Genomic DNA, 57671 nt, shown 5'->3' with positions numbered 1-57671 from the left:
TCAACTACCCCTTTCGCCTACCAGGCGGTGTACCGCTACCTCGTCGAGTTGATCGCGGCCAGCCCGTCACACTCTGAACATAAGCTGCCATCGCTGCGCCAACTGGCCCAGCGCCTGGGCGTGTCGGTCTCGACCACCAAATACGCGTACGCCTTGCTCGAAGACGAAGGCCGCATCATCGCCCGGCCCAAGTTCGGCTACTTCATCAAGGCAGCGCCCGCCCCGCTCTCGCAAGACGATACCCCCAGCCTGCTCGACCAGGCATTCGCCCAGGCGCGCATGCCTGGGAGGATGGCCTTGAGCAGTGATGCGCCGGCGATGCTGCTGGCACTGGACAACCCGTTGCTGATGATCGAGCGCGAACTGGCGCGGCAATATACGCGGGCGCCCTCGCCGCCCTACCTGCCATTCGGCGAGCCCGAATTACGCGGCGCATTGGCCGAGCGCTACACCCAGTCGACCGAGCGTTATTGGCAGGCCGACCAGGTGTACATCGGCTCCGACCTGCACAGCGTGCTGAACCTGGCACTCAACGCCCTCGAGCTGGCCGGCACGGTGGCGCTGGTGGAGTCGCCCTGTTCGTGGGCCGTGCTGCGGCAGTTGGAGGCGGCGAATATCCGTGTGATCGAAATGCCGCTGGGCGCTGATGGGCGCTTCGATCTGGCCGCCTTCAATGAACGGCTTACACATGAGCCCATTCGCCTGGCCGTGCTGTCATCCACGGTAAACATGCCCCACGGCAGCCGGATGCCTGCCGAGGACAAGCAGCAGATCTGCCAGTGGCTGGCGGAACGCTCAATCTGGCTATTTGAAAACGACACCTACGGCGAGCTGTATTTCGACGCCCCCCCACCCCGTTATCGCGACTTCGCCGACCCGCAGAGGCTGTTGGTGTTCTCAACCTTTGAGAAGGTGATCGGCGCAGAAGCGCCCTTCGGTTACCTGTTATGCCGCGAACACGGCGCACGGTTGCGCGAGTTGTTCCTGGCGCGGGGGTTTCGCCTCTCGCCGATTCGCCAAAAGGCTATCGCCCGGCTGTTCACCACCCAGCGCATCGACGCGCATCTGAAAGCACTGCGGGCCCAGTTGATTGCACGCATGAATGAGATGAACACCTTGCTGCACGCACAGGGCAACGGCCTATGGGAGGTGATGGCACCACAGGGCGGCGCGACCTTCTGGCTCAAGGCAACACGCCCGGTGGACATGCGCCGGGTATTCGACCAACTGTTGGCCCGGCACATCGTCATCGCCCCCGGCGAACTCTTCAGCCGGCAAGGGCATTGGCCGTACCACCTGCGCCTGAGCTACACCCTCGACTGGAGCAAGGATGTCGCCCAGGCCATCAGGCAACTGGCCGACGCGATCCGTCACAGCCCGTAGCAATGCCGCGCTTCAGGAAAACGACCTTGGCGCACCTCGTCGGCAAACCGCTCACAGGCGTCACGAATCACCGCACCGACGTCGGCGTACTGTTTGACGAAACGCGGCACGTGATCGCCGCCCAGGCCCAGTACATCCTCAGTCACCAGCACCTGACCGTCGCAGGCCGGTGACGCACCGATGCCAATGGTGGGCATGGCCGAGTCCAGGGTGATCTGCCGGGCCAGGCCTTCCGCCACGCCTTCGAGCACCACGCTGAAGGCCCCCGCCGCCAGGTTGGCCCGCACGTCTTCGGCGATCACCGCGCCGGTGTGTGCCGTGAGGCCCTGAGCCTTGAAGCCGCCCATCACGTTGACGAACTGCGGCATCAGCCCCACATGGGCCATCACCGGAATACCCCGTGCCACCAAAAACTCGACGGTGCCTGCCAACGCCTGGTTGACCTCCAGCTTCACCGCATCACAACCGGTGCGTGCCAACACCTGGGCACAGTTGCGAAAGGCTTGCTCACAGGACTCCTGATAACTGCCAAACGGCATGTCGGCCACCACACACGCCAGGCGCGTGCTGTCGACCACCGCCCGAGTGTGGCCGATGATTTCTTCCAGTTGCATGCTCAAGGTCGACGCCCGACCGTAGCCGACCATGGCCGTGGAATCGCCCACCAGGATGAAATCCACCAGCGGGTCGATCAGCCTGGCAATCGGGCTGGAATAGGCGGTAAGGGAGACGATTTTCTGCTGGCCCTTCATGGCGACCAATTGAGGGACGGTCATGCGTTTGGTGCGGGTATGGGTGCTCATCGAAGTCTTCCGTTTACGCGGGTTGATCAAGGCTTACCCGGCCTGATTATTGGCCAAACGCAGCGTGATTCAATGCACAGATTGGCGCTAAAAAGCGACCCAGGCAGATAGGCCCCGGTGCGGGGCGCCAACTGATATCATCGCGCCCATTACCCGCCGGATAGATCACCATGAACCGCCAGAAAAAACTCCAGCAGCTCTTCAAGGCCAAGGCCAAGAAGGCCAGCGCCAAATTGGCGCCGAAAAGCAAGGACCGCTACATCAGCAAGGCCGACCGCGCGAAGCTGGCGGCCGAAGCCGATCAAGCACCCACCACGCCCTCCGACGCGGCCTGCTGAACAAAGCGCTCGATCAGCCACCGCGCGGCAGGGCCCGGTGGCAGGTCCGTGCGATAGATGACGTTGAAGGTGTACTTGCCACTCGTGTATTCCGGGATGTTGAGTTGCACCAGCCGACCACTGCTCAAGTCTTCCTCGACCATCGGCGCCGGCATGTTGCCCCAGCCGATCCCCTCGCGCAGCAGCATGTGTTTGGCGCCCAGGTCTGCCAGGCGCCAGGTGCGGTTGCTGAGTACGGCAAAGTCCCTGTCTTTGGTCAGCAACGAGCGATCCGAGAGCACCAATTGAGTCAGCTCGCGGCTGGCGCCTGGCGCATTCGCCGCGCTTAACGCCAACGGATGCTGGGGCGCGGCCACCGGAATCAGCTCGACACTGCCCACGCCAATCCTTTCCACCCCGTCGATGCCTTCGTTCATCGGCCCACTCACCCCGATAATCGCCCCCCCGCTGACCACCCGTTCGGTGACGGCGCCCAGCGCTTCCATGTGCAGATGCAGCGCAACCGTGGGGAATGCTTCGCGAAACGCCTTGAGTGCGTCCACCACCCGTGCGGCGGGCAGCATCACATCGAGCACCAGATGAACCTCGGCCTCCAGCCCCTGGAGCAAACCCTTGACCTTGGCGCGCAGCCCGTGGATGCCATTGGCAATGGTCCGGGCCTCAGCCAGTACGGTGCGGCCCGCCTCGGTCAGTTGGGGTTTGCGAGTGGTCTGGCGGTCGAACAACGACACGCCCAGCTGCACTTCCAGGTTGGCAATCGAATAGCTGACCACCGACGTAGCGCGGTGCAGCTTGCGCGCAGCACCGGCGAAACTGCCGACTTCGACCACCGTGAGAAACACGCGCAGTTGGTCCAGCGTGGGGGTGCCAGGGTCGGAGATCATCTCGGGGTCCTTATAGGGTGAGCGGAATTACTTGCCTATTTTATCGAACGTAATCGTCGAAATTAGTCGGCTATTCAGGTTAGCTGATCACGTTCAAGATTTCCTCACTCGGGCGGTTCATGTCGAACCGCACCTCATTGAAGGAAATACACCATGACCGCTTCGACCCTGACCACCGCTGAGCAAAGCCGCTCCGACGCAACCCAAGCCTCCGCCGCCCTGGTCGGTCGCGTGTTGCTGAGCACCCTTTTTATCCTCTCCGGCGTTTCCAAGCTGGCGGCGCCCGCCATGATGGTTGGCTACATCAGCTCGGTAGGCCTGCCCTTCCCCCAACTGGCCCTGGCGCTGGCGATCATCGTCGAAATCGGTGGCGGCCTGGCCCTGATCGCTGGCTACCGCGCCCGCGCCGTTGCCGCCGTATTGGCGCTGTTCAGTGTGGCCACTGCACTGGCGTTCCACAGCGCGCTGGCTGATCAAAACCAGTTCATCCACTTCTTCAAGAACATCGCCATGGCCGGTGGTTTCCTGCAAATCGTGGCCTTCGGCGCCGGACGTTTCAGCCTGGATGCACGCCGCCGCTAATTGCTCCCTCTCCCGGATTTGGAGGTTTCCATGAAAGCCTTACGTGCGTACGAATACGGCGGCCCTGAAGGGTTGCGCCTGGAGGACCTGGCCGACCCTGTGGCCGGCGCAGGTGAAGTATTGATTGATGTAACGGCAGCCGGAGTCAACCCGATTGACTGGAAAGTGTTGTCCGGTGCGATGAAAGCGTTCATTCCGCTGCCACTGCCCTTCACACCCGGCATTGAAGTGGCCGGCACCGTGGCGGCGCTGGGTGAAGGGGTGACGGCGTTTGCCGTGGGCGATGAAGTGTTCGGCTTCATCAACATCGTCGGCGGCTACGCGACCAGAGCGGTCGCCCAGGTTTCCAAGCTGGCCTTGAAACCGCGCACCCTCACTGCGCTGCAGGCCGGCGCAGTGCCCGCAACGGCGCTGACCGCATGGCAAGCCCTGACTGAGCACGCCGCCGTGCAGCCACGCCAAAAGGTATTGATCCACGGCGCTGCCGGTGGCGTGGGCAGCATGGCGGTGCAGATTGCCAAGTACCTGGGTGCCGAAGTCTATGCGACGGCTTCTGCACAGAACCACGCGTACCTCAAAGCCCTCGGCGCGGACCACATCATCGACTACACCCGCGAAGCGTTCGAAGCGCGCGTGGCCAACGTCGACGTGGTGCTGGACCTGGTGGGCGGCGAGACACAGAACCGCTCGTTTGCGGTGCTCAAGAAGCACGGCGTGCTGGTGTCGCCCGTGAGCCAGCCAAGCATTTCACTGGCTAACGATCACGGCGTCACGCCCGTCAACTTCGCCACCCGCTCGGACGGCAGGCAGCTGTCACGTATCGCCGAACTGTTCGACAAGGGACGCTTTTCGGTGACTGTGCAGGTATACCCGTTGAGCGAAGCCAAGCGTGCCATCGAGAGAAGCCTGGGTCGCCACCTTCAAGGCCGGTTGGTGCTGGACACCACGGCGTAACGGTTCGCCGCCCCCAACCCTTTTTCCAGTGAGTGAACAGCATGACGCTAACCCAGCAGTCCCTCCCCAACCATGCACCGGCGCGTGCAATCCGCTACCGCACCACGGGCAGCGGGCACGGCGCGATCGTGCGGCTGATGAGCCCTTCCGACCTGGGCCACCAGATCAAGCCTTTTGTGTTTCTGGACCGGTTTGAAGGTGAGAGTTCGTTTATCCACGGCATGCCCATGCACCCGCATTCGGGGATCGCCACGGTAACCCTGATCACCGAAGGCAACTTGCGCTTCGAGGATGCCGACTCGGGCACAGGGATGATCGATTATGGCGGCGTGGAGTGGATGCGCGCAGGCAGTGGCGTCTGGCACGGAAAAGAGATGTCGGTGGGCACCTCGTCACGTATCCAGGGCTTCCAGCTGTGGGTGGCGCTGCCGCCAGAGCTTGAAAACGCGAGCGTCGACAGCCAGTACCTGGAGTCGGGGGCAATGCCTGAAGTGGGACCGGCGCGGGTGATTCTCGGCACGTACCAAGGCGTGGCGAGCCCGGTGCGTGCTCCGGCAGGCATGAACTACTTGCTGGTTACCCTGCGCGCCGGTGAATCCTGGCGCTACGTACCACCGCCGGGGCATGAGTCACTGTGGTTGAGCGTCAGCCGCGGCGCACTGACGGCGCCGGGCCTGATCAACGCCGGCGAGATGGCAGTGTTCGAACCCGGTGACGGTGCCGTGACGCTGGAGGCCACGGGCCGCGACACCGTGTTCGTACTCGGGTCGGCAGCGCCGCATCCTTACGAGCTGGCGCTGGGCAACTACTCGGTGCACACCAACCCCCAGGCCTTGCAGGCCGGCGAAGCGAACATTGCACGCATTGGCGCACGGTTGCGTGAGTACCTGCGAACGCCCGGCGCGTCAGCGTCCGGCCCCATACCCGTATTCAAATAATCAGCGTTTCAGCTCGCCCTGGGAAGTTTCGCGCAACGTGGTCAACGCCACCAGTGCACACACCGCCGCCCCTGCCATGAAGAACCCCGGCACCAACAGGTTGCCGGTCGAGCCGATCAGTGACGTCACGATGTAAGGCGTGATCCCGCCGCCCAGGATGGCGCCCAGGTTGATGCTGATGGCCATGCCGGTGTAGCGCACCCGGGTGGGGAATTGCTCGGCATAGGTGGGGTAGCCCACTGACTGGATCACCGGCATGGGCAGCGTCGCCACAAAAAACGCCAGGACCGCGATCAGCAGGCTGCTGTTGTTCATCAGCACCATCATCGGGATGACCAGCACGGCATAGCCCAGAAAGCCAATGGCCAGGGCTTTCTTGCGGCCAATTCGGTCAGACAGCCCACCCCAGAACGGCATCATCGCAGCCATGCACAGGCTGATACCGGCAATCACCCAATAGATCTTGGCCTTTTCAAAGTGCAGGTAAGTGGTGAGGTAGATGTTCATGAACACCAACCCGATGTAGTACCCGGCGTTCTGGGCGAAGGCGAACACCACCACACGCAGTACTGCAGGCAGGTTGCCGGTGAGCACTTCGCGCACCGGCGCAGTGGGTGGTTTTTCCACGGCCAGGAAGGCTTTGAACTCCGGGGTTTCCTCGACGTTATGGCGCATCACGCACGAGAAGATCACCAGGGGGATCGCCAGGAAAAACGGAATGCGCCACGCCCAGGCCTGCAGTTGCTGGGCATCCACCAGGCCGGTGGTAATGCCGCAGATGATCGCCGCCATCGACCCACCCACCGCCACGCCCACCGGGGTGAAGGCGCCGTAGAAACCTCGACGCCCCTTGGGAGAGGATTCGGCCAGGAACGCCGCCGCGCCAATCACTTCGCCCCCGGCGAAAAAGCCTTGGGCCAGGCGGATCAGCACCAGCAGGATCGGCGCAACAATCCCCACCTGGGCGGTAGTCGGCAACAGACCGATGGCTGCCGTTGCGGTGCCCATGCCGATCACCGTGCTTAGCAAGACTTTGCGCCGCCCGATACGGTCAGCCAGGCGACCGAGCAAAATGCCACCCAGTGGCCGGATCAGAAACGCACTGCCGAATACAGCCAGCGTGGCCAGCAACGCGGCGGCGGCGTTATCGCTGGGGAAAAACAGCGGCGCGATGATCGTCGCCATAAAGCCGTACACGCCGAACTCGTAATACTCCACCGCCGTGCCCGTGGCGGCGGCAATCGCCGCACGCTTGGCGATCTGGGTGGAGCTGCGGGTCGTGATTTTTTCGATCTCACCGAAGCTGACCGAGGGGGACGCCGTAGCGATTACGCGAGACATAGACACCTTCCACTCTGGCCGTTGGCCATTTGAGTTGTTGAGGTGGAAAGATCCACCCAGAAGTAAACCCACCGGGGCGCCTGGCCCGCAGAGGTTTGAATGCTCGACAGTAAGAATTGCCTGGAAATGGGCGGGATCATGTAGCGCTCCTGTTTTTATTGTTTGGCGGCTACGCAGGTTTTTATGGGTGGGCGGCCTCCAGTTTTTTCAGGGTGCGCATGCGCGTCACCAGCAAGTGCTGAGCCGTGGGTAAATCAATCAGCGAGAACCGCACCGCATCGCCCGGCATCAGTTGGGCGAGCTTGGGCAGGTCGACGCTGGCGACCTGGGCGATTCGTGGGTAGCCGCCGGTGGTTTGGCGGTCGGCCATCAACACAATCGGTTGGCCACCGGCCGGCACCTGCACGGTGCCGAAGGTGACGCTTTCCGAGAGCAATTGCCGGGGCTGGATCAACGCCAGGGGTGCACCCTCCAGCCGGTAACCCATGCGGTCCGACGCGGCGGTCATGGCGTAGGGTTCCTGCAGGAAGTCATGCCGCGCGGCGTCCGAGAAGTCGGCCCACTCGCGACCGCGCAGCACCCGAATGCACACCGGCTGGGTCGGTGGGGAAAACAACAACCCCTGCGGGATATTCAACCGCACAGGGTTGGCAAATGAGGAACGGATGGGAATCAGGTCGCCGGCTTTCAGCGCACGCCCGCACAGCCCGCCAAACCCGCCTCGGCTATAGGTGCTGGTGCTGTCCATCACAGGTTCGAGCAAATAACCCCCGTTGACCGCCAGGTAGGCACGCGCACCGTATTCACGCTTTTCGAAGCTGAGCACGGTGCCCGGTTTTACAGCGATGGCGTGCCCGGGTTTCAGCGCGACACCGTCCAGGCGCGCCCCCAGATCGGCGCCTGCCAGGGCAATCAATGCCTTGGCCTGAAAGCACAGCACCGGGCCTTGAATCGTCATTTCCAACGTGGCGCCAGCGATCGGGTTACCCACCAGCACATTGGCCAACGCATGGGCGTCCTGGTCCATGGCCCCGTTGACCGGCACGCCCCAATGCTGAAAGCCGATGCGTCCGCTGTCCTGGAACGAGGAAAACAGCCCGGGTTTGATCACTTTGAGGGTCATCGCTGCGCGCCCGCCAACTGTTCAAACTCATGGGCGGTGATGGGCACAAAGCGCACCTGGTCGCCGCCCGTCAGCAGGCACGGTGGCGTGTTGGCGGGCGAGAACAGGTTCAACGGTGTGCGACCGACGATGTTCCAGCCGCCCGGCAAATCCGAGGGGTAGATCACGCTCTGGCAGTTGGCCAAGCCCACGCTGCCTTGTACTACCCGCGTGCGGGGCACCGCCCTGCGGCCCAGATTCAGCGAAGGTGCGTGCATGCCGATATAGGGGTGGCCGGGGGCGAACCCGACCATCAGCACATCGATCCAGCTGGCGGAGTGCGCGGCAATGACTTCACTCGGGGTCATGCCGCAGGCGGTGGCAATGTCCGGCAGGTCGGGGGCACAGTCGCCCTCGTAACACACCGGAATTTCCAGGCGCTTCGGCACGGCCTGGGCGATGTTCTGCACACGCGCCAAGGCATTTTCCAGCCGTTCGATCACGGCGTCATAAGGCAGGGTTTCAGGGTGTAGCGTCGCAAAAACGTAGGGGCAGTAGTGGATGCCCACGGACACCATCGCCGGCACGATGTCAGTCACGCCATCGAGCAAACCACGTACCAGCAGATCATGCAGGGCGGCGCTCAAGGTCACGGCACGGTGGTTGGCTGCGGAGCTGAACACCGTGGCAAACACCACTACCACGCAGCTATCGCCGCAGGCTTCGAAGCGCCAGTCCTGCACAGCACGCAGCGGTGCGGGCGCATCACGGGTATCACAGTGAACGTTAGACATAACGTCGTTTCCCTCATGCGGCAGGCATGAAGATCCGCCCGGCAAGGCTTCACGGTATTGTTAACGCCGTCGCTCTGATGGCGACGGTCGCGTGTGTCGGCAAATTACTTCGCGAACAGCTGGCTCATGTCCTTGAACGCCTTGAACTCCAGGGCGTTGCCACACGGGTCGAACAGGAACATGGTGGCCTGCTCGCCGACCTGGCCCTTGAAACGCACGTAAGGTTCGATGACGAATTGAGTCTCACGTGCCCGCAACCGATCGGCCAAGGCTTCCCATTGTTCCCAGTGCAGGATGATGCCGAAATGCGGGACCGGCACATCGTGGCCATCCACCGGGTTGGAATGCACCGACTCCTGGGAGTGGGTCTTGGGGTGTTCGTGGATCACCAACTGGTGGCCGTAGAAATCGAAGTCGACCCATTGCGCGCTGGAGCGACCCTCGGAAAGGCCAAAGACATCACCATAGAAGTGACGCGCGGCGGCCAGGTCATACACGGGAATCGCTAGGTGGAAAGGAGAAAGGCTCACGGTGGCTACCTGCTGGTTCTGTTATTCAGAACTCGATTCTTCACCAGAAAGACCGGGGGATAAAGCGCATATCCTTGGTCCTGAGCCTCAAAAATTTTGATGCTCGCCCCTTATTGGGGCGCGGCCAGCACACTGATGACGCACGAGCGGAATAATTCGAAGAGTGGCAGTTGGCGCTGGGTGTACTTGGTCAGCAGCACGATTTCGCGGAAAAACGTTAGTTTGTCCAATCGCAAAACCCGCACGTCGCTGTCATGTTCCAGCCACAACCCGGCCAAGGGCACCAGGGACACGCCGAGGCCGCTGCGCACCATCTTGACGATGGCGTCCAGCTCATCCAGTTCCAGCGCCAGTTGGGTCTGGATCTTTTGCTCCTTGAGGAACTGCGTCACCTGGCGTCCGCCAAACGAGCCCCGGTCGTAGCGCACAAAGGGCTGTTCGCGCAGGATCTGCAACGGGTCATCGCCCGGCACGTCGTTGGCGGTAATCAGCACAAACGGCTCGCGGGCGATGACTTCAATGTTGAGGTCTTTGGGCAGGTTAAACGGCGGGTTGATCATGATCGCCAGGTCCAGGTCACCGGCATCGACCTGGCTGAGCAGGTTCAACGAAACGCCGGGCACCAGGCTGACTTCGATAAACGGCGCACGCTGCTTCAGGGCTACCAGCGCCTCTGGCAAGAGGCCGGTCTGCACGCTGCCGATGGCGCCGATGCGCAACGAACCCTGGAAGTTGTTGGCACTGTCGGGGGTGCCCATGCGCGAGAAGATATCGAGGATCTCTTCCGCCAGCGGCACCGCCCGCTGCCCCGCCGAATTGAGGGTGGCGGAGCGTCCGGTGCGGTCGAACAGCTTGACCCCCAGGGCGTCTTCAAGGTGCTTGATCTGCGCGCTGACCGCCGATTGCGTCAGCCCCACTTGCTGGCCAGCGGCCGCAAAGGTGCCTTTGCGCGCCGCGCATACGAAGGTCCGCAGTTCTCGAATCATCCAGGCACCCTGTGGTTGAAGGTTCAGCAGCCGCTTAAGGCGACCTGCGGCCGCTCGCCGGCAAAAAAGAACGGGCGCAGGCGCACGCCCACGCTGTTGCCGATGAACGCGGCCACCAGCCACACCCAGCCATGCAGGCTGCCCGAGGCGATGCCGCTGAAGTACGCGCCGATGTTGCAACCATACGCCAGGCGCGAGCCATAGCCGAGCAGCAGGCCACCGATCACCGCCGCCACCAGCGAGCGTGCGGGGATTTTCAGGCTCGGCGCAAAACGCCCGGTCAGGCCCGCCGCCAGCAGCGCGCCGAGCACGATGCCGATGTCCATGACGCTGGTGATGTCTTCCCACACCGGCGCGGCCAAGGCTTTGGCATTGCCCGGCATTTGCCAGAACGCCCAACTGGCCACGTCCACGCCCAGGCCACTCGCCACCTTGGCGCCCCACAGCGCGAACGCCGAGGTGATGCCCCACGGGCGACCGGCCAGGGCCAGGGTCGCGTAGTTGAGCAACGCCAGGCCAATCGCGCCCCACACCAACGGCCACGGGCCGCGCAGGAAGCGGCGCAGACCGGTGTGTTCACTGGTGACGCCTGCTTCCAGTTGGCCGTGACGGGCTTTTTCCAGACGTACGGTGATCACCGCGATGAGGGCAAACACGGTGAGGCTCAGGCCCATGGCCGGCGCCACGCCGAAGCTCTTGACGATGGAAATCGCCGGGAACGCCGGCAGCGAGAACCACCAGTCCACGTGGTGGGTGGCGATCAACGAACCGCAAATAAAGAACAACAGCGTCACCAGCATGCGCGCATTGCCGCCGCCCACCGTGAACAGGGTGCCCGACGCACAGCCGCCGCCCAACTGCATGCCGATGCCGAAGATAAACGCACCAAACACCACCGACACCCCGGCCGGCGCTACCAGCCCGACCACCGGCTGGCCGAACAAAGTGCCGGCGCCCAGTGCCGGGAAGAACAGCAGCACCGCCACCGCGAGCATCACCATTTGGGCGCGCAAGCCGGCGCCGCGCCGATCATTGATGAACACCCGCCACGCCGAGGTAAAGCCAAAGGCGGCGTGGTAGAGGGTCAAACCCAGCGCCGCACCGACCACCAGCAACAGCACCTGGTGCGCACCAACGCTGGTTTGCAGGAACACGGCGCCAAGCACCAGGAAGATAAAGGCCACCAACGGCGCGACGGGCTTGCGCACGGGGGCGATGGGAAGAGAGGTGCTCATGGGGTTCTCGGTTCGTGTGAATGGGTGGGTTGCGAGGGGGGCAAGTATAAACCGCGAGGTGGCGCCAGCCTTGGTTTATTGGCCCCGTATGACGCGCCAGGGTTTATGAAGAAAATTTAATACAGCCAAACTGTACAGTTTTCCTGCGCGGGTGCTACGGTTCAGGCATGACCGACTCTTCTGTAACGTCCGCCCACGACTCTGCCGCCCTGGCCGCAGCACTGCGTATTTCCCTGGGCAAACTCAGCCGCCGCCTGCGCGAACAGACCCACGCCAACGATTTCACTTCGGCGCAAAAGTCCGTGTTGCTGCGCCTGGACCGCGACGGCCCGGCCACCGTGTCCGCCCTCGCCCGCGCCGAAAGCGTGCGCCCGCAATCGATGCGCATCACCGTGGCCGGGCTTGAGGCCATGCAGGCGGTCAGCGGCCAGCCAGACCCCTGCGATGGCCGACAAACCCTGATCACCCTGACGCCCGCCTTGCGCAAACACCTGACCGAAAGCCGCGCCGCCAAAGACGACTGGCTGCTGCGCGCCCTGCACGAACAACTGTCGCCCCAGGAACAAGATGAACTCGCCGCTGCGGTGGCACTGCTGGAGCGTCTCGCCGATTTTTGACCGACCTGCTTTACGAGGTGCCTGACCATGCAATGGCTTGACCTGCTGTCCTACTTTTTTGGTGGAATGTTCCTGGCGAATGCCGTGCCGCATTGTGTCAGCGGCGTGAGGGGCGAAGCGTTCCAGACGCCCTTTGCGCGGCCCCGTGGTGAAGGCTTGTCGTCGTCGACGGTGAATGTGCTGTGGGGCTTTTTCAACCTGCTGGTCGCCTACCTGTTGCTCGGCCGCGTCGGCGAGTTTGACCTCAAGCACACCAGCCACCTGCTCGCGCTCGGGCTCGGCGCGCTGTTGATGAGCCTGTTCATGGCGCGGCACTTTGGCCGCTTCCACGGTGGCAACACGCCGCAGCCGTCATGAGTTTCCTTGGCACCTTCCGCTCCCTGCGCAGCGTCAACTACCGCATCTGGGCCGCTGGCGCACTGGTGTCGAATATCGGCACCTGGATGCAGCGCACCGCCCAGGACTGGCTGGTCCTCACCCAGCTGACGCCGCACAACGCGTCGGCCGTGGGCATCGTCATGGCGTTGCAGTTCGGGCCGCAACTGCTGTTGCTGCCCTGGACCGGCTTTGCCGCCGACCACTACGACCAGCGCAAAATGCTGATCGTGACCCAGGCGGTCATGGGCCTGCTGGCACTGACGTTGGGCGTGCTGACTGTCACCGGCCTGGTGCAGTTGTGGCAGGTGTATGTGTTCGCGTTTTTGTCCGGCTGCGCGTCGGCCTTCGATGCGCCGGTGCGGCAGATCTTCGTCGCCGAACTGGTGGCCGAGAAGGATTTGTCCAACGCCATCGCGCTCAACTCCACCTCGTTCAACATGGCGCGCATGATCGGCCCGGCCGTGGCCGGTGTGACGATTGCGTCGGTGGGCACCGGCTGGGCATTCCTGCTCAATGGTTCGAGTTTCTTTGCGGTGCTGGTGTCGCTGTTTTTCCTGCGGGTCTCGGGCCAGGCCACTAAAGTGCGGGCGCTGCGCACCAAGGGCAGCCTCACCGAGGGCATCCGCTACGTGTGGGCACGGCCGGACCTGAAGGCGATCCTGTTGATGCTGTTCCTGATCGGCACCTTCGGCATGAACTTCCCGATCTTCATCTCGACCATGGCCGTCAGCGTGTTCCACGCCGATGCACGCGGCTATGGCTTGCTCACCTCGACCCTGGCCATCGGCACCATCGCTGGCGCCCTGCTCGCTGCCGGGCGCGAGCGGCCGCAGTTCAAATCGCTGCTCAGTGGCGCGGCCGTGTTCGGCGTCGGCTGCACCCTGGCGGCCCTGGCGCCAAACTACTGGACCTTCGCAATTGCGCTGGTGATCATCGGCGTCGGCGCGATGACCTTCAGCAACACCACCAACAGCTTGATGCAACTCACCACCGAACCGCACATGCGCGGCCGGGTGATCGCCTTGCGGGTCGCCGTCGCCCTCGGCGGCACCCCCATCGGCGCGCCCATCGTCGGCTGGGTCGCCGACCACCTGGGCCCGCGTTGGGCGCTGGTCGTCGGCGCGGTGTCAGGTATCCTTGCGGTGGCGGTGGCGATCTATACCTTAAGACGCCAGTTGGACCGGCCAGCTTCTGCGATCGAAGCAGTCACAAAATGAGAGGCGCAGTAACCCCTTGGCCAAAGACATCGAAAACCCGTGCATTTCCATCTGCCAGCTCAGCGGCGACCTCTGCGTCAGCTGCGGGCGCAGCAAGGACGACATCCGCAAATGGAAACGCATGAAACGCCCCGAGAAGATGGCCGCCGTACAACGGGCGACCCAGCGTCTGAAGGCGTTGAAAAAGTCCAAATGACGGTCAGGTGCGCCCGACCGATCCCGATACCGGAAGGTTGCCGAGCAACTTGAGCCCGGTGCTCTTCACGAAGGTCTCGTAGTCCATCGGCTTTTGAATGCGCGTCTCGGCGTTGGGCAGCACATAGGCCCAGGCACGTTTGCTTGAAGCGTCGTACACCAGCTTGAACAGGCGCGTCGGCACCCAGACCTGGTTGTCGCCGATGGTGCCGTAGCCGGCATCGAACAGCGGCCCGGTGAACACGTACACATCGCCGCCGGCACGCACGGCGAACTTGCGCACGTCGGCCTCGACCTTGCTCCAGATCTTGCGGTTGTTGGTCGGGTCCTGGGGCACCATGTTCGACAGGGCAAAGGACTGGGCCATGGCGTTGGCATTAGGTGCATCAGCGGCCGGGGACTGGTGGCCACGGTCCATGTGCTGGGCGCGGTAGTCGCTCAACTCGGCGCGGCCGCCCTTGGGGATACGCGGGTCGGCATAGAACTGGTTGGTGCGTTCTTCGCCCTTGGCGTCTTTCAGCTTCGCGGCGTTCAGGCGTTCGACCACCACCAGCGGTGTCTTGCTGGTTTGCGAATAGAGCACGGCGAAGTGATCGGAACACAACGCCAGCGGTTTCATGCTGGCCGGCACGGTGGCGGTGTTGATGGGGTTGGCAGCGGGAAACAGGTCGGCGCAGGCGTCGAACGTCAGGCGTTTTTCCTGCGGGGAATACAGGTCGGGCAGGCTGCGGGCGCTGACCCCGGTGGAGAGCAAAACAAGGGCGGACAGCCCAACGGCAATTTTGCGAAGGTGCATGCATTAATTCTTCGAATGGGAATGAAGCGGCAGGCTCCGCGGTGCGGAGCCAAGTGGATGATATTGCGGGAATTATTGACAGGGCATTGTACGATTAGTGCCCGGCGACTGTAGGTTTTCCTACTGCTCGCGCACCCGGCTTGAACCCATGGCTGCGCGCGCCCCAGGCAATCGCAAACGACACACCGATCAACAGCAGCATCGCCCACGGAAACGACGCGACACCCCAGGTATCCAGCAACACACCGCCCACCACACCGCTGCCAGCGATGGCGCTGTTCCACGCCACCACATTCAACGACAACGCCACATCGGCGCCCTCGCCCGCCGCGTCGGCCAGGGCGGTTTGCAGCAGGGTCGCGGCACCGCCGAAGCTCAGGCCCCACACGGTGATCCCGAGGTAAATCACCTGGGGCACATTGCCCAGCAAGCCGAACAACACACTCACCGCCGCAAAGGTCGCCAGGCTCACCAGCACGGTGTTACGCAGCAACGGTTCGACCAGCCTGGCGGTCAGCCAGATCCCGGCCAGCGCGGCGATACCGAACACCAGCAGCACCAGGTCGACCCGCTCCGCCAACCCTGCAGGCGCCACGAACGGCGCGATGTAGGTGTACAGAATGTTATGCGCCAGCATCCAGCTGATCACCACCGCCAGCACCGGCCGCACGCCGGGCGTGGTCAGCACTTTGCCGAGGGACAAGCGCTGGTGCGCAGCCTGCGGCGGATAGTCCGGCACCTTCACCAGCACCCACACGATCAGCCCCAGCGTCAGCGCCGACATCAGGCCAAACGTGGTGCGCCAGCCCACCAGACCACCCAGCCAGGTGCCCAACGGCACGCCCAGCGACAGCGCTATCGGCGTGCCGACCATCGCCAGGGCCAGCGCCTTGCCTTGTTGATGAGGCGCGACCATGCGCCGCGCGTACCCGGCCAGCAGGCTCCACGCCAGCCCCGCCGCTACACCGGCAAAGAACCGCGCCACCAGCGTCACGCCGTAATGGGACGACAGCGCCGTGATGGAGTTGAACAGCAGAAACCCGACGATGGTCAGCAGCAACACATTGCGCCGGCGCCAGCCACGGGTGGCGATGGTCATGGGGATCACCGCCAGCACCGAGCCCAGGGCGTAGGCGGTGACCATCTGCCCGGCCATGGACGGCGAAATCGCCAGGCCATCGCTGATCAACGGCAACAGGCCCGCAGGCAGGGTTTCGGTGACGATGCAGATGAAACCGGTCATCGCCAGGGCAAGCAAGGCGCCAATGGGCAAGCGATCGGACGAGGCCAACAAGGTGATTGAGGGGGTCACGGTAAGCTCCTAAGGCAGACTTAAATACTGATCGATACAAATGTTGCAGGCGCACACGGCGCGTTGTCAACGACTTATGTATCGACTAGTATTTATCTCGTTTTCCACCGGAGATCGGTAATGGCAACCATGGGCCGCCCCCGCAATTTCGACCGTGACCAGGCCGTCGACCAGGCCTTGCACCTGTTCTGGCAACACGGATACGACGCCACGTCCCTCACTCAACTCAAGGCCGGCCTGGGTGGCGGCATTTCCGCGCCAAGCTTTTACGCCGCGTTCGGCTCCAAGGAGGCGCTGTTCGATGAATGCGTGCAGCGCTACCTGGCGACCTACGCCCAAGTCACCGAATGCCTGTGGGACGAAACCCTGGCACCGCGCCAGGCCGTTGAAACCGCGCTGCGCCAGTCGGCCCGCATGCAGTGTGAAGATGGGCACCCAAAAGGCTGCATGGTGGCCTTGGGTGTGATGAGCGCCCCGAGCCCGGAGAATGCTCGGGTGGCCGATGCGTTGACCCAGTCACGGGCACGAACGCGTGCGGGCATCGTGGCGTGCATCGAACGGGCAGTGAACGCGGGGCAATTGCCGGACACGCTCAACGTAGCGGCGATGGCGACGGTGTTTGACAGCTTTTTGCAGGGCGTTTCGATTCTGGCGCGGGACAACGTGCCACACGCAACCATCAATGCGGCGATCAGTCAGCTCCTGCTGACATGGGACATTGCCGCCTCTACGGCGCCGCCCACTCGTCACGACACGCCATCAGAAAATCCACAAACGCCCGCACCCGATGGGGCACATAGCGCCCATGGGGATACAGCAAGGTAAACGGTCGCGAGCGGCCGCCAAAGGGTTTCAACACCTCCACCAGGCTGCCGTCCGCCAGTTCCTGCTCGACGATGAACTTGTAGGTCTGAAACAACCCGGCGCCATGCTTGGCCAGGGTTACGCCGCCCAGCACATCGTCGGAGCAACTGTAGCCCGCCTCCCCCGCGTACTCCCGATCCTTGCCGTCCACCTGGAACAGCCACGGAATGCGCCGGCCATTGCTCGGCAATTCGTATTGGATGCATTCGAACCCTGGCAGATCCTCCAGCGTCTGCGGGACGCCGGCGCGTTGCAGGTACGCCGGTGCAGCGACCACCACCAGCTCGGCGTCTTCCAGCAGGCGCGCAATCAACGATGAATCCGGCTGGGCCCGCACGCGCACCGCCAGGTCATAGCCCTCGGCGACAAAGTCGATGTTGCGGTTGCTGATGTGGATGTCCACGCTGACGTGCGGGTACAGCGCGCGGAATGTTGGCAGCAAAGGCAGCAAGCGGTGGTGCGCATAGGTGGTGGGAATGCTGATGCGCAACAGGCCGGACGGCACGGACTGCGCGCCCATCACTTCCTGTTGTGCCTCCACCAGTTGGCCCAGGGCCTGGCGGCATTGTTCGAAGAACGTACGGCCGCTGTCGGTGAGACGGATGCTGCGCGTGGTGCGCACAAACAGGCGCGAGCCCAGGCGCTCTTCCAATCGCGAGACGCTGCGGCTCACTGCTGCCGGCGTGACACCCGCCACCTGCGCGGCGGCGGTGAAACTGCTGGCTTCGGCGGCGAGGCAGAACAACTCGATGCTGCCCAGCTGCAAGTCTTCGAAATGGCGCTTCATGAGTGACACCGGCTACACGACGATTGAGGCGCTGATGATCCTGCCCAACGGCCCTTCACCACAAGGCCCGCGTGTACGTGATCAGCACCCGCACTTCATCTGCATCACGGCTGAACGAGGAACGGTAGGTGGCGTCACGTACCCGCAAGGCCAGGTTTTTAAAAGTGCCGCTCTGGATGACGTACTTCACTTCGGTGTCGCGCTCCCATTCCTGGCCCGACATCGCACCGACCCGGGCCTCACTGCCGGAAATATAGCGGCTCATGACGCTCAACCCCGGCACGCCCAGGCGCTCGAAATTCAGGTCATAACGCGCCTGCCAGGAACGCTCGTTGGCCTCGGCAAAATCGCCGATCTGCGAGAAGTTGACCAGGTACGCATCACTGCCTTCCACATAGGGAAACGCACTGCGCCCGGCCATGCGCTGGTAGCCGACGCTGAACGCCTGCGCGCCCATGGCGTAACCGAGCATTGCGCTGAGTGCCCGGTTATCAATCGGCCCGCCGCGCGCCGCGCCCTGGTCTGTGCTGGAAAAAAACCGCACGTCGGTATTCAACGTGCCCGCCCCAAAAGGCTGCGCTACCACCAGCCCGACAAAGTGCTGGCTGTAGACGTCGCTCAACTGCGCATAGTGATAGCTGAACTTCACCCGTTCATTCAGGGCGCGATCAAAGCCGGCCAGGCTCAGGTGGCCGCCCGGCGCATTGCGGGCAAACCGGTTGTTCTTGTTGTTGAGGGTGATGTCCTCATAACTCGTATCGCTGCGAGCCTTGGCTTGTTGCAACTGCCCCGCCGTCACCAGCGTGTTGGCCAACGCCTGGGAGGTGACCAGCGCGCCCTGGAACGACTGCGGCAAAATCATCCCGTCATTGGGCCGCAAGGTCGGCAGCGCCGGGATCAGCGAACCCACCTTCAGTTCGGTACTCGCGACGTTGACCTTGGCGGTCACGCCCAACTTGCCGTAGCTCGCCGCCGCCCGACCGTCAGAGCGTACCGGCAGCAGGCCGCTGCCGGCGCGGTCGGGGCTCGAATCCAGGCGCACGCCGACCATGCCCAACAGGTCCACACCAAAGCCGACAAGGCCCGGCGTGTACCCCGATTCGAACTTGAGCATCAACCCTTGCGCCCATTCATCGCGCTTGGATTGCTGCGGTCCATCCCGAAAATCCCGGTTGAAGTACACATTGCGCGTCTCGACCGTGGCGTGGGAATCGCTGAAAAAATCTGCGTGAGCCACGCCACTCAACCCCATGAGCAGCAACACGCCAAACCGCAGCCTGCGCATCGCCTTACACTCCGCGTTGCAACAGGCTGAGCAGGCGCTCGCCAAACAAGGTCAGGCCTACCCCCAGCACCACCACCGACGCGCCGATCATTTTGATCGATGCGGCAGGCCGCACCACGGCGCCGAGCCAACCGAAGTGGTCGATGGCCAGCGACGACAGCAATTGCCCGGCGATCACCAGCACTAACAGGTTGGCCAGGCCAATGCGCGGCGCCAGCCACACGGTGCAGAAAATCGCCGCTGCACCCAGCACGCCGCCCACCAGGCGCCAGCCCGGTTGGCTGGGGATCACGCTGAGGGCGTCAGTCAGGCCTCCGCGCAGCAATGCCATTACCCCCAACACCAGCATGCCGGTGAAGAATGAATAAAACGCCGCCGCCAGCGTGTTGCCCGTCATGGCCCCCGCCAATTGGCTGTTGACCGCTGCTTGTAGCGCAATCGCGATGCCGGCCAGGAAGGCCAGCGCAAAGGAAATCAGGACCATGACAAATACCTCTTACAGGGCAGGCAGAGGGGAAAAGTGTTCGGCAAACGGGTCTGGGCGATAGCCAGCCGCGCTGAACAAATGCTCGCGGGACTCTTCGGTGGCGCGCTCCAGCTGCTCGCGGTCCACACCCAGCACCACACCACCGCGTTTGCGCAGGCGGCCGGCGATGATCACGGTGTCGATGTCGCCGCGTTCAGCCGCATGCACCACGGTGCCCAGGGCGTTGTTCGACGGATAGATACCGAGGTTGTCAGTGCGAATCAGCAGAATGTCGGCTTGTTTGCCCGGAGTGAGGCTGCCGATTTTTGCGTCGAGACCGGCACAGGCGGCGCCGTCAAGGGTCGCGGCTTTGAGCAGTTGGCGAGCGTTGACCAATGCCGGGGCCGCAGGTTGGCCATGGAAGCGGGCGTTATGGGCAGCGGCGCGTTGCAGGTAGAACGCCACGCGCATTTCGCCAAACATATCGCCGCCGTAGGAGCTTTCGTTGTCGACGCTCAGCCCAGGGTTCATGCCGTGGTCCACGGCTTTTTGCCAGGCGAACACGCCATCCTCCAGACCGTAGTGGGCGTCGGAGCGTGGGCACACGTTGACCTTCACGCCAGCGTCGCGCAGCACCGACCAGCCACGGTCCGGCAGGCAGGTACAGTGGTTGAAGATGTTGTCCGGGCCCAACAGGCCTTCCTGGTGCAAGGCGTCCAATTCACTGGCCATGCCCGCGCCGAAAAACTCGGTGACGATGCTCAAGCCCAGCTCACGGGCGACGGCCCATTGGCTGCGGTCGATCTGCGCCATCATCGCCAGGCTCACCAGTGCGTCGGGGTCGGTGGCGTATTTGCCCTTCAAACGGCCGAGGTCTTGGGGCCACTGGTCGCAAGCCCAGGTGCCGGACAACGGCGCGCCCGGCGCATGCACGGCGCGGATACCCGCATCCTGCAAGGCCTCAATGGCCGCATCGGAGTGCGCACCGCTGCGCGCGTTGTGGGAGTTGTCGATGATGGTGGTGATACCGGCGTTGATGCAGCCCAACGCGGTGAGCAGGTTGCCGACGTACATGTCCTGCGGCCGGTAGTACTTGGCAAACGAGAAGTGCGTGGCGTTGCAGTAGTCTTCTAGGCTCGGCGAGTCCGGGTTGATACGGCGCAGCTGGCCTTCCCAGGCATGCCGGTGGGTGTCGACCATGCCCGGCATGACGATCATGCCCTTGGCGTCGATGACCTGGGCGCCCTCGGCGTCGAGGTGCTGGCCGACAGCTATGATTTGAGTACCACGCACCAGCACATCGCCTTCGGCAAAGTTACCGAGGGCATCGTCCATCGTCAGCACGGTGCCGCCACGGATCAGCAGCAGGCGTTGGTCATCGGGCAACGGCGCCAGGGCCGTGGTCAACAGGTCAAAACGGGCGGAAAACGACATGGGGTGAACTCCTCGGGCCTGGGCAACATTGCCGCATGCCTGAATTGTCCGACCCGTGGGGTTTATTTAGAATATCGAAACATCTTCAAACATTATGAAGGAGCGCATACACAATGCGCAGTCAGGATTTCCCCCACCTCAAGGCGTTTTTCACCGTTGCCCAGGCGCGCAATTTCTCGCGGGCGGCGCAGTCTCTGGGGGTTTCGCCGTCGGCGTTGAGCCAGACCATCAAGGGCCTGGAGGAGCGTTTGGGCGTCAGGTTGCTCAACCGCACCACGCGCAGCGTCTCCACCACCGAGGCGGGCACTCAGTTGGCCGAACGCCTGCGGGTGATTTTCGATGACCTGGATGCCGCCCTCGAAGCGCTCAACCACTACCGCGACACGCCCACCGGCACCCTGCGCATCTGCGCGCCGCAGGTGGCAATGCTGCACTTTATCCAGCCGATCCTGCCGGCGTTTCAGGCGGCGTACCCGGACATCCAGCTGGAGCTGACCAACGACGACAGCACGACTGACATCGTCGCCCAGGGCTACGACGCGGCGATTCGCCTGGGTGAGTTCATCGAGCAGGACATGATCGCCCTCAAGCTCAGCGAGCCGCTGACCCAGATCGCTATTGCCTCGCCCGCCTACCTGCATCAGCGCGGTATTCCGCAGGCCCCGGCCGACCTGCTGCAACACAGCTGCGTGAACTGGCGGCGCTCCGGTGAGAGCGGCTTGTACAAATGGCGGTTTTTCAACGACGGCACGCCGTTTGAGCTGAGCGTCAAAGGCTCGCTGGTGGTGAGCGATTGCGCGGTGGCGCTGCAATCGGCAGTGGACGGCCTGGGCATTACCGTGTGGATTCGCGAATGGCTCAAGGCCGAGCTGGACAGCGGCGCCCTGGTGCCGCTGCTGGAAGCGTGGTCGACACCCTTCCCCAGCTTTTACCTGTACTACCCCAGCAACCGGCAAATGTCGTCGGCGCTGCAGGTGTTTATCGCAGCACTACGCCAGGGCCATGCCGGCTGATCGGCGCGGCCCGTACAGCACCGCCTTGATCACGATCACCAGCAACGACAACCCGGCAAACAGCAACCCGCAGACGAGGGTGCCGGGCAAGCCGTAGGTGTCGATGAACACCCCGCCGATCCATGACCCCAGGGCGATCCCGGCATTCGCGGCCGACACATACAAGCTGGTGGCAAAGGACTGCGCCTGGGGTGCTGTCTCGGCCAGCCACATCTGGGAAATGACCATGCCGCTGGTATGAATCGCGCCCCACAGCACCACGATGACTGCCATCGAACCCACCGAGGCGCTACCCAGGCTGTGCAACACCCCGTAGGCCGCGCTCAACAGAATCGGAAACAGCACCACGGTTCTGACCAGGTGATTGCTCAACGCTCGCCCGGCCAACAAGTTGCCCAATACACCACCGACGCCAAAGATCACCAGCATCAGGCTGATGGTCTCAGCGTCCATGCCGGTTTCGCTGCGCAGGTATTCGGCCGCGTAGCTGTACACCGCAAACTTGCTGGTGAAGATCAGCACCGTGGCGACTATCGCCAACCACACGGCCGGGCTTTTCAGGATCGACAGCTGGCTGGCAAAACTCTGCGGCACCGTGACCTGGCGCGGCAATTTCAACAACAGGCCGATACCCGCCAACCAGGTCGCCGCCGCGCAAAACAGAATCGAGGCCTCATAGGAAAACCGCCCTGCCACCCACGCCGTGATAGGCACACCAAAGACCAGGCCCAGGGTGGTGCCTATGAACGCCACGGTGGTGGCATGGGTCGCGCGCTCCTTGGGGTACAGCGACACCGCCGCCGCGAACGCAGCCGAGAAAAACACCGGATGCAGCATCGCCGGCACCACGCGCAAGGCCATCAACGTCGAGTAATTCGGCGCATACGCCGACAGCACGCTGCACAGTGAGAAACACAGCAAAGCGCCCACCAGCACGTGCTTGCGATCAAAGCGCGAAAACACCAGCACCAGAAACGGCCCGCACAGCGCGACAATCAAGGCAAACAGACTCATCAGCAAGCCGGCTTGCGCCACACTCACCCCGAAACGCTCGACGATCATCGGCAAGATACCGACCACGCCCAACTCCAGGGTATAGAGCCCGAACAGGCCCAAAATGATGAAGGGCATCACGCTCATGGGTTTGATCGGCGTGCTCATAGGGCCAGGTCCACCACCACTTTGCCGAAGGCGCCACGGTTCAAGTGGGCGAAGGCCTCGGGCACTTGATCAAACCCGTAGGTGGCATCGATCACCGGCGTTATGCCGTGATGTTCAATCATGCGCACCAGGTCTTCCAACGCACGGCGCGGGCCCACGGCCACCGCGACGATGGACGCACGGCTACCCAGCAGCGGCATGATCGGCGTGCGCAGCTCATCGGACTCCAGCAGGCCGATAATCGACACGCGCCCACCGGGGACTACCGCTTGAAGGGAACGCCCGAGGTTATCGCCACCGGCCATTTCCAAGACGTGATCGGCGCCACGGCCGTCGGTCAGGGCCAACACGGCGGTGTGCCAATCCGGGTTCGTGGTGCGGTTGATGCCATGGGTCGCGCCGAGCGCGATGGCCTGGGCGATTTTCTCGTCGCTGCTGCTGGTGACGATCACCTTCGCCCCGCTGGCGGCGGCCAACTGCACGGCAAACAGCGACACCCCGCCCGTGCCTTGCACCACCACGGTTTGCCCGGCGTGCAAATGCCCCAGCTCGATCAATGCCATCCAGGCCGTCAACGCCGCAATCGGCAAGGTGCTGGCCTGCACCGGCGTGAGGTTGTTCGGCGCGCGCACGCACCAGTCGGCAGGTGTGGCAACGTACTGCGCGAGCATGCCCTGGATCGGCCCGCCCTGGGTTGGCATTTGCGCCCAGGTTTGCGGATTGCCGTCGATCCAGTTGGTAATGTAGGTGGAGATCACCTTGTCACCGACGGCAAAACGCGTGACGCCCGGGCCAATCGCAACCACGGTACCCGCCATGTCGGAGGCCGGGGTGAAGGGGAATGCCAGGGTGGCGGTCATGCCGTTTTCCACGACTTGGGTGTCGCGGTAGTTGAGTGATACGGCATCAACTTTAACCAGCACCTCACCGTATGCAGGGGTTGGCAGTGGCCGTGTGGCGAGCTGGAGGTTATCCAGGCCAAACGCGGAAATTTCCCAGCGGTGCATTGAATCGGACATGGCGGCGATCTCGGTGGTTGGACAGTAGCGCCGATGATAGGAGCCGGATACGCCGGGAATAAGTGGGTGACCACTCCTCGGTCTGCGGACGTTTTTGTCCGTAATGGCGTAAGGTAGCGGGTAATCCCCTGCCCGCCTGCGAGAGTGACCTTGGACAGCTTGAATGCGTTGACGATTTTCGTGTCGGTCGCCGAGACCCGCAGCTTCGTGGCCACCGGCCGATTGATGGGCGTGTCGGCTTCGGCCATCGGCAAAAGCATTGCGCGCCTGGAGCAACGCTTTGGCGTCCGGCTGTTCAACCGCAGTACCCGTAGCATCACGCTGACCGATGAAGGCGAACGCTTCCTGGAGCGCAGCCTGCGCATCCTCGGCGAAATCGAAGCCGCCGAAGTGGAGTTTTCCCAGACCAGCAGTACGCCCCAGGGCCGCTTGAAGATCAGCTTGCCGCTGGTCAGTGAGCCTTTCTTGCCGGTGCTGGCACAGTTCAAGAAGGCCTACCCCACGGTGGACCTGGACCTGACCTTTGATGACCGCCGCGTCGACGTGATTGAGGAAGGCTACGACGCGGTGATTCGCGCCGGTGACGTGCCGGACTCCAGCCTCACATCACGCTTGCTCGGGCGTTACCAGATGATCGTGGTGGGCGCGCCGGACTACTTCCGTCAATACGGCGTGCCGCAGCACCCCCGGGACCTGTTGCAACACGCGTGCATTCAGTTCCGCTTTCCCAACACCGGCAAGCTGCAGGTCTGGCCCTTTGGTGGCGAGCACGCCGATTTCGACCTGCCGTTGCCGACATCAATGGTCTGCAACAACCTCGAAGCGCGCATCTGCTTTGCCATCCAGGGCATCGGCATCGCCTACCTGCCTGACTTCGCCATCCGCCCTGCGCTCGACGCCAATGCACTGGTACAGATCCTTCCCGACTGCTCGCGAGGTGAGGTCTACCGGATCATGTGGCCTACGGGCAAACACCCGGCGCCGAAGTTGCGGGTGTTCATCGACTTCCTTCGGGCACGGCTGTTTCCCGAGCAGCACTGACCGCCATTGTGGCCTGCGGGCCTCCTGTGGCAAGCGGGCTTGCCGCAATTGAGCCGAAACAAGCCGACACCGAAAGCCACCGGCCCCCGCCCCACGCCCTGCTAGCGTCAAGGATTCCACCCCTTTCACCCAAGGAGCAACGGATTGCCCCCTCAACCCAACTCACACCTTTTGCGTCGCGGCCGCTACTCCGAGCCCGGCCGCGCGTATCTGGTCACCGTCGTTGTCCATCAGCGCCAGCCCTTGTTCCGGGATTTTCACCTGGGTCGACTGTTGGTGGCAGAACTGCGGCGTGTTCACGAGGCAGGCCTGGTCAACTCACTGGCCTGGGTAGTGATGCCCGATCACTTTCATTGGCTGTTCGACCTCAACAACACAACCTTGCCGGACGTGATGCGGCAGACCAAGTCCCGGAGCACCCTGAGCATCAATCGGGCGCGACACAGCCGAGAAAAATTCTGGCAGCGCGGCTATCACGACCGCGCCGTTCGCACCGAAGAAGACCTGAAGAAAATCGCCCGCTATATCATCGCCAACCCCCTACGGGCGGGGCTGGTTGAGCGGGTGGGTGATTATCCATTGTGGGATGCGGCGTGGTTGTAGTGGCTTGTGGGGTTTCTGTGGCCTGTGGGCTTTCTGTGGTGAGCGGGCTTATTGTGGTTTGCAGGTTTATTGTGGCGAGCGGGCTTGTCGTGGCGAGCGGGCTTGCCCCGCGTTGGGCTGCGAAGCGGCCCCAAAACCTCCCACCCCGGTTTTTCTGAAACACTGCGGCGGCCTTACTGGGGCGGCTTCGCCACCCAACGCGGGGCAAGCCCGCTCGCCACAACAGGTCCACTTGCAACAACAAGCCCGCTCGCCACAGGGGGGGTTTACAGCTGTGCCAACAACGCCTCGCTCAGCGCATGAGGCTCGCCGTTGAACAGCACGCCCAGCGGATTACAACTGCCCAGGTGCCGATACAGAGCACTGCGTTCGGCATAACTCCCCGCCATCCGCACCGCCGCTTCCACATAGTCTTCATGGGTGCGGGCAATGCTCCACAGCGGCAACCCCACGCGGCGAAACAGGCCTTCGTCGATATGTTCGAACACCTGCGGCCCGGTCTTGCACACGCCCGGCAGGCCCACGGTGAAGGCGTCGATGATGCCGTTGGTGTTGCCGAACGGGAACGGGCTGAGAAACATATCGCAGCCATTGAGCGTGGCCATGTAGTCGGCGTAAGGCTGGTGCGGGTACACCGTGGCATCGCCGACGTAACGCTCGATCAACCGCACCAGTTGCGGGAACAGCAAGCCCTGGGCCTGCCCCACCAAAAAATGAAAACGCACGCGCTTGCCGCTGCTGTGCAAGGTGCGCACGGCAATCGCCTGGCAGGCGCGCAGGAAGGTCGGGTTGAGTTTCATGGTGGTGGCCGCGACGGCGATGTTGACCCAGGGCGTGTCTTCGCGCACGGCAGCCGGCAAGTCGACCGCGATGGCGGAGGGCCGATAGGGCTGCCCATTGGCGGGCAGTTGCAGCAGGCGCTCGGTGAAGCACGCCGGGTCGCCGACAAAATCCGACTCGACGCTGATGCAGTCGATGTGCCGTGACGCGGTCGTGGCCGGATGCCCCAGCGCCGCCACCTGCAAAGGCGCAAAGCGCAGGTTGCTGGCAAACATCGTGATCTGGAACATGCCGACGCTGGGCATGTAGAACACGTCGGGCTGGCGTGCGGCAGCGAGGCTGGTGAGTTGCCGCAGGCAGGCAAACAGGTCGTCGGGCTCGCGCAATTCGATGAATTCATCAAACACGGCGCGGCCCAGGGCATCCACATTGGCAGCGTACCCCACCGCCACCACGTGAAAATCCCGACGTGCCGCTTCCAGCGTGAGCGAGTGGGTGCGATAGATCGAATGCCCACCGGAGAACCATTCCAGCAACACCAGCATCAACGGTTTTTCACGCGCCGGCGCAACGCCCCTAGGCACGCTGCGAATGCCCACGCTGTCGAGCTTGCGTTCGATCAGCGTGTTGATCGACGCCTTGATGCGGTGGCGTTGTGGCAAGTCGGCGTAGCTGCAATGCATGTACACGTCGTGCAGCACGTTCAGCGGCAAGGTATCCAGGCTATCCAGTTGCTCCAGGCGACCAGGCAACCAGGCCAGCAGCGCCTCGCGCTTGGAGTGCGCAGCCGGCGTGCCGAGAAAGCGCGGCGACATCAGCGCCATGAACAGCGCGGCTGCGAGCGTTGGGTTTTGTGCCCACAGCAGTTCCACATCCAGCGGCAATTGCGACTCCGGCGAATACAGCAGGCAGAACTTCACCAGGTCCTGTTCGGCGATGCGGTAGTCGTTGCCGCCGTGCCCGAGCAAATTCAGCGAGCGCAGGATGTGATCGGCGTTGATAAAGGCGCTGGCGGCAAACAACGAAGACAGCCAGCGCTGCAAATTGATCAACTGGCCGAACCCACCTGGGCTGATGCTGAAGCCCGGGTCGGAAAACAATGCGGTAATCGCGCAAGTCAGCCGCGTGAGCACATGGCTTTCCAGCTCGCCGGGGGTGAGCGCGGGCGACACGCTGAGGGAAAATTGCTCCGACAGCTTGCCGTAGTTGCGGTCGATCAATTGCAGCAGGCGCACCAGTTCACGGGCGCCGCCCTCGTGGTCGCGGCTGTAGCACAGGTACTCGAAGGCTTCGAGGGAAAACACCGGTTCGTTCATGGTGCGGTGCCCTGGGCCACGTCGATGTTCACCTGGTCGGCAGCGCTGCCCAGCGGCGTGAGGTGATAGTCGCCGGTCAGCGGTTGGCGCCAGGTGTCGCCGACCATCTGGCTCTGGTGATACTGGCGCGTCGGTTCGGAGGAGGTGTCCAGCAGGCTGTTGTGGATCAGCCCGCCACGGCTGATCAGCACCGCGCCACTGCCGGTGGCCAGGATCGAGGACGTGCCGTTGCCCTGATTGAGGTAATTGCTCGACGGCGTGTCGAGGTCCAGGCGCAGGGTACCGTCCACCACTTGCAGGGTGTTGGTGCCATTGTCGAAGCTCAACGCCGCACCGCTGGCACTGCGCGCGGTGACGGTGAGGTCGCCGCCGCCAGCGGTCATTACGTTGTTAAATCCGCGGGCGTTGGTGGCGGTGAATTGCAGCCCCGCCCCCGAGCCCAGCGCAGTGCCTTGCAGGCGAATATCGCCACTGTTCGACAGGATATTCACCCCATTGCCCGCCCCCGACGCGCCGCTGCGAATACTCAAGCCCGGCGCAGCAGAAGCCGCGCCTGCCGTCCCGCTCAGCGACAGGTTGCCGTCCAGGGTCGTCAGGTTGATCACCGAGCCGGTGCCCGTGGAATTGACCACCGTGCCCGAGTCGCCGGCGCTGCGGCCATCAACCACAATATCGCCACCCGCACCCGCGCTCAGCGTCACCGCTCCGGTAGTGGAGGCCGCCAGGAAAACGCCACGGCCCGACGCCGCAGCACCCTGGACCGTCAAGGTGCCGCTGCCCACGCTCAGGGTTTGGGTGGATGACGCCGCCGTCGAACACACCAGCACACCACTGCCCGACACCGCACTGCCCCGCAGGGTGACATTGCCACTGCCGGTGGCCGCGATGGTGTTGCTGGTGCTGAAGATCCGCGTACCGTTGCCGCTGCCCAGGTTGGTGCTGTCCACCGTGATGGAGCCCACACCCGAGGTCACGATAGTGCTGCCACCGGTCAGCACAAAGGCATCGCCGCTGCCCGTGCTGCTGGCCTGCACGGCGGTGATGCTGATGTTGCCGCCACCGGCGTCCAGGGTGCTGCGGCTGATGTTGATCGCCGTCGCGGTAGAGCCGGCGGCCAGGCTGGCGGACGTGGCGCCGCGCAAGGTGATGTCGCCGCCGCTGGTGCTGATGCGCGTGCCGTTGGTCAACGAAATGCCCACGCCATTGCTGACGTTGGTGCTGGCCCAGGACGTCGCCGGGTCTACTGCGCCGCTGAGGGTGAGGTTGCCGCCATTGGTGCTGATACTCGCGTTGCTCAGGGCCACCGAGCCGTTGCCGCTGTTGTTGAAGTTGGAGACCAACGACACGTTGAGGGTCTTGCCGGTGCCATTGCTGATGCTGGTGTTGGTCATCACGATATTGCGATGCGCCTGCAGGGTCAGGGTCGCGTTGCCCACGCCCTTGACGTTGTCCAGCACGTTGATATCGCCGGACGTGCCCGCCCCTGAAGAGGTGGTCACGAGGATGTTCGCGCCTTCCGACAACGAAGCATTCAGGGTCGCCGAACTCAGGTTGGAGCTGGCCCCCGCATTCGGCGTGAAAGGCGTGCTGCTGGACGTGCCGGTGCTGGCGGTGCGGGTGATGTTGATGTTGAACGGGTCGATCAGCCACGTGCCGCCCTGCCCCGACACCGCGCTGAGGTCGACCACGCCCATCACATCCAGCGCGTGCCCGGAGGTTTCCACCAGCCCGCCACGCCCCTGGCTGCCGGCACCGCGCACGCTGATGCCGCCATAAAATTGCGTGCTGTCCCTGGACCAGAGGATCACTTTGCCGCCGTCACCCTGGCTCAACGCATTGGCGCTGATGCGTGCATCGCTGCCCATGAAGGTGCTGTCGGCCTGGTGCAGGTTGCCGCTGCCTTGATAATCGCCGCCCATCAACACCGTGCCGCCGCCGATGTCGCCGTCGGCATCGATACGGCCGCTGTCGAACAGGCCCACGTATTGGCCGGTCATGGTCACGTTGCCGCCGCGCTCGCCGGCGTTTTTGCCCGACACATCGAGCACGCCGCTGTTGACCACCACCCCGCTGTCACCGCCATCGAGAATGATGCGGCCATTGCGCTGTTGCAGGCTGCGGGCTTCGATCACGCCTTCGTTGTTCACCACATTGCTGAGCATGGCCTGGGAGTCGCGGGCGGTCATGGCCACGGCGCCGCCGTTGGCACTGAGCAGCCCGCGGTTGATCACGCTGGCGCCGATGGCCGGGTCGTTGACCTCGACGTTGATCAGGCCGTCACCGGTGAAGTCCAGGGTGATCTTTTCCCCGCCGCCCAACACCACCGAACCGAGCCTGGCGACCACCGTGCCTTCGTTGCGCACCTGGCTGCCCAGCAGCGCGACGCTGCCGCCATCCCGCGCACTGATCGTGCCCTGGTTGATCACCGCGCCACCGCTGGGCCCGGAAAACACGTACTTGCCGGCCATGAAGTCGCTGTTGGAAATGTTCAGCGAACTGGCCACCAGCCCGCCCACATCCACCATCGACCCCGCGCCAAACAGCACGCCCTGGGGGTTGATGAGGAACACCTGGCCATTGGCATTCAGGTGCCCAAGGATTTGCGAACCGTCGCTGCCGGTGACCCGGTTCAGCGCTACCGACGACGCCCCCGGCTGCAGGAAATTCACCTGGGCGGCACTGCCGATATTGAACGTGTCCCAAGTGGTGATCAGGCGGTCGCTGCCCTGGTGCACGGTCATCACATTGCCGTTGCTGCTGATGGTGCCGCTGCCAGCGACCACTTGGCCATTGGTGGGCAACGCGTTGCTGTCCAGGGCCAGCGCGGGCAACGGCGTCAGGCTGTAGAGCGCGCAGAGCACGGCGAAACTCAAGGGTTTGAGAACAGGCAGCGCGGTTTGGAATTGTGGTTTGCTCACAGCCTTCTCCTCAGAACGAATAGTTGATGCCAGTGCCGACGGCGCTGATGGTGGTGCCCGCGCCGGGCGAATAACCGCTGGCCGCCGTGACGCCGGTAAGGGCGAAGTTGTAGTTGGCCAGGGAGTTGTTCTTCAGCAGCACGTACTGGGTGAACAGGTCGATGCGCTTGGTCAGCTTGTAGTTGGCGCCAATGGCGTACTGGGTGGCGCCCATGCCGTGGGTGTCGCACTCCACCGGGGTGGCGCGGATCATCTCGCACTTGCCGGGCAAGGCCTTGCCGTAGCTGGCCTTCAGGGTCCAGGGGCCGATCTTGTGGGACGCCCCCACCAGGTAGGCCCGGCGGCGGTACTTGGAAAGGTCGCTGGTGGTGGTGCTCGTGTTGATCACGCCGTCTTCGGAATAGGACAGGTCATCGGCGATCAGCGACAGCTTGGTCGCGCCAAAGTCGTAGGCCAGGCCGTAACGGAAACTGAAATCATCCGACGAGGTGCCGTCGGTGACATGGGTGCTGCTGCCCAAGCCGCGCGCGTTACGGCCCAGGTCGGCAATACCGAAGTAGTTGATGTGCCGCTCGGTGGCGAACACCGCCGTGAAGCCGCCGTTGTTGTAGGTCAGGCTGCTGCCGTAGACATAGCCTTTGTCCACATCACTGGCGGCGCTCATGCCGTTGTTCGAATAGGCCAGTTTGAGTTGCAGGCCGTTCCACTCCGGCGTCCAGTATTCCACCACGCCGGCCTGGCGGCGGTTGAACGCCGCGTCGCCATTCACTGCCGTGTCGTTGTAGCTCTGCGGGCCGTTGACGTTGGTCGACAGGCCGGCGCTGAAGCCCGGCGAGCCGATGATGTTGAAGTACGCCGCACTGGTCTTGCCGTTGAACGGGTCCAGGGTGGTGGTGGACTCTTTCATCGGCATGTCCCACACGCCATACAGCAGCGTGCCGTAGTCGGTGTTATTGAACGCCGCACCGGTGTTGCGCAGCTTGGTGCTCGGCGATGCCGACGGGTTCACCGACTTGTCGTTGCTCGCGGTGTAGTTCATCGAGATGCCGTATTCCAGTTGCCACAGCAGCTTCCAGTCATCGGTGAGGCCATAACCACCGTGCACGCCGAGGGCGGACACGTTGTCGCGGGCGCGCCAGAAGCTCGCCATGTTGCGCCCGTTCGGCGTGGCCAGGCGGCTCTGGTCAGCCGGTGCTGCCGGGGTGGAGCCGTGGCGGTCGACGTATTCAGGGACGATGCCGAAGTTGCCGTAGATGACGGTGTCGGTCTCGGCCACTTCGAAGTCTTCGCCCTTGGAGCCGATGTCGCTGGCCAGCCCGGCGAACGCCTGGGGCGAGCCGGAAATCGAGAACCACAGGCGCTTGGCCGCGCGGTCATCGCTGGTAGGGTCGGCTCCCGGGGAGAACGCCAGGCTGGTGTTCATCACCAGGTCGCGGTGATAGAGGTTCAAGCCCACGCCGTAGCCGTAGCGTGTGAGGGTGTTTTCGCTGGCGTCCCACGGGTTCTTGTTGACCGTGACCTTGCCCGCATCGGCAAACAACGTGCCCTCGGCGATAGCGCCGTTGAAGCGCCCGAGGTATTTGCGCAGCTCCAGGCGGCCGAGCACGCCTTCATCGCCGGCCACTTCACCGACAGGATAGGCGCGCACACCGTTAGGCCCGCCAAGGCTGAGTTTTTCCGAAGAGTCGAGGTTCTTGTCGGCCCACTGCCCGGTCACCGAGCCAAACAGCGAGTAGCCATTGCCGAGGTATTGCAGGCGGCTGAAGCTCAGGTTGGCCTTCTTGTAGTGCCCGGCAGCGTTGGAGGTGAGCGCATCCAACGCGGCGTCGGCCGGCGTTTTCTTGTCCAGGTCACCAATGCCGTAGGCCAGGCTCCAGGTGTTGCTGCCTTGCCAGTCATCGCGCCAGTTGCCGTACAGCGTGGCGCTGCGAAACACCGCCGACTTGTTCACGGTAAAACCACCGGCGGAGTCTTCAAAGCGCCGGTGATCTTCGGCCAGGTTGACACTGATATTGCTGTCACGCGAACGCAGCAGCGAGCTGTTGATGAACACCGAAGACACCTGCGCGGTGCCGTCGGCATCCAGGCCCTTGAGGTTCTTGCCGATGCTGTATTCCAGCTCGGCGTAGTTGGCGCCCACCGAGATCCCGGTGGCGCCCAGCGGTTGCTGGTAACCGATGCCCTTGATGTTCAGGCCTTCGAAGGAGTTCTGCGAAGTGGCGGTAAAACTGTCGCCAAGGCCCAGGGCGTCGTTGAGGCTGACGCTGGAAGTCAGGCGGTTGCTGCCGGTGTAGTAGTTGCCGTAGTTGTCGATGGCGGCGCGGGCGGTCCAGGCGGTCATCTCGCTGAGCTTGAGCACGATGTCGGCGGCGCCGGGCTGCTGCGACGGCCGCAGGATCGCGTGCACGGCCACGCCGGTGATGTCCGACAGGCGCAGCAACACGCGCTCCAGGTCTTGCTCACGGATGATGGTGCCGGAGGGCAGCGCATGGATGAACTGCTGCTGCACTTCAGGGCGCAGGCGCACATTGGCGTCCGGCAATGCGCTGACCTGGCCGATCACGCCCTCGGAGACACCGATGGTTACCTGGCCATTTTGAATGTCCTGGGCCGGCAGGTAGGCCCGCGCCACCAGGTATCCCCGCGCTCGGTACAGCGCCGTAACTTGCGCGGCGGCGTCACGCAGGCCATCCAGGTTCAGGGTCTTGCCGGCGTAGGGCAGCAGCACCGGTTGCAACTGGGCATCGCTGAGTTCGCGGTTGCCGGTGACCACGAAGCGTTTGACCTGCACTTGCACCGTCGAGTTGCCCGCTTTGGGCACTGGCGTGTCGTCCTGGCTTTCGATGCGCACACTGCCGGGAGCGGCCGGCTGCGCATTGTCGGTGGGGCGCAGCACCGAGCGGCTGTTATCGAACAGGGTGCCGGACGACGGCAGCGTGTCGGCCTGGGCCTGGGCAGCGATCAGGGCGGCGGCCAGCAGCGACAATGCGCCAGGCCCCCAGGTGCGTGGCACCCGGGCAGTGGGGAGAGTTGGGCTCATACAGTTCTCTTATTGTTTTTATCGAGACGCAGCGTTGGGCAAACAGCGTGGTGCTCAGGGAAACAGCATTCGCGCCACCGCCTTGTCACCCAGGAGGCGCGCCGCGTTGTGGCCGATACCGGGAATCGTGTGCTGGGGATGGCGCAAGGGGATCTGCCATTGGTTCGACAAGAACTGCTCGTAGCTGACGAAATTCAATTGCCGATCAAGCCGGGTGTCGCCCTGGTAATTGGCCCCGCAGGAGCTGTCGAGCACACGGCTGGTGGGGTTGTTGTCCTGGGCACCGACCAGGTAGGTGATATCGCGCGCGGCATAGCGGGCAAACACTTGGCGGTTCGTCAGGTGCTGGTTCTGCAGGTAGGCGGGCGCATTGTCGAGGCCATAGCGATAGCGGCTGTAGCTGGGGCACATGATGCTCACCACCGGCTTGAACACGCCGTCCTGCCAGCGGTTTTCGTCGAAGTACACATAGCTCGAGGGGCTGGCGACCACGTAGCGGATCGTCAGGCCGTGGGCCTTGAGGCTGGCGTCGAGGTCATTCATCACCGCGTAGCGTTGCATCAGTTGCGCGCCGGCCGAATGGCTGACCATCACGATTTCCTTGAGCGCCGGGTATCGCTGGCGATCGGACAGGTAGCCGACCACATCGTCGAGCACCTGGAAGGCTGGAATGCCTTTGCGCCCGAACTGCGATTCGATGCCGTGCATCCACTTGTCCCGTGGCCACAGCGGCATGTCATTGCTCACGCCTGAATCGGTGGGGGTGAGGAAATTCGGCGCCAGCAACAAGGTGGTGGTGCTCGGCAGACGGGCGTTGCCCAGCAGCTTGTGACCGGTGTTGAAGTACTGGTCGGCGTCACGCTGCACGCCATGCAAAATCACCACCGCACGCTCCAGGGTCTTGGGCGGGTTGTAGAGGTCGGCGTTGGCGTAGATCGGGAACGGGTAGGCGCTGTCATCGTGGCCCAGACGCAAAACCTGGCGGGCATCGGCTTCAGGCTTGTCGACGCCTTCGCTGTGCACGTCGACCTTGGCGCAACTGCTCAGGGTGCCCATCAGGGCGAGGGAGGCCAAAACGGCGGTGAAGGGTTTCAGGGCGGTGGGCAGGCTTATGAACATGACCGGGCACTTCTCTTGTTTTTTTAAGAGCCTATCAGTGCTGTCCACCTATTAAAAATATCTAAATAACGGGGTTTGGATACTTTAAAAATATGCCTATCAAGCGCCCAGCACACGCCCTACCCGCTCGCGGATCAGCCCCCAGGCTTCGGGGTTCAGCAGATGGGGCGGGCGCTCGCCACGCAGCAACGCCGCGATCTGCGCCGCCGATGAACGCGCCACATTGCGCCGCCCACCGTGGGTGACGCCTGCCGTGTGAAAGGTCGCGACCACATTGGGCAAGCTCATCAACGGTGCATCCTGGGGCGGGGGTTCACAGGCCCACACATCCAGCCCGGCGCCGCTCAAATGGCCGTTCTTGAGGGCCACGTACAACGCCGCTTCATCATGGATGCCACCCCGGGCAGTCGAGAGGAATACCGCCCCCCGCTTCATCGCGGCGAACTGCTCGGCGCCCATCAAGTGGCGAGTGCTGGCATCCAGCGGGCAATGCAGGGACACAACATCACTGCGCCGCAACAGCTCGGCCAAGCTCACCGGCTGCGCGCCATGGGCCTGCATCTGCTCATCGCGCAGGTGGGGGTCGTAGGCCAGCACCTCCAGGCCAAAACCGCGGGCGATGGTCGCCACGCGCCGGCCGATTTCCCCCAGCCCGATCAGGCCGAGGGTGCGCCCATGGATCTCTTCGCCCATCAGGTCTTCGCGGCTGAAACCGGTGGCGTGGTGCAAGGTGTTGTGGGACTCGACGATGCGCTTGACCACCGCCAGCAGCAGGCCAAACGTGTGCTCGGCCACCGAGTGGGCGTTGGCGCCCGCCTGATTCATCACGGCAATGCCCGCACGGCTGCAGGCGGCGACATCCACGGTGTCGAACCCCGCGCCGCCCGACGACACGCAGAGCAATGCCGGGCACTGCTCGATCAACGCCTGGCCGGCAAACCAGTGCCTGGGCAACTCGTCCTTGGCGGCCGAGACATGGTAGGCATGGGCCTGGCGCAAGGCGGCCAGGGTACGGGCATCGTCGCCCTGGCGCGGCAGCACCTGCAGCGCCAGTTGGGGGTTGGCCTGGATCATTTCGTCAAAGACGGGGTTGATCCAGAAATCGAGGCGACACACCTGCATCACTCGGTTCATCCGGGCTCCTAGGCTTGTGGGTTGGCAGCAGTTGAAGGGCGTGGCTCGACCATGGTGAGCACGATGGCGAAGGTGATCAGCGAGCTCACCCCGAGAAAACCAAACACGTAGTCCCAATTGAAATGGTCGAGCAACAAGCCGACCACAAACGGCGTGAAGGCACCGCCCAGAGAACCGCCGGTGTTGACGATGGACGCGGCGAACGGCACACGTTCCTTGGTGGCCAGGCCCATGGGGTACACCAGGAAGGTCGAATAACCGATGTTGAGCAGGATGCCCGCCAGCAGGAACACCGCCGACAACAGCAAGGGATCGCTGGGCGCGTTGAGCAGCACGACCATCATCAGCACCGTGGCCAGCGAGCCGATCAGCATCGCCGGTTTGCGCCGACGGTCGAACACCCGGTCCGAGAGCCAGCCACCCAGCAGGTTGCCGATGATCGCGCCGACCCACGGCGCGGAGGCCACCATGCCCATCTTCAACACCGAGTACTGCTTGACGGTGATCAGGTAGGTGGGCACCCAGGTCATGATCGAATAGGTAATGCCCACCATCAGGAAGTAGCCCATGGCACAGGCCCACACGTTCCATGAGGCGAGGATGCTTTTGTTGTCGGCCAGCAGCGGCACCTGGCGGGTGCGGATCAGCCGGTCGAACCACGCCGGAATGCGCACCATCGGCTGGACCGAGGCCGCGCCCTGGGCTTGGCTGCCCTGGATATGCTGCAACTCGCTGGCCGAACAGTGCGGGCTGTCGGCCGGATCGTCCTTGACCAGCCACCACCACAACAGGGCCACGAAGAACCCCGGGATAGCGAAGAAAAAGAACACTTCGCGCCAGCCGTACAGGTGCACGATGTAGGCACACAGCGGCGGCACGATGGCCGGCGCCACCTTGATCGACGACATGAAGATGCCCGTGGCCAGGCCCTTTTCGCTCGGCGGAAACCAGCGGTTGATGATCGACACGATGCCGATGTTGATCGGCCCTTCCGCCGCCCCCAGCAACGCCCGCGCCAGCTTGAGCTGCAGCACGCTGGAGGTGAAGCCGATGAGCAAGGTGGCCAGGGAGGTCAGGACCAGCGAACCGGTCAGCAGCTGGCGGATGCCGTAGCGGCCGAACAGGTAGCCGGCGGGGATCTGCACGATGGCGTAGGTCAGGTAGAACAGGCTCGCCAGGGCGCCAATGTCGGTGTTGCTCAGGTGGTATTCCTGTTTGATGAAGGGCACCACCACGCCGATGTTGGCACGGTCGGCACCGGCCACCATGTAGGCCAGGAAAAACAGCGCCGCCACGACCCAGCGGAAACGGCTGGTGGATTTGGAGTCAGCTTTCATTTCTTCACCGATCTTTCTTGGAGTTATGGTCGGTACGCCGTGAAGAAAACCTCACGCCAGTAGGCCGTGAGCGGGATAGTGCCGAGGAAATTTAAGTAGACATAGAGATATTCCGTGAACTAAAAACATTCCAAAAACAGATGAGAGTCACCCTGTGCCTACCTTCAAACAGCTGGAAGCGCTGATTGCCGTGGTCGACCACGGCACCTTCGACGGCGCGGCCAATCGCCTGGGCCAGGTGCAGTCGGCCATTTCCCGGCAGATCCAGGAACTGGAGCACTGGCTAGGGTTTGCGCTGTTCGACCGCAGCGGCCGTGGCGCCCGGCTCACCGCGCTGGCCGCACCAGTGGTGGCCCAGGCCCGCGACGTGCTGTTGCAGCGCGACATCGTCAACAGTTGCCTGATCAGCCCGCAGGTGCTCAGCCGCCGGTTGCGCATCGGCATCACCGAACTCAGCGCCCTGACCTGGCTGCCACGGCTGATCAAGGCGGTTTCCAGCCACTACCCCAAGGTGCGCATCGAGCCGGAGGTCGACCTCAGCGTGCGTCTGCACGGGTTGCTGATGGCCGGCCAGGTGGATGTGATCGTGGTGCCGGATGCGTTCAGCAGCAATGGCCTGATCAAGGTGGCACTCGATGAGGTGCGCAACAACTGGTTCTGCGCACCGGGCGTGCTCGATCACCAGCAGCCTCTGAGCCTGGAAGATTTGAGCCATTGCACCCTGCTCGCCCAGGGCCGGCTGTCGGGTTCCGGCCTGCTGGTGGACAGCTGGCTCGCCACGCACCAGGCCAGCCCCAGCGCGCACATCCCGTGCAGCAGCCTGGCGGCCCTGATCGGCCTGACCGTGTCCGGCCTGGGTGTGACCTACCTGCCCGACATCACCGCCGCGCCCTACTTGCTCAATGGGCAGCTGGTGAAGCTCGATGTGACGCCGCCGCTGCCCACCACGCCCTATGTGGCGCTGGCGCGGGCCGACAGCTACAGCCCGTTTCACCGGCATGTGATGGAACTGCTCGGCGAGCACTGCGACCTGCAACAGGCTTATGGGCGCCCGGCATGATCAACATCAAGCAGATCGAAACCTTTTACTGGACCCTCAAGCTCGGCACCTTGCAGCGGGCCGCCACGCGCCTGTTCATCACCCAGTCAGCCGCCACCAAGCGCCTGCAGGAATTGGAAAAACAAGCCTGCCTGCCGCTGTTCGAACCCGGCAGCCACAAGGTGCAACTGAGCGCCAAGGGCGCCGAATTGCTGGAGGCCAGCGAAGGCCTGATCGCCAGCCTGGCCCGGCTGGACGCCTTGCGCGGCGCCGCCCACCAGGTACAGCGCGCCGTGCGCATGGGGTTGACGGAACTGGTGACCATCACCTGGTTCACCGACTTCGTTGCGCGCACCAAGGCCCAGCTGCCAGACATCAGCCTGCACCCGGACGTGGACCTGTCCGCGCGTTTGCAACGCAAGTTGCTCGACGGTGACCTGGACCTGGTCGTGATCCCGCAGGACTACGTCACCGCCGCCATGGCCTCGATCCCGCTGCAATCGATCAGCTTCACCTGGCTGGCACCGCCGCACCTGTTCCCCGAAGGCACCACGCTGTCCCTCAAGCAACTGGCGCTGTGGCCGATCATCGTGCAAGGCCCGGACTCGGGGATCACCCAGCGCTGCGAGCAGCTGTTTGCCCAGGAGGGTATCGAGTTCAACCACGTGTACGGCAGCAACAGCCTGTTCGCGCTGCTGGCGTTGATCCGTGCGGGGGTGGGCATCAGCTGTTTGCCCAGGGGTTTGTTTGTGGAAGAGATCGAACGCGGGGAATTTCAGGAAGTGACGCTTGAGGTGCCACCGGCGGCGGTGAACTATCACCTGGCGTTTCTCAAGCATGGGCGCACCGCGCTGATTGACACCCTGGCCGACCTGGCGCGCCAGTCGACCCAGGGCGATGCCAGCCGTTAGAGCAACAACCGCGAGAAATCGCAGCAGGCCTGGGCCATCTGCGCCACGTCCTGGTTCAAGCCGAACTGGCGATCGACCCGGTGCAACGCCACATAACGCACGCTCGGCAATTCCGGTTCGGTGATCAACGCACGCAGCGAACCTTGTTCGATCAGATGGGACAGGCACGCCTTGGGCAGGTAGCTCACGCCAATCCCCGACAGCGCCAGGCCCACCTGCACCAACAGGTTGTGGCTGGTGAGCGTGCGCGGCATCTGCACGTTATGGGTGGCCATCCAGCGCTCATAGATCAAGCCGGTGCCCGACTGCGAGCCCTGGGTGAGCACGGTGTAGCTGGCCAGGGTTTCCAGGCTGACCGGGTCGGCGTCAGGGATCAGCCCGGGCGAGCAGATCCAGGCGTTGTCCACGCTTTGCAGCGGGGTGCTGTGAAAACGGGAGTCGCTGTAGGCGTCGGGCACGATCACCAGGTCCAGTTGATCGCTTTCCAGTTTGCGGAACAGTTCGCTGCTGAGTTCCACCGACGGTTCGATCTGCACCTTCGGGTAAGCCTGACGCAGCGCCTCCACCAGGGCCGGCAGCCAGGTCAGCGCGGTCAGCTCGGTGACCCCGAGGCGAAACCTGCGCACCAGCACGTTGCGCGCGCTGACTCGTTCGAGCAACTGGTCGCGGCTGTTGAGCAGGTCGCGGGCGTAGTCGAGCAATTCGCCGCCCTTTTCAGTCAGCCGCGCATTGCGCTTGCTGCGGTCGAAGATCTCCACATCGAAGGTTTCTTCCAGCTCCTGGATGCGCTTGGAGATTGCCGACTGCGACATGTTCAGCTTGTTCGCCGCCGCTTCGAAGCTGCCCAGTTCGGCAATCCAGTAGAGCGCGTCGATTTGCTTGAAGGTGATCATGCCGGCCAACTCATGAGAAAAAGCGATGCTAACACATCATAAAATATCGCTAAAACTGTCCGTTCATCGCTCCTAAGATTTGGCCATAGCCCGTCGCTATCCAACGATTCTGGAGATTTGCCATGTCCTTGCCCGGTTCCCGCATCCTTCCCAACGCACCGATGGCCCCGGCCGAACTGGTGGAGGCGTTCGCCCATGTGGTCACGCCGCACATCAGCGACAACCTGGGCCGGCACATCGGCGCCCGTGGCCTGACGCGCTACAACCGCACCGGCAAGCTGGTGGGCACGGCGATCACCGTAAAGACCCGCCCCGGCGACAACCTGCTGATCTACAAAGCCATGAGCATGATGCAACCCGGCCACGTGCTGGTGGTGGACGGCCAGGGCGACACCAACAACGCGGTGATCGGCGAACTGGTCAAGCTCTACGCCCAGCAGCGCGGCTGCGTCGGGTTTGTGATCGACGGTGCGATCCGCGACGTCGCCAGCTTCGACGACACGCCCTGCTACGCCCGTGCGGTGGTGCACACCGGCCCTTACAAGACCGGCCCAGGCGAGGTGAACGTGCCGGTGTCCATCGGCGGCATGCTGATCAACCCGGGCGACCTGCTGGTGGGCGATGAAGATGGCCTGGTGGCTTTCTCCCAGGCCGATGCCGCCGAAGTGCTGCGCCGCGCCGGGCAACACGCCGAGCATGAAGAAGCGGTGAAGGCCGAAATCGCCACCGGCGCGGTGCGCCAGAGCTGGATCGACAAGGTGCTGGCCAACGCTGGCCTGGCGGACTGAAGGACACCCTGATGAGCACTGCATTTCTTTCCGACCGTGTCCTGGGCATTGCGCCCTCCCCCAGCGTTGCCGCCAATGCCCTGGTGAGCGAGTTGCGCGCCCAGGGCCGTGACATCGTCAACTTCACCGTGGGCGAGCCGGACTTCGACACCCCGCCGCACATCCTGCAAGCGGCCAGCCTGGCGATGCACAGTGGCGACACCCACTACACGCCGACCACCGGCACCCTGGCCCTGCGCCGGGCCATCTGCCTGAAGCTCGCACGGGACAACGGCCTGGTCTATGGCCTGGACGAAGTCGTGGCCGGCTGCGGCGGCAAGCACATCATCTATCACTCGCTGGCCGCCACCCTGAACCGTGGCGACGAAGTCATCGTGCACACGCCGTATTGGGTGTCCTACCCGGACATCGCGCGACTCAACGATGCCACGCCGGTGATCATCCCCGGCGATGAAAGCCTGGGCTTCAAACTCGCCCCCCACACCCTGGAGCAGGCGATCACCCCGCGCACCAAGTGGGTGATCCTCAACAGCCCCAACAACCCCAGCGGCGCGGTGTACAGCGAGGCCGAGCTGCTGGCGCTGGCCGACGTGCTGCGGCGCCATCCCCATGTGCTGATCATGGCCGATGAGATCTACGAGCACTTCGTCTACGGCGACGCCCGGCATGTGCCGTTGACGCGCCTGGCGCCCGACCTCAAGCCGCGCACGCTGATCGTCAACGGCGCGTCCAAGGGCTACGCCATGACCGGTTGGCGCCTGGGGTTTGGGGCCGGCCCGGCATGGTTGATCAGCGCCATTGCCAAGCTGCTGTCGCAAACCACCACCTGCCCCAGCTCCCTGAGCCAGGCCGCTGCGGTGGCCGCCTTTGCCGGCGAGCAGGCACCCATCGCCGACATGCGTGCGCAATACCAGCAACGTCGCGCGCACATGCTGGGGCTACTGGCGGACATCCCCGGGGTGAGCTGCACCCCACCGGACGGCGCGTTCTACGTGTTCGTCAATGTGAGCGCGTTGATGGGCAAGCTCACCCCGGCGGGCGACCGCCTGGAGGACGACACGCAACTGGTGGATTACCTGTTGCGTGACTACGGCCTGGCCACGGTCAGCGGCGCGGCCTACGGCATGTCGCCGTATGTACGCCTGTCGTTTGCCAGTGCCGTGGACGTGATTGAAGAAGGATGCCGTCGTCTCAAAGACGCATGCCACGACCTGCGCTGACGGCTTCTCGCTGCACCGGCGGCCCACCACGGCCGCCTTTCGACTGCCTAGAACAACAACTTAAAAATCATTGATCGCAAATGAGGCATTCCTATGCACACGCCCCGCATCGCGCTGGTCTGGCAAATCGTTATCGGCTTGCTCACCGGCATCGCCATCGGCGCCCTGTTGCACCGCTTTCCCGAGTCCCGCCCATGGCTGGTGGACAACGTGCTGCAACCGGCGGGCGACATATTTATCAAGCTGATGAAGATGATCGTCGTGCCGATCGTGTTTTCCTGCATGGTGGTGGGCATTGCCGGGCACGGTGACGGCAAATCCCTGGGCCGCATCGGGGTCAGGTCCCTGGGCTATTTCTTCTGCATCACCACCCTGGCGATCATCGTCGGGCTGGTGCTGGGCAACCTGCTCAAGCCCGGCGCCGGCACCGAGCTTTCCAGCCTGCACGCCGCCACTATCAGCCTGCCCACCAGCAGCGGCGCCGGGCATAGCCTGGGCCAGATCATCGTCGGGATCATCCCCGACAACGTGATCAGCGCCATGGCCCAGGGCAGCCTGTTGTCGGTGCTGTTCTTTGCGGTGATGTTCGGCCTGGGCGTGTCGCGCTTGCCCGCCGAACGCAAAGACCCGGTCATCGCGCTGTTGCGTGGGGTCAGCGATGCAATGTTCAAGGTCACCTCGATGATCATGGCCTACTCACCGATTGGCGTGTTCGGGATGATCGCGGTGACCGTGGCCAACTTCGGGTTTGGCTCGTTGTTGCCGTTGGCCAAGCTGATCCTGGTGAGCTACGTGTCCATCGTGTTTTTTGTGCTGGTGGTGCTGAACCTGATTGCACGCTTGTGCGGGATCAACCTGTTTGCCTTGATGCGCCATATCAAGGACGAACTGGCGCTCGCCTTCTCTACCGCAAGCTCCGCAGCGGTGATGCCACAGCTGATGAAAAAGCTCGAAACCTACGGCGTGCCACCCTCGCTGGTGAGTTTTGTAGTGCCGGTGGGTTACTCGTTCAACCTGGACGGTGCCTCGTTGTTCCTGGGCATCGGCACGTTGTTTGTCGCGCAGCTCTACGGTATCGACCTGAGCCTGGGCGACCAGGCCTTGCTGGTGGTGACCATGGTGCTCACCTCCAAGGGTGCAGCCGGGGTGCCGGGCTTCATGTTCGTGATTCTTTCGGCCACCCTGGCCAGCGCCGGCCTGCCGTTGGAAGGCATTGCGTTTATCGCCGGTGTGTACCGCTTGATGGAAATGCCCACCACGGCGTTGAACGTGCTGGGCAATGCGTTGGCGCCGTTGGTGATTGCCAAGTGGGAGGGGCATGAACGTCAACCGGTCATAGAGGCAGCGCCTGTACGACGGGGATAAGGACGCAACGCCTATCGAGCAACGCTCACCTGTGACAGCCGGATGCACTGGCGCGCGAGGATCGTGGTGGGGTCCACCAGCGCCACGCGGTGACCGTTGATCTCGAAAGCCTCGCTGTGAGCCAGCACCAACGGCAACTCGGTGCAGCCGAGGATCAACACCTTCGCCCCCTGCTCACACAAGTGCTCGGCCGCCAGCAGCAATTGCTCGCGGCAGATGCCGTCGGTAAACCCCGCCTTGATGCCCCGCTCACCGTAGATCGCCTCCATGACCAGCGCCTGGTAGTCAAAGCCCGGCGTGATTAGCTGCAACCCCACACGCCGCGCCGCGTGGTGATAGACCTGGCTTTGCACCGTGCCGGAGGTGGCCAGCAGCCCGACGGCCTGGCCGCTGCCGTAGTGCTGCGCGATCCACTCCACGGTCTCGCTGAGCATGTTGACGATGGGCACGCGCAGGTGCGGCTGGAGGCGCTCGACAAACGCATGGGCGGTGTTGCACGGAATAGCAATGGCCTGGGCGCCGGCGCTTTCCAGGCGTTTGCAGGTGGCGTACAGCGCCAGGGTCGGGTCGGTTTCATCACGTAGCAGGTTGGCGGTGCGATCGGGAATCTGCGGGTTTTGCTCGACCACCATCTTGATATGGTCCTGGTCTTTGCCGGCCGGCGTGTGGGCGACCACCTTGCCCATGAAGTCCACGGTGGCGGCCGGGCCCACGCCGCCGACGATGCCCAGCTTGAACGGCGCTTGGCGGGCCGGGCCGTCGGCCTGGGTGGCGAAGTCGGCGTAGAGCTGGTTGATGTCGAGTGCGCTGATGCCGCGCCGCTGCAAGTCGCCGCAGACCAGTGACAGCTCGGTCATGCCCGGCACGATCAGCGTGGCGCCCTGCTCTTGCAGGGACAGGCAGGCCTGGTACACGCCCTCCAGCGGTACGCCGTCGAGGTGGCCGTCCTTGATGCCGTTGACGCCGTACATCGCTTCCATCAAGGCAGCCTGCGCCTCGGCGTCGGGGTACAGCAGGTTGAAGTGCTGGCCGAGGTGTCTTTCAAACAGGCCGCAGTGGCGCACGAAGTCCGACGCAATCACGCCCAGGCGCGTGCCAGGCGTAACGCTGCGGGTGATGTGCCGGACCAATGCTTGCATCATGTCGAGCACGGGGACGCCCAGCTCCTGCTGGATCTCCTCGCGAAAGGTCTGGCTGGCGAAACACGGCAGCAGCACCGCGTCCACTTCGCTGTTTTCAAAGGTCTTGCACACCTGGAACACATAGAACTTGCGTGAGGTCATGCTGGCGTTGCGGTCCAGCGGCAGCAGCACGTCCTTGAACGGGTGCTGCTCAAACAGGAAGTGATAGCGGCCCTGGTCCTCCAGCACCGCACGCGACTTGACCAGCTTGTAGAACAGGTCTGCCCCGGCCAGCGAGCCCAGGCCGCCGACGATGCCCAGCCGTCGGGTACTGCTCATGTGCGCACCGCCTGTGGCGCTTCGACGGGCTCTTCTTCGGCCTCCGATTGCGCCACCACCGCCGTGGCGATGCTGTTGCCGACCACGTTGGTGGCGGTGCGCGCCATGTCGAGGAACTGGTCGATGCCAATGATCAGCAGCAACCCGGCTTCGGGCAGGTTGAACATCGGCAAGGTCGCCGCCACCACCACGACCGATGCACGGGCGACGCCGGCCATGCCTTTGCTGGTGATCATCAGCGTGAGCAAGATCAGCAGTTGCTGGGTGAAACTCAGGTCGATGTTGTAGGCCTGGGCGATGAACATGATCGCGAAGGCCTGGTACATCATCGAGCCGTCGAGGTTGAACGAATAGCCCAGCGGCAGCACGAAGCTGGACACGCGCTTGGGGGCGCCGAATTTCTCCAGTGCTTCCATGGTTTTGGGGTAGGCCGACTCGCTGCTGGCGGTGGAAAACGCCAAGAGGATGGGCTCGCGGATCAGCTTGCCGAGAGTGAACACCGAGCGCCCGAGGAACAAATAGCCGGCCGTGAACAGCAGCCCCCACAACAGGACGATCCCCAAGTAGAACTCAGCGATAAGCTTGGCGTAATCGGCGAGCAAGCCCAGGCCATTGGTGGTGATCGCCGACGCAATCGCCGCGAACACACCGATCGGCGCGAAGGCCATCACGTAGTCGGTGATCTTGAACATCACCTTGGCCAGCTCATCCACGGTGTCGGTGATGCGCGTGTAACCGGCGCGCTTCACACCCGCCAGGGCAAAGCCGAAGAACAGCGAAAACACCACGATCTGCAGGATCTCGTTGTTGGCCATGGCTTCGGCGATGCTGCGCGGGAACACGTGGCTGATAAACGCCTTGAGGCTGAAGTCACCGGTATTGACCGGCACCGCCGCCGCCGCGTTTTGCACCACTTGCAGGTTCATCCCCGCACCGGGCTGGAACAGGTTGACCAGACCCATGCCCAGCAGCAACGAGACCAGCGACGCCGTCACAAACCACAGCATCGCACGCAGGCCGATACGCCCCACCGAACGCGAACTGCCCAGGCTGGCGATGCCGCCCACCAACGTGGCGAAGACCAGTGGCGCGATGATCATCTTGATCATGCGCAGGAAGATGTCGGTGACCATCGAGAAATACCCGGCCAGCTCCTTGGCGCCCTGCTCGCTCCCTGCATAGTGATGACACGCCCAACCCACCAGCACGCCCAAGGCGATGCCGGCTGCAATTCGACGGGGAAGTTTGTTGTGCTTCACAGTGCTGCCCTCATGTGGTTTTTGTTGTGTGGGTGATGGGCAGAAATTCTAGGGACCGCTCACAGGCCTCATGATGAGTAATCCGGCTAACCCCATGCGCTTTTGGAATAGTTAGCGAAAAGCCACGCCTGGCCTGGGCGCGGCGACATACACTCAAGGCTCACACCCTGGAGATCGGGCATGCAGATCAAATGGTTGGACGACCTCTTGGCCATCGCTGAGTGGAAGAATTTCTCCCGCGCTGCCGAAGTGCGGTGCGTGACCCAATCGGCGTTGTCGCGGCGCATCCGCTCACTGGAAGAATGGGTGGGCGCCGAACTGGTCGACCGAGGCACCTACCCCGTGCAACTCACCGCCGCCGGCCAAGCCTTCTGCACCGAAAGCCGCGACGCCCTCGCCGGCCTGATGCGCCTGCGCGCCAGCCTGCGCGAAGTGGAACGCATGCCCGGGCGCTCGATCCAGGTGACGGCGGGGCACAGCCTGTCGATGACCTTCCTGCCCAAATGGCTGGCGCAGTTCCAGCGCCAGACCGAACAGTTCAATGCGCGCGTCGTGGCCGCGAATATCCATGACGCGGTGATCGCGCTGGAAGAAGGCAGCTGCGACCTGATGATCGTCTACCACCACCCGCTGGCGCCGATCCTGCTCGACCCGCAACGCTTCGGCAGCCTGGCCCTGGGGCATGATGCGTTTATCCCGTTGTGTGCTCCGGATAAACGCGGTCGCCCGCTGTACCGCTTGCCCGGAACAGCCGGGAAACCGGTGCCGCATTTGGCGTATACCGCGACGACTTTTTTGGGGCGTGTGGCTGAAATCGTGATCAAGAATGGGCCGTCACCCGTTGTGTTGGAGCGCTGTTATGAGGCGGATATGGCGATGTTGTTGATGCGCATGGCCATCGAGGGCTATGGCGTGGCGTGGTTGCCGCAGAGTGCGGTGGTGGATGAACTGGAGCGAGGGGTGCTGGTAAGGGCTGGTGGGGAGGAATGGAGTACGCGGTTGGAGATTCGCTCGTATTGCGCGGTGGAGAATCAGAATCCGACGATGAGGAAGTTGTGGCGGGCGTTGGAGGGGCTGTGAATAGAGCGCGACTGAAATCTCGTTGAAACCTCTGGTGATACGTCTTCTGGGACGCAGGTGCTTAAAAAGTACTGAGGCGCTCTAACCCGAACTTGCTGATTGCTAGCGCACTTGGAACACGAAAGTTAGTCGCGCCGGACAACTATCATGACCCATTACTGTTGAAAACCAGGCTCAACTATTTCTCCATTCGAAAAGACAGAGACTATAGATCCTTCCCAGCCATAGACAATCATACCTTTATCAACATGCTCCACCTCGAATCCCGTTTCAAAACACCCTCCTTGCCCAACAATGTCAACTGACGCTCCAGGCTTAATCAGGTATTCTTCAGCCCAGGGCTCGATAATAAGCAGCATCACTGCTTCACTTCCATTGATGCAATTAATTCTCTGCATAGACTTCGCTCCCAACTGCTAACATTTCCCTGGCCAACGCAATACAATGCCGCCACCTTGAAAGATAGATTTTCTTTCAAAATCAATCATATCTAAAATTTTCTGTAATTTTTCTGGATCAGCAGCAACACCGAAATGATAAGCCAGCTTCGTAGGGGTTTCTTCAGACTTTTTCTTAACGACCCAATAAGGAATATAAAATCGTCCTTGAAGGATAGCCTCTAACCAAAGCGGCTCAGCGTCTGCCACCATTTCATAAGGTCCATATGTCAGATCTACACATACAAGAACCCGATTACCAGACACACTGTGAATCATACGCCCCCCCTATTTTAGTTCGCGATAATCCGAATCGATCAAGTCAAGTATTGCTTGCAGCTTTTCCACATCTACCACCGGGCCAAAATAGTACTCAGCCCCTCCGAGAAACTGTAAGTCTTTGGGCTTGCCGATCCAGTAAGATACGTAATACTTGTCATCTAGCAAGTCTTCAAGATCCATACTGTCTTCGTAGCTCGACACGCGAACATAGGGACCATACGTAGGGTGTTCGATCAGTAATATTTTTTGGCCGGTTATCGAATCAATCATGCTGCCCCCTTTCTAGCGCGTTGAGTTGGAGTATAAAACACTGTCACACATCTCTCGCACCTTCTAAAAAAACACAAGTATTTTTAGTGCTACGACCCTTCAACCAAACAAATTCAAATGGATAATCTTACCCTTTGATGCCACTAATATATTCATAAGCCTGTCAAACGCTTCAGAAACAAAACCTACCTCCTCTGGGGACAGTAGCACATTCATTATCTGCTGCTCACTCGGGCAGTCATAAACATCGATAGCAATCCACCCCTTAGACCAAAAATCGACGGTTACGAGTTTGTTCAGACCTTCCAACTCAACTCTTTCAAGGTCCCCAAACTCTCCATTGGCAAACGACGAGCGCTCCAACATAAAATCATCCAACAATGACTTAATTTCATCACAAAACTGGTCAACTTGCATAAAATTCCTTATTTCTTGCTCAGGCCAACTATAAACTCGATGTTAAATTCGGGCAGACTGAATCGTAGAGTTTTATCATACTCAAGCCAGAAGCCGCCTCATTCAAAATTGTAGCGCATCCTTAAGACCGTAATGAGCGGCCGAGCCCCGGGCGCGCTGTTTCAAGCCCAGCATATTTATCCGACACACAGCAGCGCGTGGGACAGGCCCGCTTGCTACAGGGGTGCGAAGTTCAAGGCAAACAAAGCATGCATCTTCTGTAGGACTTTCTCTGTCTGGCTTCCCGACGTGGACTCGAACCAGGGACCCAATGATTAACAGTCATTTGCTGGCTGTTAGACGCACCGGGGCCACGACGAAATGTGGCGCAGAAATAGGATTGCTGCATAGCGTGGGTCGCATGAATGCGTCACGCCAGGAAAGTTAGTCGGGTTGGGTTGGCTTGTCAAAGCAGGGGAAATCAATGATCTGTAGGAAAAGGGGACAGATATGGTCAGCCATTAATCTGGAATTTTCCCTTGAAATGGATTCTGAGCACCGGCATACGCTCCATGACCATCACATTTGTTCCCCTGAGCCCCGCGATTTAAATTAATAGTTTTACCGGCATAGTCCACACTAAACCTAAGTGTTTTGGAAAAGCCAGTATTCGCCTTTGCAGCAACGAATCAGATTATCTCGGCGAAAACCTTCTATGCAGAAATGCTTTATAACTTTCAGGAGCCACACTTATTAGCTCTTCCAGCTGGTCACCACGAACTAAAGACCAATCAACTATTGACTCGACGAAGTAGTACAAATACTCAGGACAGACACTCAACTCCAATTCAAAACTTCGAAAAAACTCTAAAACACTTTGAAATGAGTTTCTTTGCACCAGAGCCCGACCTAAAGACTCGTACGCAGATATATAATATGAATTTTCAATAATGCCATCCATCCCGCCTAGGTCTTGCAATGACCCCTCCAAAACTTCGGCAGAAAGGAAAGACGAAGAAACCAGCCACAAAACAAAACTTTTTAAACATTCATCGGCCAAGAGCATTGTCAAGATCCTTAATTAATTGCTTAGCAAAATCAATATCCCGCTGACTGTAAGGATATTTGCCCGGCGGCTGATTATTGGCATTCCTAACTAGCTCACCTAATCTATTGCTGACCTCAATTGCCTTTTGCTCATGGCCAGCAGGAGATAACATTTCGCCTGTAGCTTTTTCATAACGCACAGCGTCGGCCAATCCGCCGTTTCCGACCCTGCTACCAGTTTTAACCGCACCGTAATACGAAGTCAGAATCTTTTCAAACTGATCACTATCTGCTGGCCGATAAGTAGGCCCAAATCCACCCTTGGGCGCATCCACGCTAGCTTTTCCACCGGCCACTACCTCCTCGGCGGCAGCTCCCGTATCCCCGACGACTGCACCGCCAGCATTCGCACCAATCTCTGACGCGCCACCCGCACCGGCCCTGGTCCCCGCTCCAGCCAATGCTTCATCTGAAGACTTACTGAACATTCCAGTAAGTCTCCCCAGCCAACCTTCCGCCCTCACCGCCAACAACTCCGGAAAAAGGCCAGTCAATATAAACAGAGATATCTCTGCTTTGAGCTCGTCGACTGCGGATGTCGCTGGCTGTAGTGGCGCCCCGCTATCATCAAACCATGATCCAGTTGGATCGTGAAACCCCTGATCATTGTACTTTTCCGCCGTGCCGCCAATCAGGCTACCTGTCGCCGGGTTCCCACCCGCGGCTCCCGCAGCAATCAAACCAATGATCTGCGCTGTTCCGATCTTCAGCTGGCTTCCCGCGTCGCTTAGGTCAGCCGCCTCAAAGCGTGAGCTGACATACTCCGCCAACAAGCCATTCGCAATGGGTGTCAGCCCTTGAGCCACACCGCCTGCAATTGCTCCACTGGCAAAACTCTCTCCGCGAGCCTTGGCGATCAGGCCACCCAATGCCGCATGCAGTACCAGCTTCTCAGCTATCTTGGGGGCAACGTCCAGATTCGCCGCCAAGTCACCAATTTTCTTGTTCCCGATTGCGGCACCTAGCTCAATGCCTTCACCAATGAACGCCTCTCCCAGATTCGAACCTAGGCTTCCGCCGGTAATGACTGTAGAAACGCTGCCGTTGATGAGTGCATGGGTGCCACTTCTCAGGAGAGTATCGGCCCAGTTTTCCGGTTTGAGCATGCTTGAGGCGTAGCCAGGATTCTGTATCGGCCCGCTGGAGACAACTGTTGAGCCGCCATTAGTCGCTCCACTCGCATCGGAAAACCACTTCGTGTCTGCGTAGTCGATTAGACCCGCCGTCACGCCCGCAACAGCAGCGTTTTTCAAGCTGCCCGCACTGAACGTTTCTTTCACCGCCAACCCAAGATTGCCCTTGTTGTTGATGGTGCTCGTGACAGCAGTTGTCCCCAGGCTTGTCGCCACGGCCAAGTTGGCGCCCTGCAACCCGAAACCTGCAGGGCCCATGATGAACGACATCAAGATTGCGATGGCGATCTTCGCCCCCGCCCCCAACCCGGAAGACTCGTACTTGAAGCTATTGTGAATTTCCTTGACCTGTCGCCAATCGATGTCGCCACGCGCTTCTGCTTGCTTCATCCAGGCGAGATTCGGGTCGGCTTGAACCATCGCATCAATGGTTTGACTGACGCTTTGCTGGTCGACTTGTTTGATGTCGATTCGAACGCCTTCAACAGCCTTGATCACCAACTTACCCTGAGCAATCAAGGCGCTTTGCCGCAGCGTCTCGTCTGTCTTTCCTTCGCCCTTCATCTTGTACCAAGCCAAGTCGCCCTTGCTCTTGGTATGGCTCTCGTCGTGATAGTCCTTCACACCCTCGAACACGATGCGGCCACCGCTATCCAGCGTCAGGTCCTTACCGCTGTCCAGGGTTGCCACTTGGTAACGTTGATCGCCGCCACTTTTGAGTGTGAGATTGCCACCCGTCTTGATTTCACTCCCGAAGTTCGTGTGCTGCGTTACCTCATCGCGTTTCGCCGCATTGCTCCCCCAACTGCCTTTTTTGGTCATGTCATAGAGGGAGTAGTCGCGGTTGAGCTCTGCCAACAAATTCAACTTGTTCCCGGCAGCCAGGTAGGCCTCATTTCCGGCGTCGATCTTGCTGGAGACCATCGTCACATCGTGCAGCGCAGCGACTTTTACATCCCCACCGGCCTCAATCGTTGTGCCCTGCTGCCGAGCATGCTCTTCTTCCTGGTTGATCTTCTTGCCGCTACGCTTGTAGCGATATTCGCTCGACTCCTCGTTGGCAGCCGCGAGGAGGCTCACGTCAGTGCCTGATAAGTTGACGTCGCCACCGGCTTTAATATGACTGGCAACCATCGTCAGTTCATTCGTCGCATTAACCTCAAGATCTTCACCGACCTTGATCTCACTGGCGTGCTGCACCGTCTGGCTTTGATCCCAGAAATGCCGTTTGTCCTGGCGCATCGACCCGGTTTCTTCGCGAGCCGCCGCGATAACAACATCGTTACCCGCGCTCAACGACGCGCTCTTGCCTGCCGTAATGGCCCCGCCCACGTTCAGCAGGTCGCGAGCGGCATGCATCGTCAGGTTGTTTCCAGCTTCAATGCTCGCAGCGCTATCTACGACTGCAGTCTTGGAGCTGAAACCCTTCCCACTGTTCTCGATCGTGGTGATGGTCCGGTCGTTGCGGATATCGCCGGTCAACGTGCTCAGCTCAACATTCTTGCCCTTGAGGATGCCGCCCTGCATGTTCACCAGGTCCTTGCCTGCGATCAACTTGAGCTTTTCACCAGCCTCAGCCAGGCGTGTATTCACCAGATTGCCGCCCGCCGCTGCGGACAGGCTTTCACTGGCGCGCAAGGTCCCGGCGTTCTTCAAGTCCGCACCGGCAATCAGCGTCACATCCTTGCCTTGAATCAGCGCGCCATCCGCCGTCAGGCGATTGTTCGCCTGGGCCATGTACAACACGGGCACCAACACGTGTTCACCATTGACCACCTGGTCTTCCATCCAGACGATGTCGTGGGTCAGTGCGGCGACTTGTTGTGAGGTGAGGCTTACACCCACGGAAAGGTTGAGTTGATCCTTGCTGGCAATGGCATTGTTCATCAGGTACTTGAACATGCCTTCATCGGTGGTCTGGCCAGCGATGAAACGTTGGCCGGTTCGGGCAGTAACGGCTTGTTGGATCAGGCGCTGTTCATAAAGGCCGTCACCCAGGCGTTTCCAGCTGGTTTCGGGGTCATAGCCGAGGTGGCCGAGCAGGTAGTCCGAGCTCATGAATTGCTTGAGGTCGGTAAAGGCAGAGTTGGTTTCGACCAGGTATTTAGGGCCAACAACTACGCGACTGGCGTCCGAGCCCTGGATGTTGGCCTTGCTCAGGTCCTGGCTGTTTTTGGCGGCAGCGGCGCTATCGACCACATGGAACAAGCCATTCGTACCGCTCGGCAACGTGAAGCCTGGCAGGGTGGTCGGGTTGACTTGTTGCTGCGCCAGGTCGGGTGGCAATTGCGGGTTCAGCACAACCACGGCGGGTTTGGTCACCGCAGTGGCGCCGCCTTTGTCCGGAACAGGTGTAGGCGGCGCGAACTGTACGATGCTGCTGTTTTCCAGCTGCTGGGTAGCCAAGATACTGACGTTGCCACCCGCTTGAATTACCGAGGCAATCGGATCGCCCGGGGTAACGGTGGTGGTATCACCTACCAGGCTGAAGGAGTTGAGTGCGCCAACCGGCAACACCTTGGGGTTAGGTTGTGCGTTGTAGGGGTAGATCCAGTTCGCACGGAAGCGGTCATCGGTACCGTCAGTTATGCGGCCTGTGTTCCAGGTACGTGTACGCGTGCTGGTGCCGGTAGTCGCGCCGATGTTGGCGAAGTTATCCGCGGTGATCACCAGGTCGGCACCCGAAGCCATGGTGCTGTATTTATTGAGCACGCTTGAACCGTCGACGGTCAGCTTGGCGCCACTCTGGATCGAGGAACTGGCCGAATCCGTTGCCACCACACTCTTGGAGACTTCGTGTGCCACATAGTCGACGTTGTGGTGGTCGCCACCGCAGTCGTAACAGGTCACGCTGAGGTAGCCCGAGACAGCCTCATCGACCGTGCTGAATACGTCCTTGCGGTTGATCACGCTGTCGCTGCGCACCAAAACATCGTCGGTGGCTTCGATATGACTGGAGATGTTTTCCAACGACGCACTACGTGCCACGCCGTCGCGAGCCATCATGCTCAGGCTGCCCAGGCTGTAGATATCGGCGTAGTAATTGGTCAGGTTCTTGAAGCGCAACGCCATGTCGGTGCCGCTGAAGATCAGGCCGTGGTCGTTGCGCACGGCTTCGGCGTTCAGATCCACCTTGCCGGCACCACCGAGGGTACCGGTGTTGATGACGTTGGTCGCGGTCAGGGAGAACGCCCCGCCGCTGGTGATGCGCCCGGCATTGGTCCAGGTGTCGCCCTGACCGGTGAAGCGCTGGCTGGCGGCAAGCTTGCCGGTAGCGGCCTGGTTGAACTGGCCTACGGTGACGTTCAGTACATCGGCTTGAACGTCGGTACTGTTATCCCACTTGGCCGCATCGATGGTCAGTGTGCCGGCAGTGGCGACGCTGCCGCCGATGTTGCTGAACTTCGCCAGATCGACGCCAAAGGTCCCGGTGCCGACGTGCTGGATGTTGCCCCCCGCGTTATTGAAGCTGGCCATGCGCAACGAGACGTCATGGTTAGCCGCTTCGATCATGCCGCTCTGGTTATCCAGCAACTGCGCACTGGCCACGCTGGCGGTGCCTTGTTGGCCCAGGGAACGTAACTTGCCGTTCTGGTTGTTGATGGAGGCGGCGTCGATCAGCAAACCGCTGCTGCCCTCGACAAGGCCTGACTGGTTGCTCAGTGCGCCGGTCAGGCCCAAATCGATGGCGTCGCCGGCCGCGCGGCCCTGGGTGTTGTTGAGGTCGTGAGCGCGCACCACCAGCTGTTGCTTGGCCAGCACGGCGCCGCCCTGGTTGTCGAGGGTGGCGGTGGTGATCAGGGCATCGCCATTCAAGGCAGACACCTGGCCGCCGTTGTTGAGCACGGCCTGCTGGGCACCGAGGTTGAGCGACTGAGCCTGAATCAGCCCCGCCTCGCCGGGCGTGCTGAGCGACTTGCCGTTATCCAAAACAGACGCCAGGGTGGTCTTGAGTTTGCCCGCGACACTCGCCAAAACGCCCCCACGGTTATCGACGCCGTCGGCATCAATCGTGAGGTCGCCTGTTTGCGTGATGACGCTACCGTCTCGGTTGTTGAGCCCCTCGCTCAACGTAGCGGTAATACCGCTCTGGCTGAGCAGGCTGCCGGTGGTGTTGTCCACCGCACCGCCGTTGATCGTCAGGCCCTGCTGGGTGCTGATAATGCCTTTGCCGGTGTTGATCAATTGCTGGTGGGCCGTAAGGCTCATGGCATTGGCGGACGCGATGTAGCCGTCAAGACTGTTATCGAGGGTGTCGGCTACCAGGGTGAGCTGGCCCTGGCTGATCAACTTGCCGCCTTGCTGGCTGAACGTTTTGGCCGTGGCGAGGATGTCTCCCTGACTGGTGATCTGACCCTTGGCGTTTTCAATGGTCGTGCCATCAAGGGTCAGGGTGTTTTGGGCGGTGATCTTGCCGCTGGTGTTGTCGAGGCTGGCTACATCCAGGCCGAGCGTGTCCTGGCTGCTGATCACGCCATCAGTGTTTTTTACCGCCGCCGCGTTCAACGTTTGCTCGCCGCCGCTGGCGAGTGTGCCTTGGTCTCGATTATCGAGTGTGCCGCTGAGGGTGGTCTTGACCGCGCCCTGCCCCGTCAAGGTGCCGCCACGGTTGTCCAGATCCTGCGCGTCAAGCGTCAGGCGGGCGTTGGCTGAAAGCGTACCCGCCCGGTTGTCGAGTGCTTCGGCAGCGGTGGCCTTGAGGTCGCGGCTGGCGACAACGCTCTGGCCACGGTTGTCGATGCGCTTGGCGGTGAGCACCACGTCACCCGTCTGGTTGCGGGTGTTCTCCGGGGTAACGCCGGCTTCGATCATGCCCAGGTTTTCAAGCTGACCCGCACTGGTCAGCGCAACGCTGTCTTGGGCAGCGATGGCGCTGCGATTGGTCAACGTACCTTGGGTGGTCGCTTCAACGCGGGTGCCGGCGTAGATCTTGCCCTGAGCGTCCAGGCTCTGTGCCTTGATGACAACCGCTTCGGCGGCGGTGGCTTGCACCAGACTCAAATGACCATTGGCATCCAGTTGCATGTCACCGCCACTGGCGAGCATCTTGCCGTCGAGCTTTACGCCCACACCGGCTTCACTGCTGACCAGCTTGATTGCGCCGGCATACATACCGCCCAACGCTGAAGAGTCGATGGCCAGTTGAGGGGCGGTCGCCGGGTCAGCGGCACGCGCCGTGGTTTTGAGGGTCTTGGCATCGACGTCATTGGCGCCGGCGATGATCGCCAGGTTCTTGGCCTGGATCTCGGCATTGAGCTTGGCCGAGCGGGTGATGATTTCGAAGCGGTCGATATTGTTGGCGTTGAGCCCGGCGCCTTCGATGGAGACACTGCCCTTATCCACTTGATAGCGGCTGACCTGGCCGTTCTCGATAACCGTCTTACCCGTGGTCAGCGTCGCCTGTGGGGTGTTGATAAAGCCGCAGCCGTTGCAGGTGATGCCGTAGGGGTTGGCGACGATCACATGGGCCGACTGCCCCGCCACTTCGGTGTAGCCGCGAAGCTGGCTTGGGCTGCCACCGTTGACTTCATTGAGGATGGTGCTGGCGGCGCGACCGTTGAGGTTCGAGTTGCCAAGGATGATCCCGCCCAGTTGCGTGGACTCGGTCCGATTGGTCGCGTTGTTAAGGATGAGCCCGTTGGCGCCAACGTTGTAGTCCTTGAACTGGTTATGCGACAGCCCGCTGGCATTGGGCGCCGCGATATTGACGATGGGCACGCCATTCGCTGCCTGGCCCAGGCTGGTGCCGGGTGCGCTGACCACAATGCCGTCCGCCTGTGCCAGCAACGGCTGCCAGAACATGGCGTTGGCCAACACCAACGCCAACCCGCGTTTGGGCAGCCCCAAGAAGTTGGAACGACTTTTCAGGGCCGCAGAAGGTTGGCGCGCAAGGAAGGCGAACTGGCGAACGTCCATGTGATGTCTCGATGCCCAGAAGGCGGTAAAAATTTAAAGGAAGAAATCCAGGCGGAAATAGATCGGCGCTTCACGCTCGGTGATCGGCCCCGGTCTTTCCAAAGAGTGTGCGAAGGTCACCGTGGCGGCGACGTTCTGGCCGCGGGCAAACAGGTCGACCGAGTTGCTGCTCATGCGCCCATGCTGCTCGGCGTTATAACGGCCGTGGCTGATCACGCCCTGGTCGTAGCCGAGGCTGGTGCCGTACTCGCTGAACACCGGTTGCAGCCAGGCCCAGGTCACCGGGCGGCTCCAGCGCAGGTCGTTGCGCCAGTAGCCGCCGCTGTCGCCGCTGAGGGTCTGGTCCTTGTAGCCACGAATCGACGACTGCCCGCCCAGGCTCATGCGTTGTGGGCTGAAGAGCACGTCTTCGC

General features: G+C 62.1%; 51 protein-coding genes (1 of these 51 running past the window's edge). 19 read left to right on the top strand and 32 right to left on the bottom strand.

Annotated features, from left to right (window positions below; translation table 11 throughout):
• Positions 1-1383 carry the 3' portion of a PLP-dependent aminotransferase family protein gene (locus tag HX792_RS25305; RefSeq protein ID WP_176998642.1) on the top strand. It extends 12 nt beyond the left edge of the window, so only the last 1383 of its 1395 coding nucleotides appear in the window; its start codon lies beyond the left edge, outside the window; the stop codon is at positions 1381-1383.
• Here HX792_RS25305 and panB read toward each other — a convergent pair.
• Positions 1371-2186: a 3-methyl-2-oxobutanoate hydroxymethyltransferase gene (gene panB / locus HX792_RS25300; RefSeq protein ID WP_176998641.1), complete on the bottom strand. Its 816-nt coding sequence runs from the start codon at positions 2184-2186 to the stop codon at positions 1371-1373. The two genes, HX792_RS25305 and panB, sit on opposite strands and share 13 nt — an antisense overlap.
• 170 nt (positions 2187-2356) lie before the next feature.
• On the opposite strand from panB, the gene HX792_RS25295 reads away from it, so the two are divergent.
• Complete coding sequence (locus tag HX792_RS25295; RefSeq protein WP_176998640.1) at positions 2357-2524, top strand: DUF2986 domain-containing protein; 168 nt, start codon at positions 2357-2359, stop codon at positions 2522-2524.
• On the opposite strand, the gene HX792_RS25290 is transcribed toward HX792_RS25295, so the two are convergent.
• Entirely contained in the window at positions 2488-3408 is a 921-nt protein-coding gene (locus HX792_RS25290; protein WP_176998639.1) for a LysR family transcriptional regulator, read from the bottom strand. The two genes, HX792_RS25295 and HX792_RS25290, sit on opposite strands and share 37 nt — an antisense overlap.
• A 153-nt stretch (positions 3409-3561) precedes the next feature.
• Here HX792_RS25290 and HX792_RS25285 point away from each other — a divergent pair, with 153 nt between their 5' ends.
• Genes HX792_RS25285 through HX792_RS25275 form a run of 3 tightly spaced genes read left to right on the top strand, consistent with a single transcriptional unit; the run spans position 3562 to position 5882 of the window.
• Positions 3562-3990: a DoxX family protein gene (locus HX792_RS25285; RefSeq protein ID WP_176998638.1), complete on the top strand. Its 429-nt coding sequence runs from the start codon at positions 3562-3564 to the stop codon at positions 3988-3990.
• Between the two features lie 30 nt (positions 3991-4020).
• Positions 4021-4944: an NADP-dependent oxidoreductase gene (locus HX792_RS25280; RefSeq protein ID WP_176998637.1), complete on the top strand. Its 924-nt coding sequence runs from the start codon at positions 4021-4023 to the stop codon at positions 4942-4944.
• Positions 4945-4985: 41 nt separating this feature from the next.
• A complete protein-coding gene (locus HX792_RS25275) occupies positions 4986-5882 on the top strand; it encodes a pirin family protein (RefSeq protein ID WP_176998636.1) in 897 nt (298 codons plus the stop codon).
• On the opposite strand, the gene HX792_RS25270 is transcribed toward HX792_RS25275, so the two are convergent.
• The 6 genes from HX792_RS25270 to HX792_RS25245 form a co-directional block, all read right to left on the bottom strand.
• Positions 5883-7223, bottom strand: a complete 1341-nt coding sequence (locus tag HX792_RS25270) for an MFS transporter (protein WP_176998635.1) — start codon at positions 7221-7223, stop codon at positions 5883-5885.
• Positions 7224-7404: 181 nt separating this feature from the next.
• A complete protein-coding gene (locus HX792_RS25265) occupies positions 7405-8346 on the bottom strand; it encodes a biotin-dependent carboxyltransferase family protein (protein WP_176998634.1) in 942 nt (313 codons plus the stop codon).
• Positions 8343-9119 (bottom strand): allophanate hydrolase subunit 1, encoded by a 777-nt coding sequence (locus HX792_RS25260; RefSeq protein ID WP_176998633.1) that lies wholly within the window; start codon positions 9117-9119, stop codon positions 8343-8345. Before HX792_RS25260 ends, HX792_RS25265 begins: the two co-directional genes overlap by 4 nt.
• A 104-nt stretch (positions 9120-9223) precedes the next feature.
• On the bottom strand, positions 9224-9649 hold the full coding sequence (locus HX792_RS25255) for a VOC family protein (protein WP_176998632.1): 426 nt from the start codon (positions 9647-9649) through the stop codon (positions 9224-9226).
• 110 nt (positions 9650-9759) lie between these two features.
• Positions 9760-10635 carry a LysR family transcriptional regulator gene (locus tag HX792_RS25250; protein ID WP_176998631.1) on the bottom strand — a complete coding sequence of 292 codons (876 nt, stop codon included), beginning with the start codon at positions 10633-10635 and terminating at the stop codon, positions 9760-9762.
• A 23-nt stretch (positions 10636-10658) separates the two neighbouring features.
• Positions 10659-11870 carry a YeeE/YedE family protein gene (locus tag HX792_RS25245; RefSeq protein WP_176998630.1) on the bottom strand — a complete coding sequence of 404 codons (1212 nt, stop codon included), beginning with the start codon at positions 11868-11870 and terminating at the stop codon, positions 10659-10661.
• A gap of 167 nt (positions 11871-12037) precedes the next feature.
• Between HX792_RS25245 and HX792_RS25240 the strand changes: the two genes are divergently transcribed.
• The 4 genes from HX792_RS25240 to HX792_RS25225 are packed head-to-tail and all read left to right on the top strand — an operon-like array spanning position 12038 to position 14278.
• Positions 12038-12487 carry a MarR family winged helix-turn-helix transcriptional regulator gene (locus tag HX792_RS25240; protein WP_176998629.1) on the top strand — a complete coding sequence of 150 codons (450 nt, stop codon included), beginning with the start codon at positions 12038-12040 and terminating at the stop codon, positions 12485-12487.
• 27 nt (positions 12488-12514) lie between these two features.
• On the top strand, positions 12515-12844 hold the full coding sequence (locus HX792_RS25235; RefSeq protein ID WP_176998628.1) for a hypothetical protein: 330 nt from the start codon (positions 12515-12517) through the stop codon (positions 12842-12844).
• On the top strand, positions 12841-14082 hold the full coding sequence (locus tag HX792_RS25230; RefSeq protein WP_176998627.1) for an MFS transporter: 1242 nt from the start codon (positions 12841-12843) through the stop codon (positions 14080-14082). Before HX792_RS25235 ends, HX792_RS25230 begins: the two co-directional genes overlap by 4 nt.
• A 16-nt stretch (positions 14083-14098) precedes the next feature.
• Complete coding sequence (locus tag HX792_RS25225) at positions 14099-14278, top strand: DUF1289 domain-containing protein (protein ID WP_105695008.1); 180 nt, start codon at positions 14099-14101, stop codon at positions 14276-14278.
• Positions 14279-14281: 3 nt separating this feature from the next.
• Here HX792_RS25225 and HX792_RS25220 read toward each other — a convergent pair whose 3' ends face one another.
• Together HX792_RS25220 and HX792_RS25215 are read right to left on the bottom strand one after the other, a co-directional pair.
• A complete protein-coding gene (locus HX792_RS25220; protein WP_176998626.1) occupies positions 14282-15073 on the bottom strand; it encodes a DNA/RNA non-specific endonuclease in 792 nt (263 codons plus the stop codon).
• A gap of 94 nt (positions 15074-15167) precedes the next feature.
• Complete coding sequence (locus HX792_RS25215) at positions 15168-16385, bottom strand: MFS transporter (protein WP_176998625.1); 1218 nt, start codon at positions 16383-16385, stop codon at positions 15168-15170.
• 120 nt (positions 16386-16505) lie between these two features.
• Between HX792_RS25215 and HX792_RS25210 the strand changes: the two genes are divergently transcribed.
• On the top strand, positions 16506-17210 hold the full coding sequence (locus tag HX792_RS25210; protein WP_176998624.1) for a TetR/AcrR family transcriptional regulator: 705 nt from the start codon (positions 16506-16508) through the stop codon (positions 17208-17210).
• Here HX792_RS25210 and HX792_RS25205 read toward each other — a convergent pair.
• The 4 genes from HX792_RS25205 to HX792_RS25190 are packed head-to-tail and all read right to left on the bottom strand — an operon-like array spanning position 17113 to position 21221.
• The gene (locus HX792_RS25205) at positions 17113-18036 is read right to left on the bottom strand and encodes a LysR family transcriptional regulator (RefSeq protein WP_176998623.1); all 924 of its coding nucleotides are present in this window, start codon (positions 18034-18036) and stop codon (positions 17113-17115) included. The genes HX792_RS25210 and HX792_RS25205 overlap by 98 nt on opposite strands.
• Before the next feature lie 55 nt (positions 18037-18091).
• Entirely contained in the window at positions 18092-19321 is a 1230-nt protein-coding gene (locus HX792_RS25200; protein ID WP_176998622.1) for an OprD family porin, read from the bottom strand.
• Positions 19322-19325: 4 nt separating this feature from the next.
• Positions 19326-19805 (bottom strand): DMT family transporter, encoded by a 480-nt coding sequence (locus HX792_RS25195; protein ID WP_176998621.1) that lies wholly within the window; start codon positions 19803-19805, stop codon positions 19326-19328.
• A 12-nt stretch (positions 19806-19817) separates the two neighbouring features.
• Complete coding sequence (locus HX792_RS25190) at positions 19818-21221, bottom strand: amidohydrolase family protein (RefSeq protein WP_176998620.1); 1404 nt, start codon at positions 21219-21221, stop codon at positions 19818-19820.
• A gap of 113 nt (positions 21222-21334) precedes the next feature.
• Between HX792_RS25190 and HX792_RS25185 the strand changes: the two genes are divergently transcribed.
• Complete coding sequence (locus HX792_RS25185; RefSeq protein ID WP_176998619.1) at positions 21335-22234, top strand: LysR family transcriptional regulator; 900 nt, start codon at positions 21335-21337, stop codon at positions 22232-22234.
• Here the strand turns inward: HX792_RS25185 and HX792_RS25180 are convergent.
• Complete coding sequence (locus HX792_RS25180) at positions 22211-23395, bottom strand: MFS transporter (protein ID WP_256349903.1); 1185 nt, start codon at positions 23393-23395, stop codon at positions 22211-22213. The genes HX792_RS25185 and HX792_RS25180 overlap by 24 nt on opposite strands.
• Positions 23392-24414: an NAD(P)-dependent alcohol dehydrogenase gene (locus tag HX792_RS25175; protein WP_176998618.1), complete on the bottom strand. Its 1023-nt coding sequence runs from the start codon at positions 24412-24414 to the stop codon at positions 23392-23394. The genes HX792_RS25180 and HX792_RS25175 overlap by 4 nt, the downstream gene beginning before the upstream one ends.
• Before the next feature lie 150 nt (positions 24415-24564).
• Here HX792_RS25175 and HX792_RS25170 point away from each other — a divergent pair, with 150 nt between their 5' ends.
• Both HX792_RS25170 and HX792_RS25165 read left to right on the top strand, forming a co-directional pair.
• Positions 24565-25455: a LysR family transcriptional regulator gene (locus HX792_RS25170; protein WP_176998617.1), complete on the top strand. Its 891-nt coding sequence runs from the start codon at positions 24565-24567 to the stop codon at positions 25453-25455.
• A 144-nt stretch (positions 25456-25599) separates the two neighbouring features.
• The gene (locus tag HX792_RS25165; protein ID WP_176998616.1) at positions 25600-26058 is read left to right on the top strand and encodes a transposase; all 459 of its coding nucleotides are present in this window, start codon (positions 25600-25602) and stop codon (positions 26056-26058) included.
• Between the two features lie 266 nt (positions 26059-26324).
• On the opposite strand, the gene HX792_RS25160 is transcribed toward HX792_RS25165, so the two are convergent.
• The 6 genes from HX792_RS25160 to HX792_RS25135 form a co-directional block, all read right to left on the bottom strand.
• Positions 26325-28154 (bottom strand): peptide transporter, encoded by a 1830-nt coding sequence (locus HX792_RS25160; RefSeq protein WP_176998615.1) that lies wholly within the window; start codon positions 28152-28154, stop codon positions 26325-26327.
• Entirely contained in the window at positions 28151-31072 is a 2922-nt protein-coding gene (locus HX792_RS25155) for a filamentous hemagglutinin N-terminal domain-containing protein (RefSeq protein ID WP_176998614.1), read from the bottom strand. The genes HX792_RS25160 and HX792_RS25155 overlap by 4 nt, the downstream gene beginning before the upstream one ends.
• Before the next feature lie 10 nt (positions 31073-31082).
• Entirely contained in the window at positions 31083-34112 is a 3030-nt protein-coding gene (locus HX792_RS25150) for a porin (protein WP_176998613.1), read from the bottom strand.
• Between the two features lie 54 nt (positions 34113-34166).
• Positions 34167-35231: a hypothetical protein gene (locus HX792_RS25145; protein WP_176998612.1), complete on the bottom strand. Its 1065-nt coding sequence runs from the start codon at positions 35229-35231 to the stop codon at positions 34167-34169.
• A gap of 99 nt (positions 35232-35330) precedes the next feature.
• Positions 35331-36365, bottom strand: coding sequence for a hydroxyacid dehydrogenase (locus tag HX792_RS25140; protein ID WP_176998611.1), 1035 nt, complete (start codon positions 36363-36365; stop codon positions 35331-35333).
• An 8-nt stretch (positions 36366-36373) separates the two neighbouring features.
• Positions 36374-37702 (bottom strand): MFS transporter, encoded by a 1329-nt coding sequence (locus tag HX792_RS25135; RefSeq protein WP_176998610.1) that lies wholly within the window; start codon positions 37700-37702, stop codon positions 36374-36376.
• A 154-nt stretch (positions 37703-37856) separates the two neighbouring features.
• Here HX792_RS25135 and HX792_RS25130 point away from each other — a divergent pair, with 154 nt between their 5' ends.
• Together HX792_RS25130 and HX792_RS25125 are read left to right on the top strand one after the other, a co-directional pair.
• Positions 37857-38762 carry a LysR family transcriptional regulator gene (locus HX792_RS25130; protein WP_176998609.1) on the top strand — a complete coding sequence of 302 codons (906 nt, stop codon included), beginning with the start codon at positions 37857-37859 and terminating at the stop codon, positions 38760-38762.
• Positions 38759-39652, top strand: a complete 894-nt coding sequence (locus HX792_RS25125; protein WP_176998608.1) for a LysR family transcriptional regulator — start codon at positions 38759-38761, stop codon at positions 39650-39652. The genes HX792_RS25130 and HX792_RS25125 overlap by 4 nt, the downstream gene beginning before the upstream one ends.
• Here the strand turns inward: HX792_RS25125 and HX792_RS25120 are convergent.
• On the bottom strand, positions 39649-40545 hold the full coding sequence (locus HX792_RS25120) for a LysR family transcriptional regulator (protein WP_176998607.1): 897 nt from the start codon (positions 40543-40545) through the stop codon (positions 39649-39651). The genes HX792_RS25125 and HX792_RS25120 overlap by 4 nt on opposite strands.
• Before the next feature lie 122 nt (positions 40546-40667).
• On the opposite strand from HX792_RS25120, the gene HX792_RS25115 reads away from it, so the two are divergent.
• From HX792_RS25115 to HX792_RS25105, 3 genes are all read left to right on the top strand, one after another.
• A complete protein-coding gene (locus HX792_RS25115; protein ID WP_176998606.1) occupies positions 40668-41333 on the top strand; it encodes an RraA family protein in 666 nt (221 codons plus the stop codon).
• 11 nt (positions 41334-41344) lie between these two features.
• Complete coding sequence (locus tag HX792_RS25110; protein WP_176998605.1) at positions 41345-42553, top strand: pyridoxal phosphate-dependent aminotransferase; 1209 nt, start codon at positions 41345-41347, stop codon at positions 42551-42553.
• Between the two features lie 93 nt (positions 42554-42646).
• Complete coding sequence (locus HX792_RS25105; protein WP_176998604.1) at positions 42647-43918, top strand: cation:dicarboxylate symporter family transporter; 1272 nt, start codon at positions 42647-42649, stop codon at positions 43916-43918.
• Positions 43919-43929: 11 nt separating this feature from the next.
• On the opposite strand, the gene HX792_RS25100 is transcribed toward HX792_RS25105, so the two are convergent.
• Together HX792_RS25100 and HX792_RS25095 are read right to left on the bottom strand one after the other, a co-directional pair.
• Complete coding sequence (locus tag HX792_RS25100) at positions 43930-45378, bottom strand: amino acid racemase (protein WP_176998603.1); 1449 nt, start codon at positions 45376-45378, stop codon at positions 43930-43932.
• Positions 45375-46637, bottom strand: coding sequence for a dicarboxylate/amino acid:cation symporter (locus HX792_RS25095; RefSeq protein ID WP_176998602.1), 1263 nt, complete (start codon positions 46635-46637; stop codon positions 45375-45377). Before HX792_RS25095 ends, HX792_RS25100 begins: the two co-directional genes overlap by 4 nt.
• A 180-nt stretch (positions 46638-46817) precedes the next feature.
• On the opposite strand from HX792_RS25095, the gene HX792_RS25090 reads away from it, so the two are divergent.
• Positions 46818-47717 (top strand): LysR substrate-binding domain-containing protein, encoded by a 900-nt coding sequence (locus tag HX792_RS25090; protein WP_176998601.1) that lies wholly within the window; start codon positions 46818-46820, stop codon positions 47715-47717.
• Positions 47718-47872: 155 nt separating this feature from the next.
• On the opposite strand, the gene HX792_RS25085 is transcribed toward HX792_RS25090, so the two are convergent.
• From HX792_RS25085 to HX792_RS25055, 7 genes are all read right to left on the bottom strand, one after another.
• Positions 47873-48115, bottom strand: coding sequence for a hypothetical protein (locus HX792_RS25085; protein ID WP_176998600.1), 243 nt, complete (start codon positions 48113-48115; stop codon positions 47873-47875).
• Positions 48116-48133: 18 nt separating this feature from the next.
• Entirely contained in the window at positions 48134-48433 is a 300-nt protein-coding gene (locus tag HX792_RS25080) for a hypothetical protein (RefSeq protein WP_176998599.1), read from the bottom strand.
• A 9-nt stretch (positions 48434-48442) separates the two neighbouring features.
• Positions 48443-48706: a hypothetical protein gene (locus HX792_RS25075; RefSeq protein ID WP_176998598.1), complete on the bottom strand. Its 264-nt coding sequence runs from the start codon at positions 48704-48706 to the stop codon at positions 48443-48445.
• 99 nt (positions 48707-48805) lie between these two features.
• Positions 48806-49123, bottom strand: a complete 318-nt coding sequence (locus HX792_RS25070) for a hypothetical protein (RefSeq protein WP_176998597.1) — start codon at positions 49121-49123, stop codon at positions 48806-48808.
• Positions 49124-49796: 673 nt separating this feature from the next.
• Positions 49797-50168, bottom strand: coding sequence for a hypothetical protein (locus tag HX792_RS25065; RefSeq protein WP_176998596.1), 372 nt, complete (start codon positions 50166-50168; stop codon positions 49797-49799).
• The gene (locus HX792_RS25060) at positions 50152-57258 is read right to left on the bottom strand and encodes a filamentous hemagglutinin N-terminal domain-containing protein (RefSeq protein ID WP_371319381.1); all 7107 of its coding nucleotides are present in this window, start codon (positions 57256-57258) and stop codon (positions 50152-50154) included. Before HX792_RS25060 ends, HX792_RS25065 begins: the two co-directional genes overlap by 17 nt.
• 33 nt (positions 57259-57291) lie before the next feature.
• Positions 57292-57671, bottom strand: a 380-nt coding sequence (locus tag HX792_RS25055; protein ID WP_218172776.1) for a ShlB/FhaC/HecB family hemolysin secretion/activation protein, incomplete at its 5' end; no start/stop codon positions are given.

The organism is Pseudomonas sp. B6002 (assembly GCF_013385985.1).
Classification (GTDB): Bacteria; Pseudomonadota; Gammaproteobacteria; order Pseudomonadales; family Pseudomonadaceae; genus Aquipseudomonas.
The sequence above is the reverse complement of the archived record's forward strand: the minus strand, read 5'-3'. Positions and strand labels throughout refer to the sequence as shown.

Coding starts and splice junctions, on each gene's coding strand:
- HX792_RS25285 (WP_176998638.1), top strand. CDS start 3,562: ATGACCGCTTCGACCCTGACCACCGCTGAGCAAAGCCGCTCCGACGCA.
- HX792_RS25060 (WP_371319381.1), bottom strand. CDS start 57,258: ATGGACGTTCGCCAGTTCGCCTTCCTTGCGCGCCAACCTTCTGCGGCC.
- HX792_RS25180 (WP_256349903.1), bottom strand. CDS start 23,395: ATGAGCACGCCGATCAAACCCATGAGCGTGATGCCCTTCATCATTTTG.
- HX792_RS25210 (WP_176998624.1), top strand. CDS start 16,506: ATGGCAACCATGGGCCGCCCCCGCAATTTCGACCGTGACCAGGCCGTC.
- HX792_RS25175 (WP_176998618.1), bottom strand. CDS start 24,414: ATGTCCGATTCAATGCACCGCTGGGAAATTTCCGCGTTTGGCCTGGAT.
- HX792_RS25185 (WP_176998619.1), top strand. CDS start 21,335: ATGCGCAGTCAGGATTTCCCCCACCTCAAGGCGTTTTTCACCGTTGCC.
- HX792_RS25220 (WP_176998626.1), bottom strand. CDS start 15,073: ATGCACCTTCGCAAAATTGCCGTTGGGCTGTCCGCCCTTGTTTTGCTC.
- HX792_RS25265 (WP_176998634.1), bottom strand. CDS start 8,346: ATGACCCTCAAAGTGATCAAACCCGGGCTGTTTTCCTCGTTCCAGGAC.
- HX792_RS25240 (WP_176998629.1), top strand. CDS start 12,038: ATGACCGACTCTTCTGTAACGTCCGCCCACGACTCTGCCGCCCTGGCC.
- HX792_RS25115 (WP_176998606.1), top strand. CDS start 40,668: ATGTCCTTGCCCGGTTCCCGCATCCTTCCCAACGCACCGATGGCCCCG.
- HX792_RS25070 (WP_176998597.1), bottom strand. CDS start 49,123: ATGCAAGTTGACCAGTTTTGTGATGAAATTAAGTCATTGTTGGATGAT.
- HX792_RS25080 (WP_176998599.1), bottom strand. CDS start 48,433: ATGATTCACAGTGTGTCTGGTAATCGGGTTCTTGTATGTGTAGATCTG.
- HX792_RS25090 (WP_176998601.1), top strand. CDS start 46,818: ATGCAGATCAAATGGTTGGACGACCTCTTGGCCATCGCTGAGTGGAAG.
- HX792_RS25075 (WP_176998598.1), bottom strand. CDS start 48,706: ATGATTGATTCGATAACCGGCCAAAAAATATTACTGATCGAACACCCT.
- panB (WP_176998641.1), bottom strand. CDS start 2,186: ATGAGCACCCATACCCGCACCAAACGCATGACCGTCCCTCAATTGGTC.
- HX792_RS25275 (WP_176998636.1), top strand. CDS start 4,986: ATGACGCTAACCCAGCAGTCCCTCCCCAACCATGCACCGGCGCGTGCA.
- HX792_RS25205 (WP_176998623.1), bottom strand. CDS start 18,036: ATGAAGCGCCATTTCGAAGACTTGCAGCTGGGCAGCATCGAGTTGTTC.
- HX792_RS25085 (WP_176998600.1), bottom strand. CDS start 48,115: ATGCAGAGAATTAATTGCATCAATGGAAGTGAAGCAGTGATGCTGCTT.
- HX792_RS25140 (WP_176998611.1), bottom strand. CDS start 36,365: ATGAACCGAGTGATGCAGGTGTGTCGCCTCGATTTCTGGATCAACCCC.
- HX792_RS25245 (WP_176998630.1), bottom strand. CDS start 11,870: ATGAGCACCTCTCTTCCCATCGCCCCCGTGCGCAAGCCCGTCGCGCCG.
- HX792_RS25100 (WP_176998603.1), bottom strand. CDS start 45,378: ATGAGCAGTACCCGACGGCTGGGCATCGTCGGCGGCCTGGGCTCGCTG.
- HX792_RS25150 (WP_176998613.1), bottom strand. CDS start 34,112: ATGAGCCCAACTCTCCCCACTGCCCGGGTGCCACGCACCTGGGGGCCT.
- HX792_RS25200 (WP_176998622.1), bottom strand. CDS start 19,321: ATGCGCAGGCTGCGGTTTGGCGTGTTGCTGCTCATGGGGTTGAGTGGC.
- HX792_RS25190 (WP_176998620.1), bottom strand. CDS start 21,221: ATGTCGTTTTCCGCCCGTTTTGACCTGTTGACCACGGCCCTGGCGCCG.
- HX792_RS25230 (WP_176998627.1), top strand. CDS start 12,841: ATGAGTTTCCTTGGCACCTTCCGCTCCCTGCGCAGCGTCAACTACCGC.
- HX792_RS25145 (WP_176998612.1), bottom strand. CDS start 35,231: ATGTTCATAAGCCTGCCCACCGCCCTGAAACCCTTCACCGCCGTTTTG.
- HX792_RS25270 (WP_176998635.1), bottom strand. CDS start 7,223: ATGTCTCGCGTAATCGCTACGGCGTCCCCCTCGGTCAGCTTCGGTGAG.
- HX792_RS25120 (WP_176998607.1), bottom strand. CDS start 40,545: ATGATCACCTTCAAGCAAATCGACGCGCTCTACTGGATTGCCGAACTG.
- HX792_RS25125 (WP_176998608.1), top strand. CDS start 38,759: ATGATCAACATCAAGCAGATCGAAACCTTTTACTGGACCCTCAAGCTC.
- HX792_RS25260 (WP_176998633.1), bottom strand. CDS start 9,119: ATGTCTAACGTTCACTGTGATACCCGTGATGCGCCCGCACCGCTGCGT.
- HX792_RS25290 (WP_176998639.1), bottom strand. CDS start 3,408: ATGATCTCCGACCCTGGCACCCCCACGCTGGACCAACTGCGCGTGTTT.
- HX792_RS25250 (WP_176998631.1), bottom strand. CDS start 10,635: ATGATTCGAGAACTGCGGACCTTCGTATGCGCGGCGCGCAAAGGCACC.
- HX792_RS25110 (WP_176998605.1), top strand. CDS start 41,345: ATGAGCACTGCATTTCTTTCCGACCGTGTCCTGGGCATTGCGCCCTCC.
- HX792_RS25160 (WP_176998615.1), bottom strand. CDS start 28,154: ATGAACGAACCGGTGTTTTCCCTCGAAGCCTTCGAGTACCTGTGCTAC.
- HX792_RS25295 (WP_176998640.1), top strand. CDS start 2,357: ATGAACCGCCAGAAAAAACTCCAGCAGCTCTTCAAGGCCAAGGCCAAG.
- HX792_RS25135 (WP_176998610.1), bottom strand. CDS start 37,702: ATGAAAGCTGACTCCAAATCCACCAGCCGTTTCCGCTGGGTCGTGGCG.
- HX792_RS25065 (WP_176998596.1), bottom strand. CDS start 50,168: ATGCTCTTGGCCGATGAATGTTTAAAAAGTTTTGTTTTGTGGCTGGTT.
- HX792_RS25105 (WP_176998604.1), top strand. CDS start 42,647: ATGCACACGCCCCGCATCGCGCTGGTCTGGCAAATCGTTATCGGCTTG.
- HX792_RS25280 (WP_176998637.1), top strand. CDS start 4,021: ATGAAAGCCTTACGTGCGTACGAATACGGCGGCCCTGAAGGGTTGCGC.
- HX792_RS25235 (WP_176998628.1), top strand. CDS start 12,515: ATGCAATGGCTTGACCTGCTGTCCTACTTTTTTGGTGGAATGTTCCTG.
- HX792_RS25195 (WP_176998621.1), bottom strand. CDS start 19,805: ATGGTCCTGATTTCCTTTGCGCTGGCCTTCCTGGCCGGCATCGCGATT.